The following is a 56,409-nucleotide window of genomic DNA, read 5'->3' as shown; positions in this document are numbered from 1 at the left end:
AGACCTGCACGATCAGCCCCTGCTGGGCCCTAGGCACATACTCGCCGAGCACCTTGCCGGTGGCGATCGGCACCAGTGCGCCGATCGCCACCGTCACCAGACCGGCGAGCAGCAGATGCAGCACGTCGCCGCGAGTGCCCCGCATGCTGAACCGCAGCAGCCCGAGCGGACCGAGCCTCCGCTCGGGCAGCGGACGGTAGAACATCACCGCGCGCGGTTCGAACTCCTCCGCGTTGGCCTTCTCGACGGGAGTCTCGCGGCCGGTCGCCGGATGGACGGCCACATAGCCGCCCCGCCGCCACAGCAGCGCGACCGGCGCACCCGACAGGGCCCGGTGCCCGACCAGCGGGCCGACGTCGTCCCGCCACCAGCGGTCGTCCAGGCGTACGGCCCTGGTGCGCACCCGGGACGCGAGCGCCACCCGCTCGACCGGGTCCAGCCGGTCGCTCTCGGTGCCGCTCTGCGCGGGTTCGGCGAGCGTGATCCCGGCGGCCTGGGCGACCAGCTTGCAGGCGGCGTACGTGGCGTCGGCGTCGGCGGCCGTGGTTCGCCTCGCCGGCGCCTTGCCGATCGACGCGAGCAGCGTGCGGTCGGCCTGGGCGCGGACCGCCTCACCGGCCTTGATCCCGGCCGCCGTGCGCGTCTCGTGGGTGTGCTCCAGCTGCTCGATCCACCGGTCCAGGGTGGTGAGCAGCCGGTACTGCTGGTCGACCATGCTCTGCCACACGGCCGGGTCCATCAGCAGGTCGGCGGCGGCCTCCGCGCCGTACAGCGACCCGTACTGGACGCTGCCCGGCGGCACCTGCATCCAGAACACATCATCGTCGGTCATATCGGCCGCGCGTTCCGTCGCCATCGGAGCCTGGAAGAGGATGGACAGGCCGCGGCCGACGCCCAGCGCGAGGGCGTACTCCAGCGGGCTCGACGTCGGGGGCACGTACTGGGGGTTGCCGTACTCGTCGTACGACCAGGTCTGGGTGTGCGCGGGCTGGTACAGCTCGCGCAGTCCGATGCGGTGCACCACGCAGTCGCGCAACGGGCGCGCCACCAGGGTGTGCTGCGGACCGGCGACCGGGCCGAGCAGCAGCGAGCCCGCCTCCAGACGGCCTAGGTGGTGCCAGTGGCCCTGCTGCCCTGCGTCCACCGCGAACAGGTCCAGCGCGCCCGCCGCGACCAGCCACAGCACCTGCGGGCCTGCCAGGTCGAGGCGGTTGAAGCCGCTGCAGTCCAGGGGCGTGCCCAGCGAGCCGAGCGCGCCCAGGACGAGGTCGCCTTCGTGCACGGAGGTCATCTCACCGCTCCCTGACCAGCGCGGCATACGCTCCGCCGCGCGCCACCAGCTCGTTGTGCCGGCCGCGTTCCACGATCGTGCCGTGCTGCAGCACGACGATCTCGTCGCTGTCGCGCACGGTGCTCAGCCGGTGGGCGATCACCACACAGGCGCAGCCGCGCCGCCGCAGATTGTCGATGACGACCAGTTCGGTCTCCGCGTCCAGCGCGCTGGTCACCTCGTCCAGCACCAGGATGCTGGGCCGGCGGACCAACGCCCGGGCGATCTCCAGACGTTGCCGCTGACCGCCGGAGAAGTTCCGGCCGTCCTGCTCGACCTTGCTGTGGATGCCGCCGGGCCGCCGCACGACGACGTCGTACAGGGCCGCGTCCCGCAGCGCCTCCACCACCGCGTCGTCCGGGATCGACGGGTCCCAGAGCGCCACGTTGTCGCGGACCGAGCCCTCGAAGAGGAACACGTCCTGGTCGACGAAGGACACGGAGGACGCGAGCGCGCCCCGCGGAATGTCCTCCAGGCGCTGCCCGTCGATGCGGATCACCCCCTCCCAGGGCGAGTACAGGCCCGAGATCAGCCGGGAGACGGTCGACTTGCCGCTGCCCGAGCCACCGACCAGCGCCACCTGCTGCCCGGGTCCGACGGTCAGGTCGAAGCCGGTGAGCAGCGGCTTGTCGAGGGGGCTGTAGCCGAAGGTGATGTTCTCCAGCTCGACGTGGCCGTGCAGCCGGCGTGTGGAGTCTCCGCCGCCGGGGCGGGCGTAGATCGGGTCCGCCTGGAAGTTCTCCACGTCCTTCAGCCGGGCCACGTCGGCCGCGAAGTCCTGGATACGGCCCGCGACGCCGTTCAGCCGGGTGAGCGGCGCGGTGAAGCGGGTGACCAGCGCCTGGAAGGCGACCAGCAGACCGACCGAGATATGGCCCTCCACCGCCCGCATACCGCCGATCCACAGGATCAGCGCGCTGTTCAGGGTGGCCAGCGTGGGCGCGACCACGCCGAGCCAGGCGCTGGGCACCCCGAGCCGCTGCTGCTCCTCCAGGGTGGTGGCGTGCTGTCCCGCCCACTTGCGGAAATAGCCGTCCTCGCCGCCGGTCGCCTTCATCGTCTCGATCAACTGGAGCCCGGTGTAGGCCGTGTTGGTGAGCCGTGCGGTGTCCGCGCGCAGCTTCGCCGTGCGGGTCGCGCGCAGCCGTACGACGAGGCGCATCGCCACGACGTTGAGCAGCGCCACGCCGATGCCGACGAGGGTGAGCTGCGGGTCGTAGGTGTAGAGCAGCACCGCGTAGAGCACGACCACGATCGCGTCCACACCCGCCGCCGCGAGGTCACGGGCCAGGGTCTCGGCCACCTGGTCGTTGGACTGGAGCCGCTGCACCAGGTCGGCGGGGCTGCGCTGGGCGAAGAACGTCACCGGCAGCCGCAGCAGATGGCGCAGGAAGCGGGCGCTGGAGAGGGTGGAGGAGATGATGCGGCCGTGCAGCAGGTTGGCCTGCTGGAGCCAGGTCAGCACCAGTGTGAGCAGCACACAGGTGCCCATCGACGCGAACAGCACACCCAGCAGCGAGGTCTGGCCGCCGATGAGGAACATGTCGATATAGGTGCGGCTGAGGGCGGGCACCGCCGCGCCGACGGCAACGAGCAGCAGGCTCGCCAGCACCGCGGCGGGCATGGTGCCCGCGGTGCCGCGCAGCCGGGCCGGCATCGCGCCGAGGACGCCCGGCTTGCGCCCGCCCTTCTCGAAGCCTTCCCCCGGCTCCATGACCAGGACGACCCCGGTGAAGCTGCCGTCGAACTCCTCGATGGGCACGAAACGGCGGCCCTTGGCGGGGTCGTTGATATGGACGCCGCGCCGTCCGAAGCGGCGCCCCATGCCGTCGTAGACGACGTAGTGGTTGAACTCCCAGAAGAGGATGGCCGGTGCCGTCACCTCCGCGAGGGCGGCCAGGTCCATCTGCATGCCCTTGGCGGTCAGGCCGTAACTGCGGGCCGCCTTCAGCAGATTGCTGGCGCGCGAGCCGTCACGGGAGACACCGCAGGCGATGCGCAGCTCCTCCAGCGGGACATGGCGGCCGTGGTGTCCGAGCACCATGGCGAGGGAGGCGGCGCCGCACTCCACCGCCTCCATCTGGAGCACGGTGGGCGTACGGACGGCCTTTCCACGGCTCTTGGGGACCGGGCGCCCGGCCGGGGCGGCGCGCCGCCGGCCGCGGGTCTGCTGAGCGGTGGTCACGGGAGCAGCCAATCGACGGGTCGCTGGTCGGCCAGCCGGATCGAGGCCGTGGCCAAGGTCATGGAGTCGAGCCGGTACGGCGGTCCGTCCGCGGACGACCACCGGTAGCCGCTCTTCGTCGAGGACGACCTGTCCAGCCTCACCAGGACGGCCACCGGGCGGCCCTTCCCGGTGAACTGCTCGCCCAGCTGGCTGTCCCCGAGGAACGCGGCGATCGACTGGGCGGACTGGGCGGTCCTGTCCACTGACTTCACATGGCCGCGCAGCACGCCGTACCGCTGCGTGGGCACCGAGGACACGGTGAGGTCGACCGCGGCGTCGGCGGGCACGGAGGCCGCGTTCTCGGCGGGGACGTACACCGTCGCGTACAGCGGGTCCGAGGAACGGGCGACCTTCTCCACCGCGGCCACGTTCGCGCCGGTCCTGATGATCTGCCCGATGGTGGCGGCGAGCGCGGTGACGCGGCCCGCGGCGACCGTGCGGACGACCGAGTCGCCCTGGCTCGTACGGACCTTCAGGACGGGCGAGCCGGCGGGCAGCCGCTCACCCTGTCTGGCGAGGACGGCGGTGACCTGGCCGGCGACGGGGCTCTGCAGGACGTAACTGCCCTGCCCGTGCGTGAGGATGGCCTGCGCGCTCACCGTGGAGGCGACCGAGCCGGTCACCGCCCAGACGGAGGCGGCTGCCATCACCACGACGGCGACCAAGAGCGCCAGCCAGCCCTGCGGGCGGGCGAGGCGCACCGGAAGGTCGAGCTCCTCCGGCGACTGGAGTTTGGCGAGGGCCTGTTGGCGGAACTGCACGGAACTTCCCTCACCTGTGGGAGAGGCTGCGCCACGACATGGTTCTGGACATCCGAGAGTCCCGGAGCCGGGATGCGGCTCCGGGACTCAACGGCAGCGAGGTGCGATCAGAGACCGGCGACCAGGCCGGCGACCGGGGCGGTGTTCAGACCGGTGACACCCTCGACGGTGCCGACGGCCGTGTCCACCAGGCCGGAAACCGGGGCAATGCCGTTCAGGGCACCGGTGGCGGTGTTGAGGGCGTTCACGGAAAGGCCGCCGGAGACGTTGTCCAGCTCGGCGTCCGAGATCTCGACGGTCTCGACCTGGGGGGTGGAGTTCATGATGGAACTTCCCTTCATACGAATATTTCACAAGGGGGAGAGCGGCCCCCTCCGAGAACAGATGGACGGCCGCGGCCGCGGGCGCCGGGCACCCGTTTCCGGAAGCCCTTCGCGGCTCCCGCGACGCGATGGATCAAAGCACGCACGCGGCGCGCGCAGCCAATCAACCAGGCGTCTCACCTGGGAACTTGACCTTCACAGGAGCCCATCGGTGAGGGCACGCGCACGGCTTGTCGGCGACTCCTTCACATGGCGCACGGCATCGGCGCAGACGAACGCTTGCCCCCGGGGCGGAGAATCCGGCACTCCGCGCCAAAGGCGCGAGGAGGGGCGCGCGGTTGTGCAGAACCGCCGGACCCGGTGACTTCGTTGAGTATTCAATGTGCAGATTCCCTGAAGCAGGGGTTCCGGCCCGAGTGCGGAACGGACCGTGTCCGGCCGGTCGCCGAACGTGTCGGTCCAGCAGCGCGTAGGCCGTGTCATTCAGTAGGGCGTAGGCCGTGTCAGTCCAGTAGCGCGTAGACCGTGCTCGCCCGCGCGGCGATCCGCCCGGAGCCCTCGTCGGTCATCGTGATGTCCGCGAAGGCCATCCGCCGGCCCAGCTTGCTCAGCACCGCTTCGATCAGGACATCCGAACCGGCCACCGCACGCTGGAACGACGTCGACTGCTGCACCGTCGTCATCGGGACGAAGCCACCGCGCGCGGCCGACACGGCGATCACCGTCGCGGTGTCGGCGGCGGCCATCAGAGCCTGCCCCGACAGTCCTCCGCCCTCCCGGGAAAGCCGGTCCGACCAGGGCAGGCGCAGCACCGCACGCCTCTCGTCCAAGGCCTCCACCGACAGCCCGAGTTCAAGGACCCAGGGGGCGAAGTTGGCGGAGAGGATCTTGTCGGCTTCGGTGGTGGTCATCGTCATATGGGGGATTGTTCCCGACCGTGCCCCGCGACACGCGCAGCGTGGCCGATTCGCCCTCGCGCAAAGCAAGTTGGCAAACGGAATTGAACACACCGCTCGACCCGTCCGTACCTACAGCCATCCAGGCGCCCCCCGATCAACTGCCGGACTCCGGCACAGGCCCCGTCCCTTGGAGGTCGAGAAGTTTGAGTCACAAGCGAATGCCGAAGCGCAAGGCCGCGATAGCGGTGGGCGGTGTCGCGGCGCTCGGAGCGGCGGCCCTTCTGCTGCCGAACGCGAACGCGTCCCAGGACGGCGCCTCGGCGGATGCCGCCGGCGCCCCCAGGACGATGAAGGCCACGGACGCCTCGGACCTGTCCGCGCAGCTCCAGAAGGCGCTTGGTGACGCCTTCGCCGGCTCCTACTACGACTCCGGCAAGCAGCAGCTCGTCGTCAACGTGGTCAGCGGCGACAACAATCTCATCGTCCAGGCGAAGAAGGCGGGCGCGGTCGTCCGGCAGGTGGAGAACAGCACCTCCGAACTCAAGGCCGCCGCGCAGACCCTGAAGACCAAGGCGACCATCCCGGGCACCTCCTGGGCCGTCGACCCCAGGACCAACAAGGTCCTGGTCACCGCCGACAGCACCGTCACGGGCGCAAAGTGGAACAGACTGGAGTCGACGGTCCAGGGCCTCGGCTCGGGCATGGCGACCATCAAGAAGTCCGCCGGCACCTTCAAGACCTTCGTGTCGGGCGGCGACGCCATCTTCTCCCAGGTGCAGGGCGGCAACGTCCGCTGCTCCCTCGGCTTCAACGTCAAGGCCTCGGACGGCAGCCCCGCCTTCCTGACGGCCGGTCACTGCGGTGTCGCGGCCAAGGACTGGTCCGACTCCCAGAACGGGCAGCCGATCGCGACCGTGGACCAGGCCACCTTCCCCGGCCAGGGCGACTTCTCGCTCGTCAAGTACAACGACGCCACCACCCAGGCGCCGAGCGAGGTCAATGTCGGCAACGGGCAGACCGTCCAGATCACCCAGGCCGTGGACGCCACCGTCGGTGCGACGGTGTTCCGGATGGGCTCCACCACCGGTCTGCACAACGGCCAGGTGACCGGCCTCGACGCCACTGTCAACTTCCAGAGCGAGACCGACCCCAACGGCGTCGACACGGTCACCGGACTCATCCAGACCAACGTCTGCGCCGAGGCCGGCGACAGCGGCGGCTCCCTGTTCACCCAGGACGGCGGCGCGGTCGGCCTGACCTCCGGCGGCAGCGGCGACTGCACCAGCGGCGGCGAGACCTTCTTCCAGCCGGTGACCGCAGCCCTGCAGGCGACCGGCGCGACGCTCGGCGACGCAGGTGCAGGTGCCGGTGCTGGTGCGGGTGACCAGTCCGGTGCGGGTGCTGGTGCTGGTGCCGGGGACCAGTCCGGTGCCGGCGCGGGCGGCGACGCGGTGGGCGGCGGCGACCAGTCCGGCGCCACGGCCGACCCCTCCGCCACGGCCGACCCGTCCGCGACAGCGACCGACCCGGCGGGTACGGGTGACCAGTCCGGCACCGGCGCGGGCGACGGCTCGTCCCTCACGCAGAACCACTGAACCCAGAACCACTGAACCCAGACCCACTGATCGGCCTCCCCAGCGGTTCCGGCCGACGGTGGACGGTCCGGCCCTCCGGCGGGAGGGTCGGACCGCGTCGTCGTTCGCGGCGGGTCCGCCGCGGCTCAGGCGCGCCCCAGAGCCCGCAGCAACAGCACCGCCACGTCGTCGACCCGGTCCCGTGCCGCCACGCTGTGCGCGACGAGTTCGTCGGCCAGCTGCTCCAGCGGCCGGTCCCCGATCGTGTTCAGCAGTTCACCCATGTCGGCCAGGGCGTCCTCGATGTCCACGCCGGGCGACTCGATGAGGCCGTCGGTGTACAGGACGAGGACCGAGCCCCTGGCGAGGTCGACCTCGGTCGTCGGGTACGTCGCGTCCGCGTCGATGCCCAGCAGCGGACCGCCGGCCAGGTCCAGGACGCGCACCCGCCCGTCCGGCCGTCTCAGCAGCGGGGGCGGATGCCCCGCCCGGGCCATCACGGCACGCTCGTTGTCCGGATCGAGCCGCAGATACAGACAGCTCGCGAACAGATCGGCGCCGAGGTCGACGAGCAGCCGGTTGGTGCTGCCCATCACCTCCTCCGGCGCCTGACCTCCGGTGGTGAACGCCCGTACCCCGGTGCGGATCTGCCCCATCAGCCCGGCCGCGGTCACGTTGTGTCCCTGGACGTCCCCGATGACCGCCGCCGCGAGCGGCCGGGTCGGCACCATGTCGTAGAAGTCGCCGCCGATCTCCATGCCCTGAGTGGCCGGCAGATAGCGCGCGGCCGCCTCGATGCCGGGCGGTGGCATCAAGGAGCGCGGCAGCAGGGCCTCCTGCAGACCGTGCGCCAACTGGTTCTTGGCGTCGTACAGCAGCGCCCGCGCCAGCGCCTGCGCGATCAGCCCGCCCAGGCTCGTCAGAACGGCCCGTTCGTCCGCGGGGAAGACATGCGGCTCCGAATAGGCGAGCACACAGGTGCCCACCGGCCGCCCGGACGCGATCAGCGGCAGATAGGCCCAGGCCGCGAAGCCGCCCGGCAGCCCGGTCAGCTCCGGATACAGGCGGTCCAGCTGCTGCCGGGAGTCGAAGAACGCCGGTACCCCCGTGGTGAGGACGTGGGTGCCCGGCATCCGCTCGGACAGCGCGACGCCGTCGAACCGCTCGACATGGTGCGGGTTCGCATACCCGCGGTGCCCCAGCACGTGCAGCCGCCCGCCCTGCGACCCGAGCAGCACCACGGCCTGGCTCCCGACGGACGGGACGATCTCGTCAGCGACCAGCTGCACCACGTCCTGCACGCCCACCGCCTCGGTCAGCGCGCCGGCCAGGCTCAGCACCTGGGAGATGGTGACCAGACGGGACGGTCCCGCACCGGTCCGCGGAGCGGCCCGCCCCATCTCCGCCACCGCGCGAGCCCTGCTGATGCGCACGCTCAGCCCGGTCGTGCTCGGGTAGAGCCGGAACGACAGCCAGTCGCCCGGCGGGCGCAGCGCCACGAACGACGTCACGTGCTGGCTGATCAGGGCGCCCCGGTACCGGTCCTCGTACATCGGGTCGTTCAGCCAGGGCACCGAGGCCCACAGATGGGTGCCCAAGAGCTCACCGGCGGGTGTGCCGAGCAGCTCGGCGGCCGCCGCGTTGGCGAACCCGACCCGGCCGTGCAGATCGAGCGACACCAGCCCGTACGGCAGCCGCGCCACCATCCGCGCGGCCTCGACCGTGCCCAGGGTGCCCGCGACCCCCGTCACGGTCGACGCCAGCAGATCGGGCTCGCGCGGGATCGGCCGGTTGTCCTGCGCGGCCCGCTCCAGCCGCGCCGCGAGCCGGTCGCAGGCCGCGGTCAGATGCTCGCGCTCCCGGTCGGACAGCTCCGGCGGATGCGAACCCGGCCAGGTCACGAAGACCGCGCCGTACGCCTTGTCCGCGGTGGCCACGGGCAGGGCGGCCAGCGCGAAGGGGTAGGGCAGGACCACCGCGATACGGGGATAGCGCCGGGCCATGTCGTCCTCGCCGCCCACCCAGACCAGCCGCCGGCCGCGGACCGCCTCCGCGACCGGGATCGGCGCGCTCAGCCCCACCCGCTCCCACGGTGCCGCGAACGCCCGGGGCAGCCCCGCCACCACGGCCATCTCCAGTACCGGCTCGTCGTTGGCCAGCAGGTACACCGCACCCGAGTGCGCGTGGACCTCGTCCATCATCGTGGCCAGCGACAGGGAGAGCAGTGGTTGGCCGACCCGCGACCCGGTGGCCTCCGGCGCCTGCGCGGGCCTCTGCCCGTCGGACACGCCGACCACCTCCTCGTACGGCCGCGCGTCGCACCCCCAGGGGTCAAGGCTCTCTCCTGGCGGCGCGCGGCGCACGGCGAACGGGCCGCGCCGGACCCCCGTGACCTCCACGGAACGGTCACAGGGGCTGCGCGGGCGGCTCATAAGCGCTGTAATGGCGGACGTGGTCAGTGAGGGCGCTGCGGTACGCAGAACGAGGAGGGAGCGTGCCGAAGTTGCCCTGGAAACGGTCATGACCGACCCCGGCGCACCCGATCGACTGCACCGTGTCATCGAACAGGCACTGGTTTTCGCCGGGGCGTCCTTTGTTGGCGTGTACACACCGAGCGAGGACGGTGCGGTGCTCCGCCTCGCGGAGTCGGCGGGGCTGCCGCGCACGCTGTACGGGCTGCGCGACGGCTATCCCGCCTCGGCACAGTCCCCGCTCGCCGAGGCCCATCGCACCGGGCAGCCGATGTGGCTCGGCCCCGAGGAACTGGCGGCCTGCCCCGAGGCACGCCGCACACCGTCCCGGGAGTTCTTCGTGGCGGCCCTTCCGGTGCGGGAGGGCGACGGCTGTCTCCTCGCCGTGAGCGAGCGCGTCGGCGGCTTCGACCTGGAAGACCGCCGGTGTCTCGAACTGATCGCCGACTCGGTCGCCCTGCCCGCCCCGCCCGGGGCCACCACCACCGGTGAGCTGCCCGCCGACGCCTTCAGCCTGGCCATGGACACCGGCCGCGTGGAGGTCGGCGACGAGATCCTGGAGCTGTTCGAAATCGGCCGGGGAGAGTTCGACGGCAAGGTCGAGACCCTGCTCGGGCTGACCGTGCCCGAGGACCTGCCCGCGCTGATGTCCGTCGTCGAGGCCGACCACATGTCCATCGGCGAACGCGAGCTGGAGTTCCGCATCCTGCAGCGCTCCGGTCCGCCCAGGTGGCTGAGGCTGCGCGGACGGATGGTGCCGGGCGGCGAGGGCCTGCCCGCGCTCCTGGTCGGGACCGTGACGGACACCTCCAAGCTGCGCTCCGACGTCACCGACGTGGCCCGCGTCCAGCGCCTGGCCGCGGCGCTCGCCACCGCCGGCACCGTCAAGGACGTCGGTCAGGCCGTGGTCAACGCCCTGCGCAAGCCGCTCCAGGCCGACCGGCTCGCGCTCGCCGAGCTGGAGAACGACCGTCTCGTGGTCACCGTCCTCGACCCGCCCGAACCCGAGGTCTGGCCCGAGGTGTGGCGCTCCGAGTGGCGCACGGAGTGGCCCGACGCCCCCGTCCGCGCCATGCCCACCCTCGCCGCCGCCCTGCGCGAGGGCCGCGCCCAGATCTGGCCCGCCGGCACCTCCCTGGAACCCGCCCTCGCCGAGGTCGGCCCCGGTGGCCTCGCGGTGCTGCCGCTGCCCGCCGGCGGCCGTATGGCCGGGGCGTGCCTGATCGGCTGGGACAGCCCGCACGAGTTCGGCCCCGACGAACGCGCCCTGCTCACCGCCTCCGCCGGCCTGGCCGGCCAGGCCCTGATGCGCGCGCACGCCTTCGACGCCGAGCACGAGCTCGTCGGCATGCTCCAGCGCGCCCTCCTGCCGCGCCGGCTGCCCAAGCTGGGCGGCGCGGTCGCCGTGGCCCGCTATCTGCCCACCACCGCCGGGCTGGAGGTGGGCGGCGACTGGTACGACGTGATCCCGCTGCCCGACAACCACGTCGCCCTCGTCATCGGCGACGTCCAGGGCCACAGCGCGGCCGCCGCCACCCTCATGGGCCAGATGCGCACCGCCCTGCGCGCCTACGCCGCCGAGGGCCACACCCCGGACGTGGTGGTCTCGCACGCCAACCGGCTCCTCATGGACATGGAGTCGGACCTCTTCGCCACCTGCTGCTACGTAGACGTGGACATGGAGGAGGGCACGGCCTGGTGCGTGCGCGCCGGACACCTGCCCCCGGTGCTGCGTCACCCGGACGGCGCAACGGAGATCGCCGAGACCGAGGGCGGCCCGCCGCTCGGCGTGGTCGACCGGGCCGACTTCCCCATGGCCCCACTGCACCTCATGCCCGGCACCGTGCTCGCGCTGACCACCGACGGTCTGGTGGAGTCCGTCGAGGCCGACATCGACGTCGGCATGGAGCGGTTCGCCCACGACCTGGCCTCGTCCGACCCCGCCCACCTCGGCCTGGTCGCCGACGCCCTGCTCGGCAGCGCCCGCCGCAGCGACGACGTCGCCCTGCTCCTGATGCGCTACGACGGCCTGGCCGTGCGCCCGCTCAGGGAGAGCTGGACGGTGTGGCGGGTGCCGGAGGCCGCCCGGCACGCCCGCCGCTTCACCAAGCGCACCATGCGCGCCTGGGGCGTACCCGCGGACGACCTGGACACCGTGCTGCTCGTGGTCTCCGAGCTCGTCACCAACGCCCTCGTGCACACCGACGGCCAGGTACGCCTCGACCTCACCCTGGTCAACCACCGGCTCCGGGTAGCCGTCGCCGACGCCTCGCCGCGCACGCCGATGAAACCCACCAACATCGGCTGGGAGGCCACCGGCGGCCGCGGCATCCTGCTCGTGGAGGCCGTGTCGGTCGCCTGGGGGACGCTGCCGGTGAGCGGCGGCAAGCAGGTGTGGGCCGACATCGCGCTGGAGGGCTGACCGCCACACGGGTGTGGGTGCGAAAGCCGCACGGCAGGTCGCGGGGGTTCCCGGCGCCCGCCGTGCCTAGGGTCCTTGCCGTGGCACACACCTTCGAAGAGCTCGTGGCGAAGCAGCGCGCGTCGGACATGGCCCACGCGCAGGTCCTGGAACTGCGGGACACCTACGGCCCGCCTGCCGAGGCGCAACTGACCGGTGCCCAGAAGGAGACGTACGAGACCGCCCTGCGGGCCTGGCGCGACCTGGCCCGGGAGGTGCAGACGGCGGTGAGCGAGTACGCGAAGGAGGAGGGCCGGGCGCGGGGCGACGTCGAGGCGGAGGTGGAGCGAGCGGCGGGGACCCCTCAGGGCACGTGACCCGCCCCGACGCGGAACCCGCCACCGATGGCGCTCCGGCCACCGGCGCCGGCGCCGCTCACCGCCCCGCGCACCCCGCCGAGCGGCTGGTCGGGGCGGCGGACGCGCGGTTGCCGGTGCTGGAGGGCGGGGCGCTGCTGCGCAAGGCGTTCCCCGACCACTGGTCGTTCCTGCTGGGCGAGTTGGCGCTGTACAGCCTGCTCGCCCTGGTGCTGACCGGAGTGTGGCTGACCTTCTTCTTCAAGCCGGAGATGCGGGAGGTCGTCTACGCGGGCCCGTACGTCCCGCTGCAGGGGGTGCGCATGTCGGCCGCCTTCGACTCCACGCTGCACATCAGCTTCGAGGTGCGCGGCGGTCTGCTGATGAGGCAGGCGCACCACTGGGCGGCGCTCGTCTTCGTCGCCGCGATCGGCGTGCACATGCTCCGGATCTTCTTCACCGGCGCCTTCCGCAGGCCCCGCGAGCTGAACTGGGTCATCGGGCTCACGCTGTTCGTGCTCGCCCTCGCCGAGGGGTTCGCCGGCTACTCGCTCCCCGACGACCTGCTCTCCGGCACGGGCCTCAGGATCGCCCAGGGCATCATGCTCTCCATCCCGGTGGTCGGAACGTACGTGGCCTTCTTCGCCTTCGGCGGCGCGTACCCCGCCCACGAGATCGTCACCCGTCTGTACTCGATGCACATCCTGCTGCTGCCCGGCGCGTTGATCGCCCTGGTCACCGTGCACCTGATCCTGGTGTTCCACCTCAAGCACACGCAGTGGCGCGGACCGGGCCGCTCGAACCGCAACGTCATCGGCAGGCCGCTCTTCCCCCGGTTCACGGCCGCGTCCGGCGGGCTGTCCCTCGCAGTCTTCGGCGTGCTCGTCCTGATGTCCGCCGTCGCCCAGATCAACCCGGTCTGGGTGTACGGCCCGTACCGCCCCGACCAGGACTCGACCGGATCCCAGCCCGACTGGTACGTCGGCTTCCTGGAGGGCGCGCTGCGCCTCGTACCGCCGTGGGAGACGAACCTCGCCGGTCACACCCTCATGTGGAACGTGCTGCTGCCGGCCGTCGTCCTGCCCGGGCTGCTGTTCGGCGCCCTGTACGCCTACCCCTTCGTGGAGCAGCGTCTGACGGGGGAGTGGGACCGCGAACGCCATCTGTGCGACCGGCCCCGCGAGCGTCCCGTGCGCACCGGCCTGGGCGTCGCCGGCACCGTCTTCTACGCCGTGCTGCTCCTCGCGGGCGCCAACGACGTCGTCGCCCAGTCCTTCCGGATCTCGGTCAACACCCTGACCTGGGCACTGCGGGTCTGTCTCGTGGTGGCCCCGGTCGTCGCGTTCCTGGTTGCCCGGTGGCTGTGTCTGGCCCTGACGGAGGCGGAGCGGGAGAGGCTGGCGAAGGGCGTGCCGACGGGCGACGTACGGCAGACCCTCGCGGGTGGCTATGAGAGCGACCACCGTCCGGCCGGAGAGTTCCGCCCCGGTGCGCCCAGGCGGCCGATCACCGGTTCACGTACTGGAAGACCATCCCGAGGACACCGCGCGCCAGCACGACGAAACCGATGAGGAACAGCCACAGTCCGAACACCACCCCGGTCGCCGCGAGCGCGAAGCCGAACGCGGTGACCAGCGGCCAGACGCTCTCGGCGGGGAAGAACTCCAGGGGCCCCGCGCCGTCGGCCACTTCGGCGTCGGTGCGGTCCTGGGGGCGCCGTCCCTTGCGCAGGTACTGCACCGCGCAGAAGAACGCGATGACCGCGGCCATCCCGCCGGCGACGATCAGCGCCGCCGTGCCTGCCGATTCGTGCGACCACGCGCCGTAGAGGGCGGCGACGCCCGCGAAGAACAGGGCGACACCGCCGAACAGCAACGCCTCGACCTTCATCGGGTTCCCTCCCCCTCCACCGCCCGCCCGGCGAACTCGGGGTGGTGCAGGTCGAAGGCGGGCGATTCCGACCGCACCCGGGGCAGGGCGACGAAGTTGTGCCGGGGCGGCGGGCAGGACGTCGCCCACTCCAGGGCGCGCCCATAGCCCCAGGGGTCGTTCTCGGTGACCCTCGGCGCCCGGTGCGCGGTGCGCCAGACGTTGTACAGGAAGGGCAGCGTGGAGGCACCGAGCAGGAACGCGCCCGCGGAGGACAGGGTGTTGAGCAGGGCGAAGCCGTCCTGGGGCAGATAGTCGGCGTACCGGCGGGGCATGCCGGCCTCGCCGAGCCAGTGCTGGACCAGGAACGTGAGCTGGAACCCCGGGAAGAGCAGCCAGAAGTGCAGCTTGCCGAGCCGCTCGTCGAGCATCTTCCCGGTGAACTTGGGCCACCAGAAGTAGAAGCCGGCGAACATCGCGAACACCACCGTGCCGAACAGCACATAGTGCAGGTGCGCCACGATGAAGTACGAGTCGGTCAGATGGAAGTCGAGCGGCGGCGAGGCGATCAGCACCCCGCTGAGCCCGCCCAGCAGGAACGACACCAGAAAGCCGAGCGACCACAGCATCGGCGTCTCGAACGAGATCGACCCGTGCCACATGGTCCCGATCCAGGCGAAGAACTTGATCCCGGTGGGCACCGCGATCAGGAACGACATGATCGAGAAGAACGGCAGCAGCACCGCGCCGGTGGCGAACATATGGTGCGCCCACACCACCGCGGACAGCATGGTGATCGTGATCGTCGCGCCGATCATCGGCAGGTACCCGAACAGCGGCTTGCGCGAGAACACCGGGATGATCTCGGAGATGATGCCGAAGAACGGCAGCGCCACGATGTAGACCTCGGGGTGCCCGAAGAACCAGAACAGGTGCTGCCACAGCAGCGCGCCGCCGCTCGCCGGCTCGAAGACGAGCGAGCCGAACTTCCGGTCCGACTCCAGGACCAGCAGCGTCGCGGTGAGCACCGGGAAGGCGGGCAGCACCAGGATCGATGTAAACAGCACGTTCCATGTGAACATCGGCATCCGGAACATGGTCATGCCCGGCGCGCGCAGACACAGGATCGTACTGATGAAGTTGACGGCACCCAGTGTCGTCGACACACCGGTCACCACGAGCCCCATCACCCACAGGTCGCCGCCCGCGCCGGGGGAGTGGATGGCGCTGTTGAGCGGCGCGTAGGCGAACCAGCCGAACGCCGCCGCGCCGCCGGGCACCACGAAGCCCGAGACCACCATCAGCCCGCCGAACAGGTACATCCAGTACGACAGCGCGTTCAGGCGGGGGAAGGCCACGTCGGGGGAACCGATCTGCAACGGCATCACGGCGTTCGCGAACCCGGCGAACATCGGGGTGGCGAACAGCAGCATCATGATCGTGCCGTGGATGGTGAAGAACTGGTCGTAGCCCTGCTTGCTCAGGAACTGCAGCCCGGGGCGGGCGAGTTCGGCACGCATGCCCAGGGCGAGCAGCCCGGCCAGCAGGAAGAAGCAGAACGCCGTGACCATGTAGAGACGGCCGATCACCTTGTGGTCGGTCGTCGAGGCCCAGCGCAGCAGGGCCCGGCCGGCCGGCGGCGCGGTGGCGGCGTACCGCTCGGCGATCTCGTACTTCTCCGAAATTTCCGGTAGTTCCGTCATCGCCGGGGACGCTACCCCGGCGCCACCACGACCTGCCCGCGCCACGCCCTGGTCACCCGGGCCGCGTACCCGTAAGCCGCTCGCCGGACGGGGGGACGTTCTGTCGTAAACGACCCAGCAAAGCAAACATAGGTCCGATCCCGACGATCACCGATAGGGTGTGGCAGATGAAGGCTCTGGTCCTGTCCGGCGGTGCCGGCACCCGGCTGCGTCCGATCACGCACACGTCGGCGAAACAGCTCGTGCCGGTGGCCAACAAGCCCGTCCTCTTCTACGGCCTGGAGTCCATAGCCGCGGCCGGCATCACCGAGGTCGGGATGATCGTCGGCGACACCGCCGCCGAGATAGAGGAGGCGGTCGGCGACGGTTCGAAGTTCGGCCTGGAGGTCACCTACATACCCCAGGAGAAGCCCCTCGGCCTCGCCCACGCGGTCTTGATCGCACGGGACTTCCTCGGCGACGACGACTTCGTGATGTACCTCGGGGACAACTTCATCGTCGGCGGCATCAGTACCCTCGTCGACGAGTTCCGCGCCAGCCGCCCCGACGCCCAGATCCTGCTCACCCATGTCCCCGACCCGCGTTCCTTCGGCGTCGCCGAACTCGACGCGTCGGGGCAGGTGATCGGCCTGGAGGAGAAGCCGGAGCATCCCAAGAGCGACCTCGCGCTGGTCGGCGTCTACCTCCTCACCCCCCTGATCCATGACGCGGTCCGCGCCATCAGGCCGTCCTGGCGGGGCGAGCTGGAGATCACCCACGCCATCCAGCACCTCATCGACACCCGTGCCGACGTGCGCTCGACGGTCATCCAGGGCTACTGGAAGGACACCGGCAACGTCGGCGACATGCTGGAGGTCAACCGGACCGTCCTGGAAGGGATGGAGCGGCGGATCGACGGCGAGGTGGACGAGCGGTCCGAGACCGTGGGCCGGGTGGTCGTCGAGGAAGGGGCGCGGGTCGCGAACTCGCGCATCGTCGGCCCCGTCGTCATCGGCACGGGGACCGTGGTCAGCGACTCGTACGTCGGCCCCTACACCTCCATCGCCGAGAACTGCCGGATCACGGACAGCGAGCTGGAGTTCTCCATCGTGCTGCGGGACTCCTCCATCGACGGAGTGGGCAGGATCGAGTCCTCGCTGATCGGCCGGCATGTGGAGGTGACCCCGGCAGCCGGCGTGCCCAGTGCCCACCGCCTCGTCCTCGGAGACCACAGCAAGGTGCAGATCCGTTCATGAATCTCCTCGTCACCGGCGCCGCCGGGTTCATCGGCTCCACGTACGTCCGTACGCTCCTCGCCGAGGACGCCCCGGACGCGCCGCGCATCACCGTGCTGGACAAGCTCACCTACGCCGGCACGCTCACCAACCTCCCCGACGGGCATCCCCGCCTGGAGTTCGTCGAGGGCGACATCTGTGATGCCGACCTGGTCGACAAACTCATGGCCCAGGCCGACCAGGTCGTGCACTTCGCCGCCGAGTCCCATGTGGACCGGTCGATCGACGGGGCGGGCGAGTTCGTCCTCACCAATGTGCTGGGCACCCAGACGCTCCTGGACGCGGCGCTGCGTCACGGCGTCGGCCCGTTCGTGCACGTCTCCACCGACGAGGTCTACGGCTCCATCGAGTCCGGCTCCTGGCCCGAGACCCATCCCCTCGCCCCCAACTCCCCGTACTCCGCCTCCAAGGCCTCCTCCGACCTGCTCGCCCTCGCCTACCACCGCACCCACGGCCTGGACGTCCGCGTCACCCGCTGCTCCAACAACTACGGCCCGCACCAGTTCCCCGAGAAGGTCATCCCGCTGTTCGTGACCAACCTGCTCGACGGAGCGAAGGTCCCGCTGTACGGCGACGGGCGCAATGTGCGCGACTGGCTGCACGTCGAGGACCACTGCCAGGGTGTGGAGCTGGTCCGCACGAAGGGCCGTCCCGGCGAGGTCTACAACATCGGCGGCGGCACCGAACTGAGCAACAAGGAGCTCACCGGCCTGCTCCTGCGGGCGTGCGGGGCGGACTGGGACCGGGTCGAGTACGTCACCGACCGCAAGGGCCACGACCTGCGCTACTCCGTCGACTGGAGCAAGGCCCGCGACGAGCTGGGCTACCGCCCGCGCCACGACTTCACCACCGGGCTGGCCGAGACGGTCGCCTGGTACCGGGACAACCGGGCCTGGTGGGAGCCGCTGAAGCAGCGGGAGTCCCGATGAGGTGGCTGGTCACCGGCGCGGCCGGCATGCTCGGCCGCGACACGGTCGAGGAACTGCGCCGGCGCGGCGCGAACGTGACCGGCCTGGACCGCGCCGCACTCGAGATCACCGACCCCGACGCCGTACGGCGGGCGTTCGCTGCGCACCGCCCCGACGTCGTCGTCAACTGCGCCGCGTACACGGCCGTCGACGACGCCGAGACCGACGAGGCGCGGGCGCTGCGGATCAACGGCGACGGCCCCCGGCTGCTGGCCCGTGCCTGCGCGGAGCGGGGCGCCCGCCTGGTGCACATCTCCACCGACTACGTCTTCGACGGCGAGGCCCGCGCCACCCCGTACCCGGAGGACCACCCGCCCGCTCCGCGCACCGCGTACGGCCGCACCAAACTGGCCGGCGAGCGGGCGGTCCTGGAGGAACTCCCGGGCGCGGCCGCCGTCGTGCGCACGGCCTGGCTGTACGGCGCCCACGGCCGCAGTTTCGTGCGCACGATGCTCGAACTGGAGGCCCGCCGGGACACCCTGGACGTCGTCGACGACCAGCGCGGCCAGCCCACCTGGACCGCGGACGTCGCCACCCGGATCGCGGATCTCGGTACCGCACTCTCCCGGGACGAGGGCGCACACGGTATCTTCCACGCCACCAGTTCCGGCGAGGCCAGCTGGCACGAACTGGCCCGGGAGGTGTTCCTGCTCATCGGCGCCGACCCGACCCGGGTGCGCCCCACCACCAGCGCCGCCTTCCCGCGCCCCGCCCCCCGCCCCGCCTACAGCGCCCTCGGGCACGCCCGATGGCGGGAGATCGGCCTGCAACCCCTCCGCAACTGGCGCTCCGCCCTGCACGAAGCACTGCCCCACATCCGCAAGGAGATGTCTCAGTGAAACGAGCGGATCCCGTTCCGGCATGAGGGGACATCAGACCAGTTCCCGTCGTCGCTCGGATCGTTTCGTCGCGAGGGAGAGGCTGAAAGGTGTGGAGGAATGGCCGATTCGCCGATCTTGGAGGGGTATTTCCACCCCGGCGCCTATGCGCAAGAATTTCCCGCGCGGAAACGCCACGCGTTGATCTGTGGATACGGAGCGTGTGTAATGCCGGATCGCGTCCCGTCGCCGGGCACGGGGCGCCGTGGATCTGGTTCGACCGCTGTCGTTCGCCGTTGAGTTCGCCGCCCACGCATCCGACTTCGTCACTACGATGCTTCGTGAATGATGCGACGGGACGGTCCGCGTGGGCGCGTGAGGCCTTCCCGTTCGTCCGGCGCATCCTGGTAAGCCGCATGGAAGGAATGTCTCGTCATGTCGATTCGAGCAACCGTGAAGTCCATATTGGGTGAGGAGAATGTGCGGGTTCTGCGCCGGCTGAAGCGACGCCTCTCCGGCAAGTGGACCAAGTCGGCCAAGCCGAGCGGACTTGAGGCGATTTCCAACGATCTCAACAAACTTGCCCTGCATTTCAAGACGGACAAGTGGGGAACGCACCGTTACACCCAGCACTACCAGCGACACCTGCAGCACCTGAAGAACGAGAAGTTCAACCTTCTGGAGATCGGGATCGGCGGTTACAACCGGCCTGGCCAGGGCGGTGCGTCGCTGCGCATGTGGAAGCAGTTCTTCCCGAAGGCGCAGATCTTCGGAATGGATATCCAGGACAAGTCATTTGTCGACGAGGACCGCATCACGACCTTCATCGGCGACCAGTCCGACCCCTCGTCCCTGAACGCGGTCGCCGACAAGATCGGCGAGCTCGACGTCATCATCGACGACGGAAGTCACCGTAGCCCGCACGTCCTCACGACGTTCGCCACACTCTTCCCCCGGCTCAAGGACGGCGGCATCTACGCCGTCGAGGACACACAGTCCTCCTACTGGCCCGAATGGATGGGCAGCGAGGACCGTGACGCCCCGAACACCAGCATGGCGATGCTGAAGAGGCTGGCGGACGGGTTGAATTACGAGGAATTCGTGGACGAGAACTATCAGCCGTCCTACACGGACCTCAACGTCGTCGCCGTGCACTTCTACCACAATCTGGTGATTATCGAAAAGGGCAGGAACGCCGAAGGCACCAACAAGCGCAAGGCCCTGAAGCAGCGCTACGCCAAGTCCTGACCCCCGCTGGTCGAGGGCTGGTCGAACGGGCCCGAGCGCAGCCGCGCGTAGTAGGCGGAGCAGTCCGTGTATGTGGGAAGCAGGCCGGATTGCTCCGCCTCGGCCAGTGTGGGGGCCGCGGCGTCCTTCTCGGAGAGAATCGGTTCGATGCCCTGGGGCCAGGCGATGCCGAGGGCGGGATCGAGGGGGTGTACCCCGTGCTCGCGGCCCGGTGCGTAGCCCGTGGAGCAGAGGTAGACCACCGTGGCGTCGTCGGTCAGGGCCATGAACGCGTGCCCCAGTCCCTCCGCGAGGAAGATGGCGTGGTGCGTCTCGTCGTCCAGTCGTACGGCCTCCCACGCGCCGTACGTAGGTGAGCCGACGCGGATGTCCACCACCACGTCGAGCACGGCTCCGCGCACGCACGTGAGGTACTTGGCCTGACCGGGCGGCACGTCCGCGAAGTGCACCCCGCGCAGGACGCCCCGCCGGGACACCGAACAGTTGGCCTGGGCCAGGTCCAGGTCGTACCCGGTGGCCTCGCGGAACTCCTCGCCCCGGAACCACTCGTGGAAGCTTCCCCGGTTGTCCGGGAACACCTTGGGCTCCAGCACCCAGGCGCCCGCAATGTCCAGTGGTCGCACGCCGTCACGTCCTCCGTGTCATGTTCTGCTACGCCTTCCTACCCCGGACCGCGCCCATGACGCGTCGCGCCTTGCGCGCCAGCCGCAGCAGCAGGCCCGGCGCCGCGGGTCCGGCCACGCGGACCCCGCCGGTGCGGGTCACATGCAGGGCGAGCGGCAGTGCGAGGAAGCGAGGTGCCTCCGCCTCCGGGAGCAGGCACACCTCCGTCCGCCACGACGCCCCCCTCAGCTCGCGCACCGGCACCGACGCCTCCAGCAGCGAGCCGGCCCCGTCCGCCGGGGTGAGCGTCCCCGTCTGCCGCAGGGACCGGTCCGTCGCCGGGTCGGTCAGCCGCACCTGGACGGCGGTGCGGTCGGGGACGTGCAGGGGCAGTGCGAGGCTGAGCTGGTGGTCGGCCGAGACCGCCGCGTCCTCGGGGGTGAGCCGGCCCAGACCGAGGGCCTTGCTCGCCCGGTCGACGTCCAGCGAGAAGTTGTCGTACTGCTTCGTCCAGTACGGCAGCACCACACGGCCCGCGACCACACCGGCGGGCGGCGTGGGACGTTCCTGCCGCGGTGCCGGACCGAGGCGGCACTCCTTGGACCAGCCGCCGAGGCCGACGCGGACGTACGCGTCCCACAGGCCGGCGTACAGCGCGGCGCCGCCCGCCGCGGTGCCGGGGTCCACGCTCGCCGTGCCGCGCAGCACCAGCCGGACCCGCCCGTCGTCGGCCGGGACCCGCTCGCGGGTGACCTCCACCGGCTGGAAGAACGAGGCGGAGGTGGCCCGGTCGCGCAGGATCAGGTCGACGGTGGCCTTCTCGAAGCCGTCGACGGCGTTCGCGCCCAGCCGGGCCGCCGCCTCGTCGAGGTCCCGGGGCGCGGTGTCCGTGGCCGGAGTGCCGGGCCCGTCGGCCGGGAAGGTCATCGGCTGTCCGCCGGACCTGTACTCGGCGGTGAACGTGACACGCAGGGTCCCGTCCCGCCATTCGACACCGGTGGGGTCGGCCTTGGGCCCCACCCCGGTCTCCCACTGGGCGTAGGCGACGAGGTCGTCGTAACGGTCGTCCCTGATCAGCGATGCCACGATCCGCTGTCCGGGCCGCAGTCCGGGCGCGACACCGGGGCCGAAGCGCTCCAGGACCACGGTGTGCATCTCGTGGAACAGCTCACGCCGGTAGTCGTCGGGCATCGCGAGCAGCCGGCGGCCGCTCATCCGCTCCACCATCTCGACGCGCAGCCAGCGGCGCAGCAGACGGTCGCGCGACGGGCCCGGCTCGGTGTACCGCTCGACGACGTCCAGGGCCTCACGAAGGTTCTTGAAGTAGCCGACCGGCTCGAAGCGCTGGAAGCCCGCGTTGCCGGCGTCGTCCCGTTTGACGTGGTAGTAGCAGACGTAGTCGGAGAGCACCGAGACGTTGTCGGCGCGCAGGTACGCCTCGGCGATGAAGACATGGTCCTCCAGGCGGCGCCGGCCCTCGGGGAAACGCAGGCCGATGCGGTCCAGGAAGGCCCGCCGGACCATCTTGTGCGGGGTGAGGCTGTCGATCAGCGGCGCGTTCTGGACGGTGGCGTGCGGATGGTTGCGGCGGAACAGCTCCACCGGCACCGGGCGGCCCTTCCCGGCCATCTTGCCGACGATCACATCGGCCTTGTTCTCCACCCCGTACTCGTACATCCGCTCAAGGGCTTCGTCCCCGAGGTAGTCGTCGTTGTCGACGAACATCACGAACTCGCCCTCGGACGCGGCGATCCCCACGTTCCGCGGCTTGCCCGACCAGCCGGAGTTCTCCTGGTGGATGACCCGGATGTGCGGGTGCTCGGCGGCGAGCGCGTCCAGTCTGGCCGGGGTCCGGTCGGTGGAGCCGTCGTCGACGAAGATGACTTCGTACTCGTCGGGCGGCAGCGACTGCCGCAGCATCGAGGCGATGCAGTCCTCGATGTACGGCCCTGGGTTGTAGACGGGGACGATGACGCTGACCTTGACCGGCATCCGGCTTCCAATCCCCCTTGGTTCGCCACCCGTTGCCCAGGCGGCACGTGCGCGTGGCCGAATGCTAACCCGGCCCCTTGCGCGGGCGGAAAACTCCGCCCGGCACACAGGGGCCGGGGTCCGTCACTGTCCGTCGTGGGTCTTGGCCAGGAGGTCGAGGACTTCGGCGGTCGTCCCCGACTCGCCCAGCCGCGGGAAGATGCGCTCGACGCTGCCCCGGTGGGCCTCCGGGTCGCGGTCGGACATGGCGTCCGTGGCCAGGGTGACGTGATAACCGTGCTCGTACGCGGCGCGGGCGGTGGACTCGACGCCGATGCTGGTGGCGATGCCCGTCAGGACGATCTGGGTGATGCCGCGGCGGCGCAGCTGGACGTCGAGGTCGGTGCCGTGGAAGGCGTTCCAGTTACGCTTGGTGACCAGGATGTCGCCGGGGTGGCCGGAAAGTTCGTCCACGACGGTGTCCCAGCCCTCGGGGAAGGGGAGGCCGCCGGGACCGCGCTCGGTGCGGCCGGGAACGGCGTCGGCACCGTCCGGGGCGAAGGACACCCGGACCAGGACCACAGGAAGGTTCCGGGCCCGGAAGGCGTCGGCGAGTTCGGCCGTGCGGGCCACCACGTCAGAGGCGGTGTACGGCTGGGTCGGCATGGCCACGATGCCGTTCTGCAGGTCGATCGCGACGAGGGCGGTGCGAGGGTCGAGGGTGGTGAGCGACATGGATCGATCAGGCCTTTCGCGGGGTGAGTTCGCCGAGTGAACGGTCGGGGAGGGTGGTCGCCAGCAACAGTGCCGAACCGGCGAGCATGAAAAGTGCCAGGGCGTGCAGCCCGGGCGTGTCGGCGCGGTGCGGGAAGAACGCCGCGGTCGCGGCGGAGGCGCCCAGCGCGCCGAGGTACATGAAGGTGCGCAGCAGCCCGGCGGCGGAGGCGATGCGCGCGGGGTCGGCCTGCCGGTACAGGGCGTTCTGGGCGGCGAGGCCGATGAGCCCCTGCGGCACGCCCAGCACGGTCCCGACGGCGAGCAGCAGCCAGACCGGGCTGCCGGCGCCGACCAGCAGCAGTGCGGCGCAGCCGGTCATCTGCACGAGGGCCCCGACGACCAGCTTGGTGCGTACCGCCTCGCGGCGCCCGGTGAGCGTGGACACCGTCAGCGCGGCGACCATCATCGGCAGCAGCGCGAGTCCCGCCGTCGAGGCGCTCAGGCCGCGGCCCTCCTCCAGCCACTGGGTGTAGCCGTACATGAAGGAGTACGCGGTGGTGTAGCCGAGGAACTGGCGCAGATACGTGGCCAGCAGCGGGACGTTGCCGCCGAGCACGCGCAGGTCGACGAACGGGTCCGGCACCCGCAGCTCCCGGACCGCGAAGGCGGCGGCCGCGACGGCGGACAGCACGGGCAGGTACCAGCGGTCCGGCCGGGGGCCCATCAGGAACAGCATCAGCGACACCAGCACGACCGCGAACAGGGTCATGCCGGGCAGGTCCACGCTCCGTCCGTCGGTCCGCGGTCCGTTGCTCCGCTCCCCGCTCCCCGCTCCCTTGTTCCGTCCGTCGGCCCACGATGCGTCCTCGGCCCTGGGCAGCCGCAGCGTCCCCAGTGCGAGGCAGGCCGCCGAGAGGGGCACGTTGACGGTGAAGACGGCGCGCCAGCCGCCGACGCCGATGAGCAGTCCGCCGAGGACGGGGCCGATCACGGCCACTGTCTGCCCCGCGACGGCCAGGGCGGTCAGCACCCCCGCCGGGCTGTCCCGGCCGGTGCGTTCGGCCTCGCTGCGCGTCAGACGCATGGCTGCCGGATACGCGGCCGAGGTCCCGAAGCCCAGCAGCACGCGCGCCGCGATCAGCATGCCCAGGGAGGGCGCGAGCGCGCCCATCACACCGGCCACGCCCACCAGGGACGTACCGACGAGATAGAGCCGGCGCGGACCGTACATGTCCACCAGCCGGCCGATCACCGGCTGGCCCACGGCCGTGGCCAGATAGAGCGCCGAGACCAGCCACACCGTCTCGGCCGGTGGGGCCCCGAAGGCGGTCCCGATCGGCACCAGGGCCACGGCGATCATCGAGGAGTTGACCGGGTTGAGGACGGACCCCAGGACCATCGGCGCGATCAGCCGCCGGTCGAACCCGCCGGGCGCCGGGCGTGTGCCCCGTGCGGCGGGTCCCTCGGTCCTCGGTATCACTGCCGGGACAGCCGTTCCATCAGCTTCAGCGCGTCGAGGACCGTCTGCCGCTCCTCCTCGGTGAAGCGGTCCTGGAAGGCGCGGGCCAGCCACTCCTCGCGCGCCTGCCGGTTGCCCTCGACACGGGCCCGACCGGACTCGGTCAGGGTGACCAGTTGCCGGCGGCCGTCGTCGGGGTCGGGGGCGCGGCGGATCAGCCCGTGCTGGTCGAGGGCGGCGAGCGTGGCGGCCATCGACTGCGGTCGCACCCCCTCCGCGGACGCCAGGGCGCTGGCCGTGGCGGCGCCGTGCTTGCCGACCAGGGTGAGCGCCGACTCCTGGGACGGGGTGAGGACGCCCTCGGCCTCGTCCCGCGCGATCTCCCGTATACGGCGCCGCAGCCGGCTGAAGACCACCCGCAGGTCGCGTGCGGCACGGGCGGCGGAGTCGGAGATGTGGTCCATGCCGCCACCCTAAAATCGTCAGTCCAGACTGTCCAGCCCAACCTGCTCAGTTCACCTGTTCAGTTCACCTGTTCAGTTCACCTGTTCAGTCCGGCCTGCCGAGCCACGCACCCCGGCTTGCCCACCACGCACCCCGACCTGCCCTAACCTGACCCTGTGCGCCTGCTGCTCATGTCCGACACCCATGTCCCCGCGCGTGCCGAGCGACTGCCGGAGCGACTGCTCGCCGAACTCCCGCACGCCGACGTGGTGTTCCACGCCGGCGACTGGGTCGACACCGCCACCCTGGACCTGCTGGAGAGCCACAGCCGCCGGCTGATCGGGGTGTACGGCAACAACGACGGCCCGGAGCTGCGCGCCCGGCTCCCCGAGGTGGCGTACGCCGAACTCGGCGGCCTGCGCTTCGGCGTCGTCCACGAGACCGGCCCTGCCGAGGGCCGCGAGGTCCGCAGCGCGGCCCGCTTCCCCGACCTCGACGTGCTGGTCTTCGGGCACAGCCACATCCCCTGGGACACCACCGCCCCCTCCGGACTGCGCCTGATCAACCCCGGCTCGCCGACCGACCGCCGCCGCCAGCCCCACTGCACCTATCTGACGGCGACCGTCACCGACGGTGCGCTCAAGGACGTGACGCTGCACCGTCTGCCGCGGCGGTAGGGACCGTGTGGCAGGATGCCGCGATGATCTTCAGCCCAGGCATCCCGCCGGTCGTTCCCGCAGGCCGCATGACCCGTGCCGACCAGCCCGTCCTGGCGCTGCCCAGCGGCCTGGAACTGCGGCCGTGGCGCCCCGACGACGCCGACGCGCTGCTGGCCGCCGGGCAGGACCCCGCGATCCGCCGGTGGAACCTCTTCACCGTCGAGAGCCGTGCCGAGGCCTGCCGCAGGATCGAGCGCATGCGGGAGCGCTGGCGGGCCGAGACGGGTGCCGTCTGGGCCGTCGCCCGGCCGGGCGCCGCGGCGACGGGGCTCATCGGCTGGAACGACATCGATCTCGCGGGCGGCAGCGCCGAGATCGTCTACTGGGTCCTGCCCGAGGCCCGTGGCGGCGGCATCGTCGTCGAGGCGACGCGGCGGCTCAGCCGCTGGGCGCTGGACGAACTCGGCCTGCACCGACTGCGGCTGTGCCACTCCGTCGCCAACCCGGCGTCCTGCCGGGTGGCCGAGAAGGCGGGCTACCTGCTGGAAGGCACCATGCGCGGAGCACTGCTGCACGCGGACGGCTGGCACGACCAGCATCTGCACGCCCTCGTCCAGGGCGACGGCGACGTCTGAACCCGTCCAGGGCGACGGCGACGTCTGAACCCGTCCCGCGCGACGGCGGTCAGCGCCGCTTGCGACGCCGTACGCGCGCCAGGATTCCCGCCACCACCAGCGCCACCGCCGCGGCGATCCCCGCCGCGATGCCGGCCCGCTTCGCCACCGGCACGCCGGCCGTGCGGAGCAGGTCCAGCGGCTCGGTCTCGGGCGGGTGCACATCGGTGACGGTGGGCGTGGCGGTGGCCGGTTCGGCCAGGCGTTCCGACAGACAGGCCGCGAACTGGCCCACCACCCGGTCGCCCACCTCCGCCATCACCCCGCGTCCGAACTGGGCCGGGCGTCCGGTGACCGTCAGATCGGTGCGGACCGACACGGCGGTTCCGCCGTCCAGTTCGCTGAGCGTGCCGGTCACCGTGGCCCGGGCCGTGCCCTGGCCGCGGGTCTCGCGCCCGCTGGCGATGAGGACGATGCGATGGGCGGACTCGTCCTGTTCCTCGAAGACGGCGGTTCCCTTGTACGTCACCGTGATCGGCCCGACCTTGACCTTCACCGATCCGGTCACGGTCTTGCCGTCGTAGTCCTCCACGGTCGCCCCGGGCATGCACGGCGCGACGCGCTCGATGTCGAGGAGCGCCCGCCAGGCGTCCGGGACCGGGACGGGAACGGTGAACTCGTGCTGCAGTTCCATGACTTCCTCCTCGCGTTCGGGCTGCTGGTGGTCAGCCGGATCCGGCGGGGTGGATCGCCCCCGCGGTCAGGGTCAGCGGCGCACCGGTGCCGCCCCAGCGCAGCGCGACGATCTCGGCGGCGACGGAGATCGCGACCTCCTCGGGCGTACGGGCGCCGAGGTCGAGCCCGACCGGCGAGCGCAGCCGGGCCAGTTCGGCCTCCGTGAGACCGGCGTCGACCAGCCGTTTGTGGCGTTCGTCGTGGGTACGCCGGCTGCCCATCGCCCCGATGTAGGCGGCCGGCCGGCGCAGCGCCTCCTCCAGCAGCGGCACATCGAACTTCGGGTCGTGGGTCAGGACGCAGATCACCGTCCGCTCGTCGGTCTGCGTGCCGCTCAGATAGCGGTGCGGCCAGTCCACGACGACCTCCACGCCCGGCGGGAACCGCTTGGGCGTCGCGAAGACCGGGCGGGCGTCGCACACGGTGACCCGGTAGCCGAGGAAGTCGCCGAGGCGGGCCACCGCGGCCGCGTAGTCGATGGCGCCGAAGACCAGCATCCGCGGGGGTGGCGCGAAGGAGTGGAGGAACACGGTGACGTCGTCCTCGCGCCGCTCGCCGTGCGGGCCGTAGTGGCGCAGGCCCGTGGCTCCGAGGGCGAGTTCACCGCGCGCGTCGGCGGTGACCGCGACGTCCAGACCGCTCGCGCCGAGCGTGCCGGTCACCGTGTCGGGCCAGACGGCCAGGGTGGCCCCGCGCGGCGCGGGCCCGTCGACCACCGTGGCCACGGTCACCGGTTCGCCCGCGGCGACCGACGCGGCGACCGCGCCGAACCCGGGGTCGGACTCGGGCGTGACGGGCCGCACCAGCAGGGTGATCTCGCCGCCGCAGGTGAGGCCGACCGCGAAGGCGTCCTCGTCGCTGTACCCGAAGGTCTCCAGGCGCGCCTCCCCGCTCGCCACCACCTCCTGCGCGAGCTCGTACACCGCCCCCTCCACACAACCCCCGGACACACTGCCCACGACCTCGTCGTCGGGCCCCACCGCCATGGCGGCACCGGGGCCGCGCGGCGCGCTGCGGCTGACCGCGACGACCGTGGCCAGACCGAACGGGGTCCGCGCCGCGTACCAGCGGTTCAGCGCCGGCAGAATCTCACGCACGATCCGCTCCTCTCACACCCGTTCGGGTCACACCCGTTCCGAGTCCCGCTCCACTTGGGCCAGTTCCGCATAGGCCACCTCGACGGAGGCCGCCTCCGCCCCGCGCACCACCGCCGCGAGCCGCTCCAGTGCCGCGAGGCTGTGTCCCTCGACGAAGGCGTCCACGCTCGGCAGCGCCGCCGCCATCCCGGCGGCCAGGGGCGCATAGCCGGGACGTGCCTTGCGCGGATTGGCCCAGACCACCCGGTGCGCCAGCCCGTGCAAGCGTCGCATCTGCGCCCCGAGCAGCTCCGGATCGCCACGCTCCCACCCGTCCGACAGCAGCACCACCACCGCCCCGCGCGCCATGCCCCGCTGCCCCCAGCGGTTCAGGAACTCGCGCAGCAGCTGGCCCAGCCGAGTACCGCCGCGCCAGTCGGGCACCGCGTCCGCGACCGCCGCCATCGCCAGGTCCGGGTCGCGGTGCGCGAGCTCGCGGGTCACCCGGGTCAGCCGGGTGCCGATCGTGAACACCTCCGTACGACCGCCCCGGGCCGCGGCGTGGGCGAACCGCAGCAGCGCGTCGGCGTACGGCGCCATCGAGCCGCTGACATCCACCAGCAGCACGACCCGGCGGGGCCGTTCGACCCGCGCGTGGCGCCGCAGCCGGGCCGGTTCACCACCGCGTCGCAGCAGCTCCCGGACCGTGCGGCGCGGATCGACGTCCCCGCGCCGGGCCGGCCGTCGCCGCGCCGTGCGCCGTGTCTGCGCGCGCAGCGCGAACGCGGCCAGCAGCCGGTCGAGCTGGGCCCGCTCGGCGGCGTCCAGCCCGGCGACGTCACGGTGCCGCAGCACCTCGGCGGAACTGGCCAGCGTGGCGGTGGGCGGACCCTCGGGGGTGCCGTCGCCGGGGGCACGGGCGCCGGCCGGAGCGTCCCGTGGCAGGGGGCGCAGCCGGGGCGGGGGAGCGGCCCGCAGGGGCCGGCGCGCGGGCTCGCCGCCGGGCCCGAAGTACGCGGCGAACACCCGGTCGTAGCGCTCCAGGTCGTCCCGTCCGCCGCACAGCGTCAGCCGGCCCGCCCAGTACACATCCGCGCGCACCCCTGGCCGCAGCGTGTCCAGGGCCCGCCAGAACGCCTGCAAGCGGTCGGCGCTCGCGTCGATGCCCGCCGCGCGCAGGGCACGGGCGAAACCCAGCAGGACGGCATCCGCGGCGGGCACGCCCCTCACGCTCCCTTCGCCGCGAGCACCGCCGCGAGATCGAGCCCCCGGGCCCGCTCGGCGTCCTCCCGGTACTTCAGCACCGACCCCAGCGTCGCCACGGCCAGCTCGGCGTCCACCTCGCTCGCCCCCAGCGCGTCCAGGGCCTGCGCCCAGTCGATCGTCTCGGCCACCCCCGGCGGCTTGACCAGGTCCGCCGCCCGCAGCGCCTGCACCAGGCCGGTGACCTGCTCGGCCAGGCGCGCCGACACGTCCGGCAACCTGCTGCGCACGATGGCGAGTTCACGGGCGAACCCGGGATGGTCGAACCAGTGGTACAGACACCGGCGCTTGAGCGCGTCGTGCACCTCCCTGGTGCGGTTCGACGTCAGTACGACGACCGGCGGCACCTCGGCGCGCAGGGTGCCGAGCTCCGGGATCGTCACCGAGAACTCGGACAGCAACTCCAGCAGGAACGCCTCGAACTCGTCGTCGGCCCGGTCGATCTCGTCGACCAGCAGCACCGACGGCTGTGTCTGCAGCGCCCGCAGCAGCGGCCGGGCGATCAGGAAGCGCCGGTCGTACAGCTCGCTCTCCAGCTGTTCCGCGTCCTTCACCCCGGCCGCCTCGGCGGCCCGCAGGTGCAGCAGCTGACGCGGGAAGTCCCAGTCGTACAGGGCCTGCGAGGCGTCGATGCCCTCGTGGCACTGCAACCGGATCAGCGGCGCGTCGAGCGCCTCGGCGAGGGCGGACGCGAGCGCGGTCTTGCCCACGCCCGCGTCGCCCTCGCAGAAGAGCGGCCGGTGCAGCCTCACCGCCAGGAAGCAGGCGATGGCCAGACCGTCGTCGAGGAGGTATCCGGTCTCCTCCAGCCGGGCCCGCACCTGCTCCGGGTCGTCCATCCGGGTGATCGGCGCTCACCCCATTCCGGTGGCGGTCAGGACCGCCCGCTTGGTCAGCACCCGTGCGAGGTGCGCGCGGTACTCGGGCGAGGCCGACACGTCCCGCGACGGCTGGGTGCCCTCGGCAGCCGCCTCGGCGGCCCGCGCCACGGCCTGTGGGTCCCCGGCACCGGCCAGGGCCCGCTCGGCCGCGGCGGCCCGCAGCGGGGTCGCGCCCATGTTGGTCAGCCCGACGCGTGCCTCGGCGATGTGCCCGTCGTCGCGCCGCACCAGGGCCGCCACGCCGACGATCGCCCAGGCCTGGGCGACCCGGTGGAACTTCTCGTAGTGGAAGCTCCAGCCGTCCTTCTTCGGTACCCGCACCTCCACCAGGAGTTCGTCGGGCGCCAGCGCCGACTGGAGGTAGTCGAGGAAGAACTCGCCCGCCGGGATCGTGCGCCGTCCGCCCGGTCCGACGGCGACCAGCTCGGCGTCCAGGGCCAGCACCACGGCCGGGAGGTCCCCGGCCGGGTCGGCGTGCGCGAGCGAGCCGCCGAGGGTGCCCCGGTGCCGTACCGCCGGGTCGGCGACGGTGGCCGTGGCGGCCGCCAGCAGACCGGCGTGCCGGCGTACCAGCGGGTCGCGGATCACGTCGTGGTGCGTGGTCATCGCGCCGATGACGAGCGTGTCGCCGTCCTCGCGGACCCCGCGCAGCTCAGGGATCCGGCCGACGTCCACGACCAGCTCCGGGAAGGCCAGCCGCAGCCTCAGCAGCGGCAGCAGGCTCTGTCCGCCGGCCAGCACCTTCGCGTCCTCGCCCGCGTCCGCGAGCGTGCGCACCGCCTCGTCGACGCTCGACGGACGGGCGTAGTCGAATGCGGGGGGAATCATGCCGAGGCCTCCTTACCCGAACCCGCTGCCTGCACGGCCTGCCAGACCCGCTCCGGGGTGCACGGCATCCGTACGTCCTGCACACCCAGTGGCCTGAGCGCGTCCACGACGGCGTTGACGACGGCCGGTGTCGAGGCGATCGTCCCGGACTCCCCGACCCCCTTGGCCCCGAGCGGGTTGGAGGTCGCCGGAGTCTCCGTCCGGTCGGTCACGAAGTCCGGCAGGTCCGCGGCCGACGGCACGAGGTAGTCGGCCATGGTGCCGGTGACGAGGTTGCCCTCGTCGTCGTACACGGCCTCCTCGAACAGCGCCTGCGCGATGCCCTGCGCGATGCCGCCGTGCACCTGTCCCTCGACGATCATCGGGTTGATGACCCGGCCGACGTCGTCGACGCAGACGTACGACCGGATGCTGGTCCGCCCGGTCTCGGTGTCGACCTCGACCGCGCACAGGTGGGTGCCGTGCGGGTAGGAGAAGTTCTCCGGGTCGACCAGGTGCTCGGCGTTGATGGTGGGTTCCATGCCGTCGGGCAGGTCGTGCGAGGAGAACGTCTCGAAGGCGACCTCCTGGATGGTCCTGCGTGCCTCGGGCGAGCCCTTCACGGAGAACACGCCGCCGCTGAAGTCCAGGTCCTGCTCGCTGGCTTCGAGCAGATGGGCCGCGACCTTCCGCGCCTTCTCCACCACCTTCTCGGCCGCCCGGTGCACGGCCGCCCCGCCGACGACCAGGGACCGTGAGCCGTAGGTGTCCATGCCCTGCGGGGCCGCCTTGGTGTCGCCGTGCACCACCTCGATGTCCTCGAACGGCACGCCCAGCACATCGGCGGCGATCTGGCTCCAGCTGGTGACGTGCCCCTGGCCGTGCGGGCTGGTGCCGGTGACCACCTCGACCTTGCCGGTGGGCAGCATGCGGATGCTCGCCGCCTCCCAGCCGCCGGCCGCGTACCTGAGGTCGCGCAGCACCCGGCTCGGTGCCAGGCCGCACATCTCGGTGTACGTCGACACGCCGATGCCGAGGCGTACGGGGTCGCCGCGCTCGTTGCGCTTGTGCTGCTCGGCGCGCAGGTCGTCGTACCCGAACAGGGCGAGTGCCTTCTCGGTGGCCGCCTCGTAGTTGCCGCTGTCGTAGGTCAGCCCGGCGATCGAGGTGTACGGGAACTCCTCGTGCCGGATCCAGTTCCGGCGCCGCAGCTCCACCGGGTCCAGATCGAGTTCGGCCGCCAGTTCGTCCATGATCCGCTCGATGGCGAACGTCGCCTCCGGGCGCCCGGCGCCGCGGTAGGCGTCGGTGGGGGTGCGGGTGGTGAAGACGCCGGTGCAGTTGAACTCGTAGGCGTCCATCTTGTAGATCCCCGGGTACATGAAGGCGCCGAGGATCGGGATGCCGGGCGTGACGAGCATCAGATACGCGCCCATGTCGGCGAGCAGATCCACCTTCAGGCCGAGGAGCCTGCCGTCACGGGTGGCGGCGACCTCGACGTCCTGGATCATGCCGCGGCCGTGATGGGTGGCGAGATAGCCCTCGGAGCGGGACTCGGTCCACTTCACCGGCCGGCCCAGCCGCCGGGCGACCGCGACGGCGATGGCCTCCTCGCCGTACACCTGGAGCTTGGAGCCGAAGCCGCCGCCCACGTCCGGGGCGATCACCCGGAGCTTGTGCTCGGGGACGCCGGTGACCATCGCCAGCATGATCCGCAGGATGTGCGGGATCTGTGTGGCCGAGTAGACGGTGTACTCGCCGGATGCGGCGAGCGGGGTGACGACCACCGCGCGCGGCTCCATCGCGTTGGGGATGAGCCGCTGCTGGTGGTAGCGGCGCTTCACGGTGACCTCGGCGCGCTCCCGGACCGTCTCGAAGCTCTCACCGGTGGCGAGCGGCCAGAGGTAGCTGCGGTTGGTGCCCTTGTCGGAGTGGACCAGGGGGGAGCCCTCGGCCAGCGCGGCCTCCAGGTCGAGCACCGGGGGCAGCGGGTCGTAGTCGACCTCGATCGCCTCCAGCGCGTCGGCGGCCGCGTACCGGTCGCGGGCCACCACGACCGCCACCGGGTCGCCGGCGTAGCGCACCTCGTCGACGGCGATGGGCGGGTGGTCGGGCAGCACGATGTCCTCGGTCACCGGCCAGGCGCACGGCAGCGAACCCATTCCCTCGGCGAGGTCGGCGCCGCTGAACGCCGCGACGACACCGGGGCGTTCCAAAGCGGGGGAGACATCGACCCGTGCGATGCGGGCGTGGGCCATCGGGCTGCGCAGAATCGCCAGGTGCAGCAGTCCGGTGACCTGGATGTTGTCGGTCCAGTTGGTCTGGCCGGTGATCAGCCGGGCGTCCTCCTTGCGCAGCCGGGAGCGTCCGACCTCGCCTTCGACGGCCTGATCGGTCATGCCGTCACCTCCTCGACCAACTGTTCCCCGGAGGCGGCGAGCACCGCGCGGACGATGTTCTGGTAACCGGTGCAGCGGCAGAGGTTGCCCTCCAGGGCGTGGCGCACCTCGTGCGGGGCGGGGTGCGGGTTCTCGGTCAGCAGATCGCGTGCGGCCATGATCATCCCCGGGGTGCAGTAGCCGCACTGCAGGCCGTGCTGCTCGTGGAACGCCCGCTGCAGCGCCGTCCACTCGCCGTTCTCGGCCAGCCCCTGGACGGTGGTCACCTCGCTCCCGTCCGCCTGGACGGCCAGCACCGAGCAGCTCTTGACGCTCGCCCCGTCCAGGGCGACGGTGCACGCCCCGCAGTTCGAGGTGTCGCAACCGATCGTGGTGCCGGTCAGGCCGAGGCGGTCGCGCAGGTAGTGGGCCAGGAGCAGACGGGGTTCCACGTCGTCCTCGTACGTCGTGCCGTCCACCTTCACCTTGATGTGGGTCATGTGCCCTCCAGACCGTGCGGGCGTGGGAGAGGGAAATCAGCAACCGAACGTGATGTGGGTCACTCTATGACCACCCCTTGGATGCGGCGAGTGCTGTGACGGGCTTTCGTTGAGCGTTAATCCATTGCCGCTCGGGCCCGGATCCTGCTCCACTGCACGGAACCAGTCGTCACCCGGAGAGGACCAGAGATGCGCACTGCGTGCATGTCCACCCAGGAAGGAATCCCATCCATGCCGAAGGACATCACGCTCAGTGCACCTGCTCAATCTCGGAATTCTCGCGCACGTAGACGCCGGTAAGACCAGCCTGACCGAACGGCTGCTGCACACGGCCGGGGTCATCGACCGGCTCGGCAGCGTCGACGACGGAAACACCCGGACCGACACCCTCGCGCTCGAACGGCAGCGCGGTATCACCATCAAGTCCGCCGTCGTCTCCTTCCCGCTCGACGGTGTGACCGTCAACCTCATCGACACCCCCGGCCACCCCGACTTCATCGCCGAGGTGGAGCGGGTCCTCGGTGTGCTCGACGGCGCCGTCCTGGTCGTCTCGGCGGTCGAGGGCGTCCAGGCGCAGACCCGTGTGCTGATGCGGACGCTGCGACGGCTGCGCATCCCCACCCTGGTCTTCGTCAACAAGATCGACCGGCGCGGCGCACAGGACGAGCCCGTGCTGCGGGCGATGGCCCGGCGGCTCACACGGGCGGTCGTACCGATGGGCACGGCCACCGGACTCGGCACCCGCGAAGCCCGCTTCGTCCCCGGACTGGGCCCGGCCGCGCTCGACGCCCTCGCCGACCTCGACGACGAGCTGCTGACCGCGTACGTCGAGGACACCGTCTCGTACGACCGACTGCGCACCGTCCTCGCCGACCGGACCCGGCAGGCACTCGCCCATCCGGTCTACTTCGGCTCCGCCGTCACCGGCGCCGGCGTGCCCGAGCTGATCACCGGCATCGAACGGCTGCTGCCCCCGGCCGGGGGCGACCCCGACGGCGAGCTGTCCGGCACGGTCTTCAAGGTCGAGCGGGGCCCGGCGGGGGAGAAGATCGCCTACGCGCGCATCTTCACCGGCACCCTCCGCGCCCGCGACCGGGTCCTCTTCGGAGCGACCCCCGAAGAGGGCAAGGTCACCGCGGTCAGCGTCTTCGAGCGGGGCGCGGACCTCCGGCAGGAGAGCATCGGGGCCGGCCGGATCGGCCGGCTGTGGGGCCTGGGCGGCATCAGGATCGGTGACCCGATCGGGGTACCGAGGGCGGGGCGGCAGCGTCACTTCGCCCCGCCGACCCTGGAGACGGTCGTCGTCCCGGGACCGGGCGTGGACCGGCGCTCGCTGCACATCGCGCTCACCCAGCTCGCCGAACAGGACCCGCTCATCGACGTGCGCCACGACGAGGTGCGGCAGGAGGCCTCGGTCTCGCTCTACGGCGAGGTGCAGAAGGAGGTCGTCCAGGCGACCCTCGCCGACGAGTACGGGCTGGACGTCACCTTCCGCGAGACGACGACCCTGTGCATCGAGCGTCCCGCGGGCACGGGGTCGGCCGTCGAGTTCAACAAGAAGGCCCCCAACCCGTTCCTCGCGACCGTCGGGCTGCGCGTCGATCCGGCCCCGGTCGGCGCGGGCGTGGACTTCCGGCTCGAAGTGGAGCTGGGCGCCATGCCGTACGCCTTCTTCAAGGCCGTCGAGGACACGGTCCGCGAGACACTCGGGCAGGGGCTGCACGGCTGGCGGGTCACCGACTGCACGGTCACCATGACCCACTCCGGCTACTCGCCCCGGCAGAGCCACGCCCACCAGGGCTTCGACAAGAGCATGTCCAGCACCGGGGCGGACTTCCGCGGGCTCACCCCGCTCGTCCTGGTCGACGCGCTGCGCCGCGCGGGCACCCGGGTGTACGAGCCCATGCACCGCTTCCGTCTGGAGGCCCCGGCGGACACCCTGGGCGGCCTGCTCCCGGTGCTCGCCCGGCTCGGGGCGGTGCCGCAGACCACCGGGACGCACGGCTCCAGCTGTGTCCTGGAGGGCTCGGTACCGGCTGCCCGGGTGCACGGGCTGGGGCAGCGACTGCCGGGCCTGACCCGGGGTGAGGGCGAGCTGGAGAGCGCCTTCGACCACTACGCGCCGGTCACCCGGGGCACGGTCCCCGAGCGGCCGCGTACCGACCACAACCCGCTGAACCGCAAGGAGTACCTGCTGAACGTGACGCACCGGGTGAGCGGCTGAGGGGAGCGGCGGGGCCGACGAGGCGCGGCCGAAACAGAACTTACTCTGGAGTCAGCAGGGTTGACGGTGTCCGGAAATCACCGGACTGTAATGGACATGACGAATATCCGGGCGCGTTTGTTCGTTGTCCTGGTTGTCCTCTGTGGATTCCTGGTGGTGGCCGGCACCTCGCCCGCCACCGCCGCCACCCCTTCCGACTCCCTCTGGTTCGACGGCACCGCCCTCACGGTGCAGAGCGGCCGCTTCGTCGACGGCCAGGGCCGCGAGGTCGTCCTGCGCGGCTACAACGTCTCCGGCGAGACCAAGCTGGAGGAGAACGGCGGCCTGCCCTTCGCCTCGGTCGCCGACGCACGGAAGTCGGCCACCGCGCTGCGTGCCCTCGGCGGCGGCAACGCGGTCCGCTTCCTCCTCTCCTGGGCCCACGCCGAGCCCGTGCGGGGCCAGGTCGACACCGCGTATCTGGCCGCCGCCACCGAGCAGATGCGCGCCTTCCTCGACGCCGGCGTCCGCGTCTACCCCGACTTCCACCAGGACCTCTACTCCCGCCACCTCTTCGACCCGGGCAGCTGGTACACCGGAGACGGTGGCCCCAAGTGGGCGGTGGACCTCGGCAGTTACCCCACCGAGTCCTGCGGGATCTGCTTCTTCTGGGGTCAGAACATCACCCAGAACTCGGCCGTGACGAAGGCGCAGTACGACTTCTGGCACAACAACTACGGCCTCCAGGAGGCCTTCCTGGCCACGGCGCAGTCGACGATGGCGTACCTCGCCCAGCACCTCACGGACACCGAGTTCACGGGCGTCGTGGGCTTCGACCCGTACAACGAGCCGTACGCGGGCAGCTACGACTCCGGCCAGACCAGCCGCACCTGGGAGCGGGACCTGCTGTGGCCCTTCTACCAGAGGTTCCGGGCCCGCATGGACGCGGCCGGCTGGCAGGCCAAGCCCGCCTTCGTCGAGCCGAACCTCTTCTGGAACGCCAACATCTCCTCCCAGAAGCAGGAGGGCGGACTGCTGGACGCGGGCACGCTCGGGTCGCGCTATGTCTTCAACACCCACTTCTACGACCAGAAGGCCATCTCCGGCATCCTGATGTGGGGCAAGGCGGCCGACGGCCAGTACACGGCCGACTTCGGCACGATCCGCGACCGCGCCTCGGCCGCCGGGACCGCGGCCGTGGTCAGCGAGTACGGCCACCCCCTGTCCGGGACCGTGTCGGACAAGGCACCGACCGTGCTCAAGGCGATGTACCAGTCCCTCGACTCCCGTCTCTCCGGCGCGGGTTGGTGGTCCGACCCGGTGTCCTCCGGCCCGGTCCTGTCCGGCTCCCAGTGGCAGTGGGACATCTACAACGGACGTCACCACGAGCTGATGAACGGCAACCCGGACAAGGTCCGCACCTCCGGCGACGCCTGGAACGACGAGGACCTCTCCGCCGTGCGGCTGGACGACTCCGGCACGGTGGCCCTCCGGCAGGACTCCCGCCTGCTCGACCGGATCTACCCGAGCGCCACCTCGGGCACCACCGCCGCCTTCACCTACGAGGACCGCTCCCGGGACGGCTCGGCCACCCTGACGTGGAACCCGGTGCCGAGTTCGCTCCCGAACGTGTCGCGCCTGGTGGGCTCCGGCCAGTACGGCGTTCTGGTGTGGCGCTCGGGCAGTGGTACGGCACCCACCGAGCTGCATCTGCCGGCCTCCTTCCCGGCGTCGGCCACCACGGTCGTCTCCGACCTGGGCACGGTGTACGCGCCCCCGTCGTACACCGCCTCGACCCCGGTCGGCGTGGCCCCCGAACCGGGCGGCACCGGCAGCCGCCGCCTGCTGCTCACCGACGCGGACTCGGGTGTCCTGCACTACGCGCTGGTGACCAACGGGGCGACGGCGCCGTCCGCGGACCTGCTGAGCGCCGCGCGGTCCGAGCTGGCGGCGTGGGCGACGGCCCACTTCTGACAGCGGACCGGCCTCCGGGGCGGTGCGTGTGCACCCCGGAGGCCGGGCGGTGGCTGCGCGCGAGGTCAACTCGACGACGGACCCGTCCAGTCGGACTGGACGTGGCCCAGCCGGACCCGCTGCGGATGGTCGCCGACCGCGACGGACGTCACCTTCTGCCCGGTCGCGAAGTCGATGGCGGTGACCTGGTCGGCGCCGCTCTCGGAGACGATGCAGTCCTTGCCGTCGCCGCTGACCGTGGCCCAGTAGGGCTTGGAGGTGGTGACCAGCGGGCCCTCCTGGAGGGTGGCGCGGTCCACCACCGTCGCGTAGTCGTCCATGGTGCCCGCCACGCACAGCTTGGTGCCCGCGGGGTTCATCGAAATGCCGTGGTGGCGCGAGTCGTTGACCCAGGTGGTGCGGTCCTCGCTGGTCGCCGGGTTCTTCGGCAGGGTCTTCATCCGGGTGATCTTGTCGGTGGCGACGTCGTACTCCAGGAAACCGTTGAAGAACGAGACCTGGAAGTAGAGTTTCGACTCGTCGGGCGAGAACACCGCGGGGCGGACGGCGTCGGAGAAGTTCTTGAGGCCGAAGGCGTCCAGCCGGTCACGCATGTCGATGACCTTGACCTGCTTGTAGGTCGTCGCGTCCACGACCGTGATGTGCCGGTCGCCCTTCGTCCAGTCCCAGACCGGGTCGTCGAGGGCGGTGTTGACGTCCCCGATGGACATGTTCCAGATGTACTTGCCGTCCTTGGTGAAGATGTTCTCGTGCGGCTTGTCGCCGGTCGCGAACGACCCCAGCTGCTTGCCGGTGTCGATGTCCAGCACGTGCACGGTGTTGGCGGTCGAGGCGGAGACCGCTACCCGTGTGCCGTCGGGGGACACGGCCATGTGGTCGGCGCGGTAACCGGCCACCGGGAAACGCCAGTTGATCTTCCCGGTGGCCAGGTCGATCGACACGACGTCGGCGAAGCTGGGCCGGGAGACCACGACGGATCTGCCGTCCGGCGTGGAGTACATGTCGTCCACGAACTGGTCGTGGCCCTCGCCGACGCTGTTGCGGATGGCCATGAAGTAGATCCACTTGATCGGGTCGGCGTTGATCTCCGCCATCCGGGCGTCCTTGTCCGGAACGACGTTGATCCGGCCGACCTTCGCGAAGTCGCCGCTGGACTTGATGACGTCCGCGGTGCCGTCCCAGTTGTTGCCGACGAACAGCACCTCGCGCAGGGAGGCGGCGTCCGTGGCGGCCGTGGCGGCGGTCGCGGGGGCGGTGAGGGTCAGGACGAGGGCGGCGGCTACGGAGCAAAGGTGCCTGGGTCTGAAGGCAGGCATGACTGCTCTCTCCTCTGGGTGGGGTGTGGTGGGAGCGGTGCCATGACGGGGCGATGAATCTGAACACGGGGGCATTCAGAGTTAACTTACTGAAAAGTAAGGTGGGGTGGCCTTCTCCACAAGACCGCGTGCGCGACAAAATTGGCTGCGTGGTGGGCGAGTTGGGGACGGGAGGGGATCGTGGGGGGCAGGCTCAGGCCGCCGACCGGCCGCTACGCGGGCAAGTCCGCCGAGGAGCGGCAGGCGGAACGCCGGCGGCGGTTCCTGGACGCGGCGCTCCAGCTCTTCGGTGACGCGCCCGGCTTCCGGGCCGCGACCGTGGCGTCCCTCAGCGAGGCCGCGGGCCTGTCGACCCGTCAGTTCTACGAGGAGTTCCGCACCCTTGAGGACGTCCTCGCCGCACTGCACCTACAGGTCAACAACTGGGCCGAACAGGCCGTGCTGGCCGCGGCGGCCGAGGCCGAGGGGCTGTCGCTCGCCGAGCGCACCGCCATGATCTTCCGCGCGTACGCGGCGAACGTCACCGCCGATCCGCGCCGCATCCGCATCACCTTCGTCGAGATCATCGGCGTCAGCCCACGCCTGGAGGAACAGCGCCTCGCCCGCCGGGCCCGCTGGGTCGAACTGATCTGCGCGGAGGCGAGGGCGGCCGCCGCACGCGGAGAGGCCGCGCCTCGCGACTACCGCATCGCGGCGGCGGCGTTCATCGGCAGCGTCAACGGCGTGCTCCACGACTGGAGCGCCGGCTGGGTGGACGCAACCCTGGACGAGGTGGTCGACGAACTGGTCCGGCAGCTACTGGGGATACTGCGCCCGGGGGACTGGCCGGGACCCACCTGAGCCGACGCCCCGGGCCCGTCCGCCAAGCCGCGCGGCCGCTCCATCGCGGCCAGTACCGGGCCCACCCGTCCTCCTTGAGAGTGGGGCGCCCAGGGCGCGTGCGCGTTCGGTGAACGAGGCGTCCCTGGCGGCCCGTGCGAGGGCAGAGGACAGGGCCGTTACGGTCGGGCCGCGCAGGGGGACGACATTCGGTGCCCAGCCAGGGAGACCGGTCGGGCCGACCGGAACCCCTCGTTGAACTGGATCCGCACCGGCGCGGCCGGCCCCCGGCCCGCGCCCCGCCGGGGGCCCCGAGTCCGCATGGTGGACCGCCAACGGCACCTCACTCGTCCTGTGGACCTGCAACGGCGGCAACAACCAGCAGTGGTCCCGGACCTGACACCGCTGCCTAGGCGGCGGCGAGCACCAGCAGACTCGTCGCCGCCAGCAGGGCACCACCCAGTACGCACCAGGCCACCAGCCGCTGCCTCAGCGCCAGGTATCTGGCCTCGTACATGTGCCGCAGCTCCGCCGCGCGTTCGGCGGTGCGCTGCCACGAGGCGCGGGCCAGCGCGAGGTACTCCGCCTCGAAGTGCCGCTCCAGGTCCTCCCGTTGGGTGTCGGTGAGCCAGCCCAGCCGGGAGGCCGTACGGGCCGCCGCCGCACGGCCCTCCTGCCGTGCGGCGGCGAGCAGCAGATGACCCTCGATCTCCTGGACGAGCGTCCGCTCCTCCCCGGTGCTCATCGCCCGGTCATCTCCCGCTCCATCGACCGCACCTGCGGATGGTGCAGGTCGAACGCCGGGGATTCGCTGCGGATCCGCGGCAGGGTGGAGAAGTTGTGGCGCGGCGGCGGGCAGGAGGTCGCCCACTCCAGCGAACGGCCGTAGCCCCACGGGTCGTCGACCTCGACCTTCTCTCCGTACTTGGCGGTCTTCCAGACGTTGTAGAAGAACGGGAGCAGGGACGAACCCAGCAGGAACGAGAAGATCGTCGAGACCGTGTTGAGCGTCGCGAAACCCTCGACCGCCAGGTAGTCGGGTACACGGCGCAGCATGCCCTGGGCGCCCAGCCAGTGCTGGACCAGGAACGTGCCGTGGAAGCCGATGAACAGCGTCCAGAAGGTGATCTTGCCAAGGCGTTCGTCGAGCATCTTGCCGGTGAACTTGGGCCACCAGAAGTGGAATCCGGCGAACATGGCGAAGACGACCGTGCCGAAGACCACGTAGTGGAAGTGCGCCACGACGAAGTACGTGTCGGAGACGTGGAAGTCGATCGGCGGCTCGGCGAGGAGGACACCGGTCAGTCCGCCGAAGACGAACGTGACGAGGAAGCCCATGACCCAGAGCATCGGTGTCTCGAAGGACAGCGAGCCCTTCCACATGGTGCCGATCCAGTTGAAGAACTTCACACCGGTCGGGACCGCGATCAGGAAGGTCATGAAGGAGAAGTACGGCAGCAGCACACCGCCCGTGACGTACATGTGGTGGGCCCACACGGTCACGGACAGACCGGCGATCGAGATGGTCGCGGCGATCAGACCCATGTAGCCGAACATCGGCTTGCGGGAGAAGACCGGGATGACCTCGGAGATGATGCCGAAGAACGGCAGCGCGATGATGTACACCTCTGGATGGCCGAAGAACCAGAAGAGGTGTTGCCACAACAAGGCTCCGCCGTTGGCGGAATCAAATACATGGGCGCCGAACTTGCGGTCCGCCTCCAGGGCGAACAGCGCGGCCGCGAGGACCGGGAAGGCGAGCAGGATCAGGACGGCGGTCAGCAGCACGTTCCACACGAAGATCGGCATGCGGAACATGGTCATGCCCGGGGCGCGCATGCAGATGATCGTGGTGACGAAGTTGACCGCGCCGAGGATCGTGCCGAAGCCGGAGAAGGCCAGACCCATGATCCACATGTCGGCGCCGATGCCCGGCGAGCGGACCGCGTCCGACAGCGGGGAGTAGGCGAACCAGCCGAAGTCGGCCGCGCCGTCCGGGGTGAGGAAGCCGCCGACCGCGATCGTCGAGCCGAACAGGTAGAGCCAGTAGGCCAGCATGTTCAGCCGGGGGAAGGCGACGTCGGGGGCACCGATCTGGAGCGGCATGATCCAGTTGGCGAAGCCGGCGAACAGCGGCGTCGCGAACATCAGCAGCATGATCGTGCCGTGCATCGTGAACGCCTGGTTGAACTGCTCGTTCGACATGAACTGCAGCCCCGGACGGGCCAGTTCGGCGCGCATGAGCAGCGCCATCACGCCGCCCAGGCAGAAGAATCCGAACGCCGTGAGCAGATAGAGCGTTCCGATGGTCTTGTGGTCGGTGGTCGTCAGCCACTGGACGGCCTTGACGTCTTTGATCCTCTTCACGCCCCGCCTGTGTCCGCGCCGGCCCCACGCGTCACACTCGGACGACGCGACGAGAATCACGGAAAAGGGTGTGACGATCGTGAGGGTGCCGGACACGAACGGAACATGAGCAACGACGAGATCTTCGCCGCTGCCTATCGCGAGCACTACTGGGCGGTCAGCCGCTATGTCGCGCGGCGACTGGGCGGGCGGACCGACGAGGTCGAGGAAGTGGTGGCGGAGGTGTTCACGGTGGCCTGGCGGCGCCGGGCGGACCTGCCTGCGGCGCCGCTGCCCTGGCTGTACGGCGTGGCACGCAACTGCCTGGCGAACGCGGTACGCGGTCATGGACGCCGGCGCAGGCTGGTGGACCGGCTGGGCAACGACGAGAGCGCGCACGGACGGCAGATCGTGCAGAGCCCGGACACCGAGGGACCCGGCGCCTGGGTGCACGACGCGCTCGCCCGCCTCTCTCCCGCGGACCAGGAGGTACTGCGCCTGACGGCCTGGGAGGAACTCGGCATCGACGAGGTCGCCGTGGCCCTCGGCTGCGGCAGCCGGGCGGCGGCGATGCGACTGCACCGCGCCCGCCGTCGGCTCAGGGCCCAGATCGACACCATGCGCCCCGCCGCCACCACCGAGCACGACACCGGCGAAACCGTCGAGGGGGCACGGGCATGACCACTGAACTCCCCGCCCGCAGCCGGGCCCTGGCCGTCGGCAGGGCGCTTCCGAGGGGATCGATGACGACCGACGCTGCCGACGGGGCCTTCCCACAGGGCGCGGAGAAGGAACACCGTCATGGCTGATGAACTCGAACTCCTGCGCCGCGCCAACCCGGTGCCGGTCGACGGTGCCCACTTCGGTGAGGGGCCGCTGGACCATCGGGCCGAGCGGCGGCTGAATCGGCTGCTGCACGATGCGGAGCCCGGCCGCCGCCGTTGGCGCCCGCGGCTGGTGTGGGCTCTCGGTGGCACCGTCGTCGTGGTGGGGACCGTCCTGGCCGTGCTGTTCAGTGGGCCCGGCACCGCTCCCGCCGTCGCCGCGCCCCGCCCGCTGACCGTGCGGGCCCACTCCACCCCCGTACCCCTGAAGCAACTGGCCGAGTTGGCCGAGGCGACCGCCGCTGACGGCTCCCCGAAGCTCCGCAAGGGCACGCACGTGCAGTCCTGGAGCCTCGGGATGAGCGACGACAAGCCGCCCGTCACCCTCCCCGAGGAGCGGATCGTGCGCTGGCGGGCGGACGACAGCCATACGGAACTCGTCGTGGCGACCGACCCGCGTCACCCCGGCCGCCCGGTCCTCACCGACGAGGGCGGTGAGCCGCGCATGGTCGAGGACGGTCATGTCCTCGGCCGGCGGACGTATCCGCCGAGCTGGAGCGACGCCCCGCCCGAGGCCACGCCCCCGCACGACGTCGTACGCCTGCGCTCGTACCTGGCGGAGACGGTTCGCGGCGAGGCATTGGCGACTCCCGAACTCCTCGACGCCACCGAGGAGTTGCTGGACCACTGGACGCTCGGCGCCCGCGAGTCGGCGGCGCTCGTCCGGCTCCTGGCGGACGCCAAGGGCCTGCGGGCCGTCGGACAGGTGACGGACCGGCTGGGGCGGACCGGTCAGGCGTATGTGTACGACACGAAGGGCAACCGCCGGATGCTGGTCCTGGACCCGGCCACCGGCGCCGTCCTCGGACTGGAGTCCACGTTCACCGAGGACGAGCCCGAGTACGGCGTGCGGGCCGGCGACGTCATGGAGTACCGCGCCTGGATGCGCTGATCACATGCGCCGTACGGCGGTCAGGAGCCGTCCCCGGGAGGCGGTGCCGTCGGGTCCGTCCCGGCCAGGAACGCGGTGGCCTGTGCGTGGAGCCGGCCGGCGCCGATCGCCTCCGCCCAGCGGGCGATCTCCGTCGCCAGCGCGCGGGCCCCGGCCTCGTCGCCGGTGTCACGGGCCAGTACGGCGAGCAGCAGCTGCTGGGAGAGCGTGCCGGGCACCGTGCCCGCGCGGGCGCCCAGGGCGGTGGCCCGGCGCCAGCGGTCCAAGGCCAGGTCGTGCTCGCCGGCGTCGTGGTCGTGGTCGCCGAGGTGCCGCAGGGCCTCGCGGGCCAGCAGGTCGTCGGGGCCGGCCTCGGCGGCCCGCAGGGCGGCCGTGTAGTGGGCGGGGGCGGCGGCGCGGTCGGCGAAGTGGTTGTCCGTGATCAGGCCGAGGTACATCGAGGACCAGCCCCGGCGCTCCTCGTCCGGGGCGCGCTCGTGGAGTGCCCGCGCCCCCTCCCGCAGTGCGGTGAGCGACTCGGGGTCCTTGCCCGCCGGGCCGAGGCTCAGCACGCCGCCGACCAGGAGCAGCCGGCCGTAGTCGCGCCGCAGCCGGAGGAAGGCCAGGTCCCAGTCGCCGTCCGGGACCACCTTCTCCGCCTGCGTGATGCGCTCCGCCGCGGTGTCGGTACCGGCGAACCAGTCCCGCTCCAGGGCCACTTCGGCGGCGGCGAGGGCGATCCGGGCGCGGGCGGCCGGCTCGTTGACGGCCGCCGAGTCCAGCAGGCGGTCGGCCCGCTCCCAACGGCCCGTGAGCCGCAGCTCGCGGGCGGCGGCGAGGAGTTGGCCGATGTCCACGACCGTGCTGAGGGTTCTCGGTGCAAGTGTCATGCGGGGGAAGGTAGTTATGGAGGAAATCATCCACAAGAAAACTACTGCGGGAGGCAGGCGATGGAGGATTCGGTCGACCGGCACGTGGCCGTCTGGACCAGGGAGTTGGACTGGCTGGACCCCCTCAAGGAGGCGATCGTCGCCCGGCTGGCGATCCTGGCCCGGCACAACGCGCAGGCCCGCCGGGACGCACTGGACACCGGCGGGCTCAAGCACGGGCAGTACAAACTGCTGTTGATGCTGCGCAGGACGGGACCGCCCTACGAGGCGAGCCCGTCACGGCTGGCGGAGCTGCTCGGGCTGACCCGTGGGGCGCTGTCCGCACGACTCGCCCCCGTCGAGGAGGCCGGGCTGATCACGCGTACCCATGAGAGGGGCGACCGCAGGCGGGTACGGGTGCGGCTCACCAGCGCCGGCCATGCCGCGTTCGAAGCGCACGCGGTGTCGGAGGACGCGGGCGAGGGCGCGCTGCTCGCAGCACTGACCGAAGAAGAGCGGCGGACACTAGCCGATTTGCTGCGGAAACTGGTCGTGGCCGCCGAAGCCGGCCACCCCGCGCCCGCCCCGCCACGGCCCGGGCCGAGAAGGTCCAGGTCAGTCGAGACGTGACCTGGACTCTCGCGACCCCTCTGCCTACTCGTCCCATGCCTGGATCATGATCTGTTCGGCGATCTTGCCCTCGCGCAGCGTGATCATCGACTCGGCGAGGACCCGGACGCCGTCGGCGTACTCGCAGGACTCGGTGAAGGCGGCGTGTTCGCCCTGGATGATGCACTGCTCCAGCTTGTGGGTCATGTCGCGGCTGTAGACGTCGTCGAGCAGCTCGGCTATCGCGGGCCGGCCGTGCAGGACCTTGGGATGGCTGGGCTGGCTGTTGCGGTCGATGATGCGGATCTCGGCGTCGTCCGCGTAGAGCGCCAGCAGGGTGTTCCCGGTGTTCCCCTCTATGCCCCGGCGCAGTGTCTCGGTGTCGAAGGTGGAGCCTGTCGCGGTGCCCATGGTGACCTCCTTCGAGAGCCCGCGGCCCGACGGGGGACGAGCCGTGAGGACCCCTGCTACGAGCCTCCTCCGCCCCGGCGGCCTCGGCAAGCGCAGCCGGGCGCTCCGCCTGTCGGGTGAGGGCAGCCGTGCGCCCGTGTCCGCGCGGGGCCGCGGCACGTTGCTGAAAGCATGATCTCAACACGACGTATCGTCGCCGCCGTCGGTCTTGCCGCCGGGGTCACGGGCCTCGCCGCACCGCTGGCGAACGCGGCCGACGCGAGCGCACCGGACAACGGGAAGATCAATCCGATCGCCATGCTCGACTCGCTCGCCGTCAGCGACATCCCGGCGGAGCGCCGGGCGGAGGTGCCCCGGGTCGCCGACCAGCTGCACTCGATGAACGGGCTGAACGACCTGAACCAGCTGCACCAGGTCACCGACTTGGTCGCCCCGGTGACCGGTCTGCTGCCCGCCGTCCAGTAGCCGGCGCCGCGCCACAACCCCCCGCATCGTGGGCCGTCCGGAACCGGGCGGCCCACGGCCGTGTCCGGGGCCGAGGGGCCCACGTCCGCATCCGGCACTGAGGGGCGCGGGTCAGCCCGCCGTCGCGAGGAACTGCGTCGCCGCCAGCTCCGCGTAGAGCGGATCGGCGGCCACCAGCTCCCGATGCGTGCCCACCGCGCGCACCCGGCCCGCGTCCATCACGACGATCCGGTCGGCCATCGTCACCGTGGACAGCCGGTGCGCGACCACCAGGACGGTGGTCGACCGCGCCACGTCCGCGACCGTGTCGCGCAGAGCTGCCTCGTTCACCGCGTCCAGCTGCGAGGTCGCCTCGTCCAGGAGCAGCAGCCGGGGGCGGCGCAGCAGGGCGCGGGCGATGGCGACGCGCTGGCGCTCGCCGCCCGACAGCTTGGTCCCCCGGTGCCCGACCAGTGTGTCCAGTCCCAGCGGCAGCCTGGCGACCAGGTCGTCCAGCCGTGTCGTCTTCACCACCCGCGCCACACTGTCCTCGTCCGCCTCCGGATTGCCGAGCAGCAGGTTGTCCCGCAGCGATCCGGACAGCACCGGTGCGTCCTGCTCCACATATCCGATGGCCGAGCGCAGCCGGGGCAGCTCCCAGTCCGCCAGGCTCCTGCCGTCCAGCGTGATGTCTCCGGACTTGGGGTCGTAGAACCTCTCGATGAGGGAGAACACCGTCGTCTTGCCCGCGCCGGACGGGCCCACGAACGCCGTCATCCCGCGCGCCGGTATCGCGAAGCTGACCCCGTGGTGCACATACGGCAGGTCGTCGGCGTACCGGAAGCGGACGTCCGTGAAGACGAGGGAGGCGGGCTCGGCCCCCGCGGACGGCAGGGGGGCCGGGGCGGCGGCCGGTTCGGCGGGCAGCCGCAGCGCCTCCTGGATGCGGGCCAGTGCCCCGGCGCCGGTCTGGTACTGCGTGATCGCGCCGACGACCTGCTGGATCGGCGACATCAGATAGAAGACGTACAGCAGGAACGCCACCAGGGTGCCGATGCCGATCGCCCCGGTCGCCACCCGTGCCCCGCCCACGGCGAGGACGGTGATGAAGGCGATCTGCATCGCGAGCCCGGCCGTGTTGCCCGCCGCGGCCGACCACTTGGCGGCGCGCACGCTCTGCCGCCACGACTCCTCGGCGGCCGCGTGCAGGGTCCGCTCCTCGCGGTGCTCGGCTCCCGACGCCTTCACCGTGCGCAGCGCGCCGAGGGTCCGCTCCAGCGAGGCGCCCATCACACCGACCGCGTCCTGGGCCTGCCGGCTCGCCCGGTTGATGCGCGGCACGATCGCACCGAGCACCGTGCCCGCGCCCGCGATCACCGCCACCGTGACCCCGAGCAGCACCGGATCGACGACGCCCATCATCACCACCGTGGCGACGAGCGTGAGCCCGCCGGTGCCGAGGGCGACCAGCGAGTCGGTGGTGACCTCGCGCAGCAGGGTGGTGTCCGAGGTGATCCGGGCCATCAGATCGCCCGGCTCGGTGCGGTCCACGGCCGTGATCCGCAGCCGCAGCAGATACGAGGACAGGGAGCGCCGGGCGCCGAGCACGACCGACTCCGCGGTGCGGCGCAGCACATACGAACCCAGCGCGCCAAGCGCCGCGTTGGCGACGACCAGGCACGCCATCGCGAGCAACGGTCCGGTGATGGAGCGCTCGTGCGCCAGGTCGTCGATCAGTCCCCGGGCCACGAGCGGGAGCAGCAGCCCGGTCGCCCCGGTGACGAGGGCGAGCAGCGCGCCCGTCAACAGGGCCCACCGGTGGGGCCGTACGTATCCGAGAAGGAGCCGCCACACGGGCGGCTCGCTCTCCGTGTCCGTCGCAGCGTCGCTCACGGTGCTCCTCGTCCGGAGTCGGGTGGAGCACTCAGGCTACGTCGGGCGCCTCGAGGGCTGCTGCGGCCCTCGCCCGTGGCAACTCCACCGGCCCGGTGGATGTGATCCTTCCTGGTGACGGGTGGGCGGCCGGTGACCCCAGGGGCGGGTAAAATACCCCTGAGGGTATATGAACGGAGTTGGCTGTGGAGCTGCGGTTCGAGGGTGATGAGCTGAAGTCGGTGCTGAACCGGCTGCGCCGGGCGCAGGGGCAGATCTCCGGTGTGATCAAGATGATCGAGGAGGGGCGTGACTGCGAGGACGTGGTCACCCAGCTCGCCGCGGCCTCGCGCGCGCTGGACCGGGCCGGGTTCGCGATCATCGCGACCGGACTGCAGCAGTGCCTGACCGACGCCGACGGGAACCGGTCGGACGGCGAGACGACGGAGCGGATGAAGGCACGGCTGGAGAAGCTGTTCCTGTCGCTGGCGTAGCGGTGCCCCGGACGACGCGTCGGACGGCATGAACGAAAGATCCATGACGCCGTTGCGCTCCGTGCCGTTACCGATCAGTCACGCGTAGGGTCGAAGGACAGGCACAGCGATGGAAGGGGCCAGGCCATGGCGCAGGAAGTACGCGGCGTGATCGCACCGGGGAAGGACCAGCCGCTGCGGGTCGAGACGATCGTGGTGCCGGACCCGGGGCCGGGAGAAGCGGTCGTACGCGTCCAGGCGTGCGGCGTCTGCCATACCGACCTGCACTACAAGCAGGGCGGCATCAACGACGAGTTCCCCTTCCTGCTCGGCCACGAGGCGGCCGGGGTCGTGGAGTCGGTCGGCGAGGGCGTCACCGACGTGGCGCCCGGGGACTTCGTGATCCTCAACTGGCGCGCGGTGTGCGGGAACTGCCGGGCCTGTCTGCGCGGCCGCCCCTGGTACTGCTTCAACACCCACAATGCCCAGCAGCGGATGACCCTGGCATCGAGCGGCCAGGAACTCTCCCCGGCGCTCGGCATCGGCGCCTTCGCCGAGAAGACCCTGGTCGCGGCAGGGCAGTGCACCAAGGTCGACCCGGCCGTCTCCCCGGCGGTCGCCGGACTGCTGGGCTGCGGTGTGATGGCCGGCATCGGTGCCGCGATCAACACCGGCCAGGTCGGCCGTGGCGACTCGGTCGCCGTGATCGGCTGCGGCGGAGTCGGGGACGCGGCCGTCGCCGGGGCGCGGCTGGCCGGCGCGGCGAAGATCATCGCCGTCGACATCGACGACCGGAAGCTGGACAAGGCGCGCGCCATGGGCGCCACGCACACGGTCAACTCGAAGGAGACCGACCCCGTCGAGGCGATCCGCGAGCTCACCGGCGGCTTCGGCGCCGACGTCGTCATCGAGGCGGTCGGCCGCCCGGAGACGTACAAGCAGGCCTTCTACGCCCGCGACCTGGCCGGCACGGTCGTCCTCGTCGGGGTGCCCACCCCGGAGATGAAGCTCGAACTCCCGCTCCTGGACGTCTTCGGCCGCGGCGGTGCCCTGAAGTCCTCCTGGTACGGCGACTGCCTGCCCTCGCGCGACTTCCCCATGCTGATCGACCTGCACCTCCAGGGCCGTCTCGACCTGGAGGCGTTCGTGACCGAGACCATCCGGCTCGACGAGGTGGAGAAGGCGTTCGACCGGATGCACCAGGGCGACGTCCTGCGCTCGGTGGTGGTGCTCTGATGACCACGCGCATCGAACGCCTCGTCACCTCCGGCCGGTTCACGCTCGACGGCGGCACCTGGGACGTCGAGAACAACGTATGGATCGTGGGCGACGAACGCGAGGTGGTCGTCATCGACGCCGCGCACGACGCCGCGGCCATCGCCGACGCCGTGGCGGACCGCCGGCTGACCGCCATCGTGTGCACCCACGCCCACAACGACCACATCGACGCCGCGCCCGCCCTCGCGGACCTGACGGGTGCCAGGATCTGGCTCCACCCGGACGACCTGCCGCTGTGGAAGCTGACCCACCCGGACCGGGAGCCCGACGCCCATCTGGCCGACGGACAGGTCATCGAGGGGCCCGGCCTCGACCTGACCGTGCTGCACACTCCCGGCCACTCACTGGGCGCGGTGTGTCTGTACGACCCCGGCCTGGCCACCGTCTTCACCGGCGACACCCTCTTCAAGGGCGGCCCCGGCGCCACCGGACGCACCTTCTCGCACTTCCCGACGATCATCGAGTCGATCCGCGACCGGCTCCTCACCCTCCCGCCCGAGACGAAGGTCCTGACCGGCCACGGCGACTCGACGACCATCGGCGAGGAGGCGCCTCACCTGGAGGAGTGGATCGCCCGGGGCCACTGAGCGCCCCGGCAAAAAGGCGACAGAAGATGTCCGGCTTTCCCGTCAGTGTGTACGGCGACAGCAGTCGTACGGGTACGGGAGGCCGGACATGCCAGGTCCGCTGGAGGGAAAGGTCGCGCTGGTCGCCGGGGCGACACGGGGCGCGGGACGCGGGATCGCGGTGGAACTCGGCGCGGCCGGCGCCACCGTCTACGTCACCGGACGCAGCACCCGCGCCCGGCGCTCGGAGTACGACCGCCCCGAGACCATCGAGGACACCGCCGACCTGGTCACCGCGGCCGGCGGCCACGGCATCGCCGTACCGACGGACCATCTGCGGCCGGCCGCGGTACGCGCGCTCGTGGACCGCGTCGCGGACGAGCAGGGCCGCCTGGACGTGCTGGTCAACGACATCTGGGGCGGCGAGAACCTCTTCGAGTGGGACACCCCGGTCTGGGAGCACGACCTGGACAACGGGCTCCGACTGCTCCGGCTCGCGGTCGAGACCCATGCGATCACCAGCCACCACGCACTGCCGCTGCTCCTGCGGCACCCGGGCGGCCTGGTCGTGGAGGTCACCGACGGGACCGCGGAGTACAACCGCGACACCTACCGGGTGAACTTCTTCTACGACCTGGCCAAGACGTCCGTCCTGCGCATGGGCTTCGCCCTGGCCCATGAACTGGGCCCACGCGGTGCCACCGCCGTCGCGCTGACCCCCGGCTGGCTGCGCTCGGAGATCATGCTCGAACACTTCGGGGTCACCGAGGACAACTGGCCGGACGCCCTCGACCGGGTCCCGCACTTCGCCATCTCGGAGACCCCGCGCTTCGTCGGCCGCGCCGTCACCGCCCTCGCCGCCGACCCCGAGGTGGCCCGCTGGAACGGGCAGTCCCTGTCCAGCGGCGGACTCGCCCAGGAGTACGGCTTCACGGATCTGGACGGCAGCCGCCCCGACGCATGGCGCTATCTCGTCGAGGTGCAGGACGCGGGCAGACCGGCGGACGTGACCGGTTACCGGTGACTCACGGCTGGGGGAGGGGCCAGCGCGCGGAGTGACCGGGCGGCAGCGCAAGATCCTCGCGAACGGCGGCGTAGTAGCCCTCGCGGCCGGCGCGCTGCCGCTCCAGCAACGCCTGCCACGTCGCCGGATCACGCTGCTCCTCCCGTTGCTCCTCCCGCAGGTACCGTTCCATCTCCATCACCAGCACGACCCACGTCCGGGCCTTCTCCACCACCGTCGGGCTGCCCAGCAGGATCAGCGCCTCCCCGGACGGATCCCGGGCGATGGCCGCCTCGGCCAGCAACGGCTTCGCCTCCTCCGGCGTCAGGGGATGCGGGTGCGGGTCGATCTCGAAGTGGGCCGCCAGCCGGTACGTCAGTGTGACCGACTTCTTCAGCGTGCGGGCGTAGTCGGCGTACACCGCGAACCTGCGCTCCTCCCAGCGCGCCGCCTGCTCGCGCCGGAACCGGGCCCGATCACCCCTGACGACCGCCAGGTACGAGCCGAGCGCGCCGATCACGACGCCTATCAGGGCGGGGAGTTGCTGCATGAACGCGGACATGTGCGCACGCTAGCCGCCCTGCCGCCCGGTACGGGATTAGGTTTCGCCCATGACTGACCTCAAGCGGTTCGAAGGACACGGAGTTCTGGTCACGGGCGGGGCCCGCGGCATCGGCGCGGCCGTCGCCCGGCGGCTGGCCGAGGAGGGCGGACGGGTACTGGTGACCGACCGGGACCTGCCCGAGGCGCAGAGGACGGCGGCCGCCTTGGGCGAACAGGGCCTGGTGGTACGGGCGTTCGTCTGCGACGTGGCCGACCGGGGCTCCGTGGAGGCGGCCGTCGCCCAAGCCGTCGCATCCTTCGGCTCGCTCGACGTGCTGGTCAACAGTGCCGCGCACTGCACCCCCGACGTGCCCCTCTTCGAGGACGAGCCGGACGACGCCTGGGCCCTCGACCTCGACGTCACCCTCACCGGCGCCTACCGCTGCTGCCGCGCCGCCCTCCCGCACCTGGCCGCATCCGGCCGGGGCGCCGTCGTGAGCATCGGCTCCGTCAACGCCGAACAGGACTTCGGCAACCACGCCTACAGCGCGGCCAAGGCCGGACTCGGCTCCCTGACCCGCACCCTCGCCGGACACGCGGCGGCCCGTGGCGTCCGGGTCAACCTGGTGCAGCCGGGCACGGTCCGCACCTCCGCCTGGGAGGGGCGGGACGACGAACTCGAAGCCGTCCGCGCCCTGTACCCGCTCGGCCGCGTCGGAGAACCGGAGGACATCGCCGCCGCCGTGGCCTTCCTCGCCTCCCGCGACGCCGCCTGGATCACCGGCACGACGCTCCGCGTCGACGGCGGACTCACCGCAGTCAACACCGGTTTCCGCACGGCGCTGGGGCCGTCCCCGGACGAGTGAAGTCGACCGTTTCGTCACAACCTGACCGGCGCCTGCAACCTATGGCGTCGCCCACAGGTCTAGATCTCGGAGACCGTAGACATCGCGGAAGGGATGCACCCGTCATGGGGGACATACGCAGACGAGGCGTCGTGGCGCTCGGCATCACCGCACTGGTGGCGCCGCTCACCATCGCGCTCACCACGGAACCGGCCCAGGCGGCCGCGAGTTGCACCACGCAGGCCGGGCCGTACCAGAAGCAGGTGGAGAAGTTCCTCGGCCGCCCGGTCGACGGCAAGCAGTCCGCCACCGACTGCAAGGCCATCCAGGCCTTCCAGAACAAGCACGGCATCACGCCCGCCATCGGCTACGCGGGTCCCGTCACCTGGGGCGTGATGGACCTCATGAACAAGCAGAAGGCCGTCGGCAGCAACCCCAACAAGGAAGGCAAGTGCCCCACCAACAAGGGGCGCATCGCCTGTGTGAACCTGACGCTCCAGCTGTCCTGGATCCAGGACGGGAACAAGCTCGTCTACGGCCCGGTCCCGGTCCGTACCGGCCGTAAGGGGTACACCACCCGCACCGGTCTGAAGAAGATCTACTGGCGGGACATCGACCACGTCTCGTCCATCTACAACGTGCCGATGCCCTACAGCCAGTTCTTCGACGGCGGCCAGGCCTTCCACTCGGTGGGTCTCAGCATGTGGAACCCGCCGGGCTCGCACGGCTGCGTCAACATGACCACCACCACCGCCAAGAAGTACTGGTCGCTGCTGAAGACCGGCGACGACGTCTACGTGTACGGCCGCAAGCCGGGCACCTGAGGGCACCCGGCCCGGCGCTTCACAGCCCCTCGGTTCAGTTCTCCGGGGCGTCCCCGAAGTCCGGGATCTCCAGCCTGACACCGCCCTGCCGCGCGGACTCGTGCGCGATGATGCCCGGCAGGGTGTAGCGGGCGGCGACCCACGCGTCGACCGACGGCAGTGTGCGCGTGTTCACGGCCGTCACGAAGTCGTCGACCAGGAAGTGGTGACTGCCCTCGTGCCCGTTGTGCAGGTGGTCGAACTCCCGCGGCAGCCGTGACCGGTCGTGCACCGGCGCCGAGCCGGAGGTGAACGCGGCCCGCAGCTCCGGGGCGATGTGCTGGAGCGACGGATCGTCGGGGGACACGGTCGCCTTGGGCTCCAGCAGCTCGGAGATGTCCTTCACCCCGTTCTTGTCCTGCCACAGGGCCACCGTCGCGAGCTGCTCCATGCTCGCCTCCGTGCCGAAGAACCGGAACCGGGACTCGCGGATGTGGGACGGGTAGCCCACCCGCCGGAACTCGTTGGTGCGGAACGAGCCGCCGCCCGCCACCTCGAACAGCGCGGTCGCGTTGGAGATGTCGTTGCCGAACTGGCTGACCTCCTGGTCGAACACCCCGTCCCCGCGCTCGTCCCGCACGCCGATCGCGGAGACGCTCACCGCGTGCGTGCGCCAGGCGCCGAGCACCCCGCCCACCGAGTGCGTCGGGTAGAGCAGCGGGGGATAGCTGGCCGTCGCCTTCCAGTTCTCCCCGCCGCTGTAGCGGTAGGCGTCGTAGAAGCCGAGGTCCATGTCGTGGACGTAGTCGCCCTCGGCGTAGAAGAGCCGCCCGAAGGCGCCGTCGGCGATCTGGTTGCGGGCGTGCACGGTCGCCGGGTTGTACTGGCTGGTCTCGCCCATCATGTACGTCAGCCCGGTGGCCCGGACCTTGTCGATGATCGCCGCGATCTCCTCCGTGCTGATCGCCATGGGGACCGCGGAGTAGACGTGCTTGCCGGCGTCCAGGCCCTGGACGACCAGCGGACCGTGCGTCCAGCGCTGGGTGAAGATCGCGACCGCGTCGACCGCCGGCGACTCCAGCATCGCCTCGTACGAGGGGAAGGTGCCGGTCAGTCCCTCGGCGGCGGCAACGCGCCCGGCGCGCTCGGGCAGGAGGTCGGTCACATACACCTCGCTCACCCCCGGGTGGGCGAGGAACAGCTTGGCGAACTGACCGGAGAACTGGCCGGCTCCGACGATGCCTACAGAGAATGTCATGGCTACTTACTTTTGAGGCAGAACAATCCAGTCGTCAATGGCCGCGTGGATGTCATTCTCATCCGGATCCTTTCGGCCTAGGGTGGCCCTGTTGCTTCCGAAGCGAAAGAAACTCTGCGAGAACATCATGACCACTCATGCCGTCAGCTGGCAGCCGCTGAGTCCCGGGGAGCGCTCCGTGGCGATCGAGGTGCTCGTCAACGGGCCGCTGTCGCGGGCCGGGCTGGCCCGCCGGCTCGACCTCTCGGCGGGCAGCCTCACCCGGCTGACCAAGCCGCTGATCGAGTCGGGGCTGCTCGTCGAGGTGCCCGAGGCGGGCGCCGACGCACAGGTGCGCCAGGGGCGGCCGTCGCAGCCGCTGGACATCGTCGCGGAGTCACGCTTCTTCCTCGGCTTCAAGATCACCGCCGAGATGGTCTACGGCGTCGTCACCACCCTCAGGAGCGATGTCGTCGCCCGTCTCGACCGGCCGCTGACCACCCATCAGCCCGCTGAAGTCGCCGATCTGCTGGGGGAGATGACCGCCCGGCTGGCCGAGCGCTTCCCGGCCCTCGCGGGGATCGGCATCGGGGCGGGCGGTCATGTGCGGGACCGTGCCGTCGTCGGGGATTCGCCCTTCCTGGGCTGGCGGGACGTCCCCCTGGCGGCGCTGGTCGAGGAGCGCACGAGGCTGCCCGTGGTGGTGGAGAACGA

53 protein-coding genes (2 of these 53 running past the window's edge) are annotated in these 56,409 nt (G+C 71.2%); 25 read left to right on the top strand and 28 right to left on the bottom strand.

What is annotated here, in order from left to right; translation table 11 throughout:
- From AB0I54_RS23530 to AB0I54_RS23510, 5 genes are all read right to left on the bottom strand, one after another.
- Positions 1–1,291, bottom strand: partial view of an NHLP bacteriocin export ABC transporter permease/ATPase subunit gene (locus tag AB0I54_RS23530; RefSeq protein ID WP_363298072.1) — the 5' end (the start) only. The gene continues 1,526 nt to the left of window position 1, outside the view; 1,291 of the gene's 2,817 nt are visible here — the first part of the coding sequence; the start codon lies at positions 1,289–1,291; the stop codon falls past the left edge of the window.
- A 1-nt stretch (position 1,292) separates the two neighbouring features.
- A complete protein-coding gene (locus AB0I54_RS23525) occupies positions 1,293–3,515 on the bottom strand; it encodes an NHLP family bacteriocin export ABC transporter peptidase/permease/ATPase subunit (protein ID WP_363298071.1) in 2,223 nt (740 codons plus the stop codon).
- On the bottom strand, positions 3,512–4,318 hold the full coding sequence (locus tag AB0I54_RS23520; protein WP_363298070.1) for an HlyD family efflux transporter periplasmic adaptor subunit: 807 nt from the start codon (positions 4,316–4,318) through the stop codon (positions 3,512–3,514). The genes AB0I54_RS23525 and AB0I54_RS23520 overlap by 4 nt, the downstream gene beginning before the upstream one ends.
- A gap of 107 nt (positions 4,319–4,425) precedes the next feature.
- Positions 4,426–4,641, bottom strand: coding sequence for a type A2 lantipeptide (locus tag AB0I54_RS23515; RefSeq protein WP_363298069.1), 216 nt, complete (start codon positions 4,639–4,641; stop codon positions 4,426–4,428).
- 503 nt (positions 4,642–5,144) lie between these two features.
- A complete protein-coding gene (locus tag AB0I54_RS23510; protein ID WP_363298068.1) occupies positions 5,145–5,558 on the bottom strand; it encodes a PaaI family thioesterase in 414 nt (137 codons plus the stop codon).
- Between the two features lie 200 nt (positions 5,559–5,758).
- Between AB0I54_RS23510 and AB0I54_RS23505 the strand changes: the two genes are divergently transcribed.
- Positions 5,759–7,135: a S1 family peptidase gene (locus tag AB0I54_RS23505; protein ID WP_363298067.1), complete on the top strand. Its 1,377-nt coding sequence runs from the start codon at positions 5,759–5,761 to the stop codon at positions 7,133–7,135.
- A 125-nt stretch (positions 7,136–7,260) separates the two neighbouring features.
- Here AB0I54_RS23505 and AB0I54_RS23500 read toward each other — a convergent pair whose 3' ends face one another.
- Positions 7,261–9,402: a SpoIIE family protein phosphatase gene (locus tag AB0I54_RS23500; protein ID WP_363298066.1), complete on the bottom strand. Its 2,142-nt coding sequence runs from the start codon at positions 9,400–9,402 to the stop codon at positions 7,261–7,263.
- 154 nt (positions 9,403–9,556) lie between these two features.
- Here AB0I54_RS23500 and AB0I54_RS23495 point away from each other — a divergent pair, with 154 nt between their 5' ends.
- The 3 genes from AB0I54_RS23495 (at position 9,557) to AB0I54_RS23485 (ending at position 13,913) form a co-directional block, all read left to right on the top strand.
- Positions 9,557–12,007, top strand: coding sequence for a SpoIIE family protein phosphatase (locus AB0I54_RS23495; RefSeq protein WP_363298065.1), 2,451 nt, complete (start codon positions 9,557–9,559; stop codon positions 12,005–12,007).
- A gap of 80 nt (positions 12,008–12,087) precedes the next feature.
- Complete coding sequence (locus AB0I54_RS23490; RefSeq protein ID WP_363298064.1) at positions 12,088–12,363, top strand: hypothetical protein; 276 nt, start codon at positions 12,088–12,090, stop codon at positions 12,361–12,363.
- 86 nt (positions 12,364–12,449) lie between these two features.
- Positions 12,450–13,913: a ubiquinol-cytochrome c reductase cytochrome b subunit gene (locus tag AB0I54_RS23485; protein WP_363298205.1), complete on the top strand. Its 1,464-nt coding sequence runs from the start codon at positions 12,450–12,452 to the stop codon at positions 13,911–13,913.
- On the opposite strand, the gene AB0I54_RS23480 is transcribed toward AB0I54_RS23485, so the two are convergent.
- Positions 13,849–14,232, bottom strand: coding sequence for a cytochrome c oxidase subunit 4 (locus AB0I54_RS23480; RefSeq protein ID WP_363298063.1), 384 nt, complete (start codon positions 14,230–14,232; stop codon positions 13,849–13,851). The two genes, AB0I54_RS23485 and AB0I54_RS23480, sit on opposite strands and share 65 nt — an antisense overlap.
- Positions 14,229–15,782: a cbb3-type cytochrome c oxidase subunit I gene (locus AB0I54_RS23475; RefSeq protein ID WP_363298204.1), complete on the bottom strand. Its 1,554-nt coding sequence runs from the start codon at positions 15,780–15,782 to the stop codon at positions 14,229–14,231. The genes AB0I54_RS23480 and AB0I54_RS23475 overlap by 4 nt, the downstream gene beginning before the upstream one ends.
- Before the next feature lie 299 nt (positions 15,783–16,081).
- Between AB0I54_RS23475 and AB0I54_RS23470 the strand changes: the two genes are divergently transcribed.
- From AB0I54_RS23470 to AB0I54_RS23455, 4 genes are all read left to right on the top strand, one after another.
- Positions 16,082–17,149: a glucose-1-phosphate thymidylyltransferase gene (locus AB0I54_RS23470; RefSeq protein WP_363298062.1), complete on the top strand. Its 1,068-nt coding sequence runs from the start codon at positions 16,082–16,084 to the stop codon at positions 17,147–17,149.
- Complete coding sequence (gene rfbB, locus AB0I54_RS23465; protein ID WP_363298061.1) at positions 17,146–18,117, top strand: dTDP-glucose 4,6-dehydratase; 972 nt, start codon at positions 17,146–17,148, stop codon at positions 18,115–18,117. The genes AB0I54_RS23470 and rfbB overlap by 4 nt, the downstream gene beginning before the upstream one ends.
- On the top strand, positions 18,114–18,995 hold the full coding sequence (rfbD, locus tag AB0I54_RS23460; RefSeq protein ID WP_363298060.1) for a dTDP-4-dehydrorhamnose reductase: 882 nt from the start codon (positions 18,114–18,116) through the stop codon (positions 18,993–18,995). The genes rfbB and rfbD overlap by 4 nt, the downstream gene beginning before the upstream one ends.
- Before the next feature lie 414 nt (positions 18,996–19,409).
- Positions 19,410–20,222 carry a class I SAM-dependent methyltransferase gene (locus AB0I54_RS23455; protein WP_363298059.1) on the top strand — a complete coding sequence of 271 codons (813 nt, stop codon included), beginning with the start codon at positions 19,410–19,412 and terminating at the stop codon, positions 20,220–20,222.
- On the opposite strand, the gene rfbC is transcribed toward AB0I54_RS23455, so the two are convergent.
- The 5 genes from rfbC to AB0I54_RS23430 form a co-directional block, all read right to left on the bottom strand.
- A complete protein-coding gene (gene rfbC, locus AB0I54_RS23450) occupies positions 20,207–20,845 on the bottom strand; it encodes a dTDP-4-dehydrorhamnose 3,5-epimerase (RefSeq protein WP_363298058.1) in 639 nt (212 codons plus the stop codon). The genes AB0I54_RS23455 and rfbC overlap by 16 nt on opposite strands.
- 28 nt (positions 20,846–20,873) lie before the next feature.
- Positions 20,874–22,817, bottom strand: a complete 1,944-nt coding sequence (locus AB0I54_RS23445; protein ID WP_363298057.1) for a glycosyltransferase family A protein — start codon at positions 22,815–22,817, stop codon at positions 20,874–20,876.
- A 123-nt stretch (positions 22,818–22,940) separates the two neighbouring features.
- Positions 22,941–23,531 carry a hydrolase gene (locus AB0I54_RS23440; protein ID WP_363298056.1) on the bottom strand — a complete coding sequence of 197 codons (591 nt, stop codon included), beginning with the start codon at positions 23,529–23,531 and terminating at the stop codon, positions 22,941–22,943.
- Positions 23,532–23,538: 7 nt separating this feature from the next.
- Positions 23,539–24,993: an MFS transporter gene (locus AB0I54_RS23435; RefSeq protein WP_363298055.1), complete on the bottom strand. Its 1,455-nt coding sequence runs from the start codon at positions 24,991–24,993 to the stop codon at positions 23,539–23,541.
- A complete protein-coding gene (locus AB0I54_RS23430; protein ID WP_363298054.1) occupies positions 24,990–25,436 on the bottom strand; it encodes a MarR family transcriptional regulator in 447 nt (148 codons plus the stop codon). Before AB0I54_RS23430 ends, AB0I54_RS23435 begins: the two co-directional genes overlap by 4 nt.
- 156 nt (positions 25,437–25,592) lie before the next feature.
- Between AB0I54_RS23430 and AB0I54_RS23425 the strand changes: the two genes are divergently transcribed.
- On the top strand, positions 25,593–26,093 hold the full coding sequence (locus AB0I54_RS23425) for a metallophosphoesterase (protein ID WP_363298052.1): 501 nt from the start codon (positions 25,593–25,595) through the stop codon (positions 26,091–26,093).
- Positions 26,094–26,116: 23 nt separating this feature from the next.
- Positions 26,117–26,710 (top strand): GNAT family N-acetyltransferase, encoded by a 594-nt coding sequence (locus AB0I54_RS23420; RefSeq protein ID WP_363298051.1) that lies wholly within the window; start codon positions 26,117–26,119, stop codon positions 26,708–26,710.
- A gap of 49 nt (positions 26,711–26,759) precedes the next feature.
- Here the strand turns inward: AB0I54_RS23420 and AB0I54_RS23415 are convergent, their stop codons facing one another.
- Genes AB0I54_RS23415 through AB0I54_RS23385 form a run of 7 tightly spaced genes read right to left on the bottom strand, consistent with a single transcriptional unit; the run spans position 26,760 to position 34,329 of the window.
- Positions 26,760–27,383, bottom strand: a complete 624-nt coding sequence (locus AB0I54_RS23415) for an SRPBCC family protein (protein WP_363298050.1) — start codon at positions 27,381–27,383, stop codon at positions 26,760–26,762.
- A gap of 31 nt (positions 27,384–27,414) precedes the next feature.
- Positions 27,415–28,521 (bottom strand): XdhC family protein, encoded by a 1,107-nt coding sequence (locus tag AB0I54_RS23410; protein WP_363298049.1) that lies wholly within the window; start codon positions 28,519–28,521, stop codon positions 27,415–27,417.
- 27 nt (positions 28,522–28,548) lie between these two features.
- Positions 28,549–29,730, bottom strand: coding sequence for a VWA domain-containing protein (locus AB0I54_RS23405; RefSeq protein ID WP_363298048.1), 1,182 nt, complete (start codon positions 29,728–29,730; stop codon positions 28,549–28,551).
- On the bottom strand, positions 29,727–30,602 hold the full coding sequence (locus AB0I54_RS23400) for a MoxR family ATPase (RefSeq protein ID WP_363298047.1): 876 nt from the start codon (positions 30,600–30,602) through the stop codon (positions 29,727–29,729). The genes AB0I54_RS23405 and AB0I54_RS23400 overlap by 4 nt, the downstream gene beginning before the upstream one ends.
- A 15-nt stretch (positions 30,603–30,617) precedes the next feature.
- Complete coding sequence (locus AB0I54_RS23395) at positions 30,618–31,472, bottom strand: xanthine dehydrogenase family protein subunit M (RefSeq protein WP_363298046.1); 855 nt, start codon at positions 31,470–31,472, stop codon at positions 30,618–30,620.
- Positions 31,469–33,850 (bottom strand): molybdopterin cofactor-binding domain-containing protein, encoded by a 2,382-nt coding sequence (locus tag AB0I54_RS23390; protein ID WP_363298045.1) that lies wholly within the window; start codon positions 33,848–33,850, stop codon positions 31,469–31,471. Before AB0I54_RS23390 ends, AB0I54_RS23395 begins: the two co-directional genes overlap by 4 nt.
- A complete protein-coding gene (locus tag AB0I54_RS23385; protein WP_363298044.1) occupies positions 33,847–34,329 on the bottom strand; it encodes a (2Fe-2S)-binding protein in 483 nt (160 codons plus the stop codon). Before AB0I54_RS23385 ends, AB0I54_RS23390 begins: the two co-directional genes overlap by 4 nt.
- Before the next feature lie 253 nt (positions 34,330–34,582).
- On the opposite strand from AB0I54_RS23385, the gene AB0I54_RS23380 reads away from it, so the two are divergent.
- Positions 34,583–36,553: a translation factor GTPase family protein gene (locus AB0I54_RS23380; RefSeq protein ID WP_363298043.1), complete on the top strand. Its 1,971-nt coding sequence runs from the start codon at positions 34,583–34,585 to the stop codon at positions 36,551–36,553.
- A 90-nt stretch (positions 36,554–36,643) separates the two neighbouring features.
- Entirely contained in the window at positions 36,644–38,506 is a 1,863-nt protein-coding gene (locus AB0I54_RS23375) for an endoglycosylceramidase (protein WP_363298042.1), read from the top strand.
- Positions 38,507–38,571: 65 nt separating this feature from the next.
- Here AB0I54_RS23375 and AB0I54_RS23370 read toward each other — a convergent pair whose 3' ends face one another.
- The gene (locus AB0I54_RS23370) at positions 38,572–39,822 is read right to left on the bottom strand and encodes a YncE family protein (protein WP_363298041.1); all 1,251 of its coding nucleotides are present in this window, start codon (positions 39,820–39,822) and stop codon (positions 38,572–38,574) included.
- A 180-nt stretch (positions 39,823–40,002) separates the two neighbouring features.
- Here AB0I54_RS23370 and AB0I54_RS23365 point away from each other — a divergent pair, with 180 nt between their 5' ends.
- Positions 40,003–40,662, top strand: a complete 660-nt coding sequence (locus AB0I54_RS23365; RefSeq protein ID WP_363298040.1) for a TetR/AcrR family transcriptional regulator — start codon at positions 40,003–40,005, stop codon at positions 40,660–40,662.
- A 388-nt stretch (positions 40,663–41,050) separates the two neighbouring features.
- Here AB0I54_RS23365 and AB0I54_RS23360 read toward each other — a convergent pair whose 3' ends face one another.
- Together AB0I54_RS23360 and ctaD are read right to left on the bottom strand one after the other, a co-directional pair.
- Entirely contained in the window at positions 41,051–41,386 is a 336-nt protein-coding gene (locus AB0I54_RS23360) for a hypothetical protein (protein ID WP_363298039.1), read from the bottom strand.
- Positions 41,383–43,008, bottom strand: coding sequence for a cytochrome c oxidase subunit I (ctaD, locus tag AB0I54_RS23355; protein WP_363298038.1), 1,626 nt, complete (start codon positions 43,006–43,008; stop codon positions 41,383–41,385). Before ctaD ends, AB0I54_RS23360 begins: the two co-directional genes overlap by 4 nt.
- A gap of 105 nt (positions 43,009–43,113) precedes the next feature.
- Between ctaD and AB0I54_RS23350 the strand changes: the two genes are divergently transcribed.
- Genes AB0I54_RS23350 through AB0I54_RS23340 form a run of 3 tightly spaced genes read left to right on the top strand, consistent with a single transcriptional unit; the run spans position 43,114 to position 44,763 of the window.
- Positions 43,114–43,668 (top strand): sigma-70 family RNA polymerase sigma factor, encoded by a 555-nt coding sequence (locus tag AB0I54_RS23350; RefSeq protein ID WP_363298037.1) that lies wholly within the window; start codon positions 43,114–43,116, stop codon positions 43,666–43,668.
- Positions 43,665–43,796: a hypothetical protein gene (locus tag AB0I54_RS23345; protein ID WP_363298036.1), complete on the top strand. Its 132-nt coding sequence runs from the start codon at positions 43,665–43,667 to the stop codon at positions 43,794–43,796. Before AB0I54_RS23350 ends, AB0I54_RS23345 begins: the two co-directional genes overlap by 4 nt.
- A complete protein-coding gene (locus tag AB0I54_RS23340; protein ID WP_363298035.1) occupies positions 43,789–44,763 on the top strand; it encodes a CU044_5270 family protein in 975 nt (324 codons plus the stop codon). The genes AB0I54_RS23345 and AB0I54_RS23340 overlap by 8 nt, the downstream gene beginning before the upstream one ends.
- A 20-nt stretch (positions 44,764–44,783) precedes the next feature.
- On the opposite strand, the gene AB0I54_RS23335 is transcribed toward AB0I54_RS23340, so the two are convergent.
- Positions 44,784–45,632, bottom strand: a complete 849-nt coding sequence (locus AB0I54_RS23335) for a hypothetical protein (RefSeq protein ID WP_363298034.1) — start codon at positions 45,630–45,632, stop codon at positions 44,784–44,786.
- Positions 45,633–45,692: 60 nt separating this feature from the next.
- Between AB0I54_RS23335 and AB0I54_RS23330 the strand changes: the two genes are divergently transcribed.
- Complete coding sequence (locus AB0I54_RS23330; protein WP_363298033.1) at positions 45,693–46,241, top strand: MarR family transcriptional regulator; 549 nt, start codon at positions 45,693–45,695, stop codon at positions 46,239–46,241.
- A gap of 24 nt (positions 46,242–46,265) precedes the next feature.
- Here AB0I54_RS23330 and AB0I54_RS23325 read toward each other — a convergent pair whose 3' ends face one another.
- Positions 46,266–46,631, bottom strand: a complete 366-nt coding sequence (locus AB0I54_RS23325; RefSeq protein WP_363298032.1) for a nuclear transport factor 2 family protein — start codon at positions 46,629–46,631, stop codon at positions 46,266–46,268.
- A 171-nt stretch (positions 46,632–46,802) separates the two neighbouring features.
- Between AB0I54_RS23325 and AB0I54_RS23320 the strand changes: the two genes are divergently transcribed.
- Positions 46,803–47,096 (top strand): hypothetical protein, encoded by a 294-nt coding sequence (locus AB0I54_RS23320; protein ID WP_363298031.1) that lies wholly within the window; start codon positions 46,803–46,805, stop codon positions 47,094–47,096.
- A gap of 111 nt (positions 47,097–47,207) precedes the next feature.
- Here AB0I54_RS23320 and AB0I54_RS23315 read toward each other — a convergent pair whose 3' ends face one another.
- Positions 47,208–48,968: an ABC transporter ATP-binding protein gene (locus AB0I54_RS23315; protein ID WP_363298030.1), complete on the bottom strand. Its 1,761-nt coding sequence runs from the start codon at positions 48,966–48,968 to the stop codon at positions 47,208–47,210.
- A gap of 185 nt (positions 48,969–49,153) precedes the next feature.
- Here AB0I54_RS23315 and AB0I54_RS23310 point away from each other — a divergent pair, with 185 nt between their 5' ends.
- From AB0I54_RS23310 to AB0I54_RS23295, 4 genes are all read left to right on the top strand, one after another.
- Positions 49,154–49,441, top strand: a complete 288-nt coding sequence (locus tag AB0I54_RS23310) for a metal-sensitive transcriptional regulator (RefSeq protein ID WP_363298029.1) — start codon at positions 49,154–49,156, stop codon at positions 49,439–49,441.
- Positions 49,442–49,567: 126 nt separating this feature from the next.
- Positions 49,568–50,656 (top strand): S-(hydroxymethyl)mycothiol dehydrogenase, encoded by a 1,089-nt coding sequence (locus AB0I54_RS23305; RefSeq protein WP_363298028.1) that lies wholly within the window; start codon positions 49,568–49,570, stop codon positions 50,654–50,656.
- Positions 50,656–51,285, top strand: a complete 630-nt coding sequence (locus AB0I54_RS23300; RefSeq protein ID WP_363298027.1) for an MBL fold metallo-hydrolase — start codon at positions 50,656–50,658, stop codon at positions 51,283–51,285. Before AB0I54_RS23305 ends, AB0I54_RS23300 begins: the two co-directional genes overlap by 1 nt.
- An 88-nt stretch (positions 51,286–51,373) precedes the next feature.
- Positions 51,374–52,288 (top strand): SDR family oxidoreductase, encoded by a 915-nt coding sequence (locus AB0I54_RS23295; protein ID WP_363298026.1) that lies wholly within the window; start codon positions 51,374–51,376, stop codon positions 52,286–52,288.
- A gap of 1 nt (position 52,289) precedes the next feature.
- Here AB0I54_RS23295 and AB0I54_RS23290 read toward each other — a convergent pair whose 3' ends face one another.
- A complete protein-coding gene (locus tag AB0I54_RS23290; RefSeq protein ID WP_363298025.1) occupies positions 52,290–52,829 on the bottom strand; it encodes a hypothetical protein in 540 nt (179 codons plus the stop codon).
- Positions 52,830–52,878: 49 nt separating this feature from the next.
- Between AB0I54_RS23290 and AB0I54_RS23285 the strand changes: the two genes are divergently transcribed.
- Positions 52,879–53,676, top strand: a complete 798-nt coding sequence (locus tag AB0I54_RS23285) for an SDR family NAD(P)-dependent oxidoreductase (protein ID WP_363298024.1) — start codon at positions 52,879–52,881, stop codon at positions 53,674–53,676.
- A gap of 104 nt (positions 53,677–53,780) precedes the next feature.
- The gene (locus tag AB0I54_RS23280; protein WP_363298023.1) at positions 53,781–54,479 is read left to right on the top strand and encodes a L,D-transpeptidase; all 699 of its coding nucleotides are present in this window, start codon (positions 53,781–53,783) and stop codon (positions 54,477–54,479) included.
- Between the two features lie 34 nt (positions 54,480–54,513).
- Here the strand turns inward: AB0I54_RS23280 and AB0I54_RS23275 are convergent, their stop codons facing one another.
- Positions 54,514–55,716, bottom strand: coding sequence for a Gfo/Idh/MocA family oxidoreductase (locus tag AB0I54_RS23275; RefSeq protein ID WP_363298022.1), 1,203 nt, complete (start codon positions 55,714–55,716; stop codon positions 54,514–54,516).
- Between the two features lie 127 nt (positions 55,717–55,843).
- Here AB0I54_RS23275 and AB0I54_RS23270 point away from each other — a divergent pair, with 127 nt between their 5' ends.
- A protein-coding gene (locus tag AB0I54_RS23270) for an ROK family transcriptional regulator (RefSeq protein ID WP_363298021.1) crosses the window boundary here: on the top strand, positions 55,844–56,409 show its 5' portion. The gene runs 595 nt beyond the window's last position; only the first 566 of its 1,161 coding nucleotides appear in the window; the start codon lies at positions 55,844–55,846; its stop codon lies off the right edge, out of view.

This window comes from Streptomyces sp. NPDC050625 (assembly GCF_040654755.1).
Lineage (GTDB): Bacteria > Actinomycetota > Actinomycetes > Streptomycetales > Streptomycetaceae > Streptomyces.
The sequence above is the reverse complement of the archived record's forward strand: the minus strand, read 5'-3'. Positions and strand labels throughout refer to the sequence as shown.

Excerpts from the sequence above, each read along its gene's own strand:
- AB0I54_RS23480 (WP_363298063.1), bottom strand. The coding sequence starts at position 14,232 with ATGAAGGTCGAGGCGTTGCTGTTCGGCGGTGTCGCCCTGTTCTTCGCG.
- AB0I54_RS23295 (WP_363298026.1), top strand. The coding sequence starts at position 51,374 with ATGCCAGGTCCGCTGGAGGGAAAGGTCGCGCTGGTCGCCGGGGCGACA.
- AB0I54_RS23395 (WP_363298046.1), bottom strand. The coding sequence starts at position 31,472 with ATGATTCCCCCCGCATTCGACTACGCCCGTCCGTCGAGCGTCGACGAG.
- AB0I54_RS23420 (WP_363298051.1), top strand. The coding sequence starts at position 26,117 with ATGATCTTCAGCCCAGGCATCCCGCCGGTCGTTCCCGCAGGCCGCATG.
- AB0I54_RS23285 (WP_363298024.1), top strand. The coding sequence starts at position 52,879 with ATGACTGACCTCAAGCGGTTCGAAGGACACGGAGTTCTGGTCACGGGC.
- AB0I54_RS23330 (WP_363298033.1), top strand. The coding sequence starts at position 45,693 with ATGGAGGATTCGGTCGACCGGCACGTGGCCGTCTGGACCAGGGAGTTG.
- AB0I54_RS23390 (WP_363298045.1), bottom strand. The coding sequence starts at position 33,850 with ATGACCGATCAGGCCGTCGAAGGCGAGGTCGGACGCTCCCGGCTGCGC.
- rfbD (WP_363298060.1), top strand. The coding sequence starts at position 18,114 with ATGAGGTGGCTGGTCACCGGCGCGGCCGGCATGCTCGGCCGCGACACG.
- rfbB (WP_363298061.1), top strand. The coding sequence starts at position 17,146 with ATGAATCTCCTCGTCACCGGCGCCGCCGGGTTCATCGGCTCCACGTAC.
- AB0I54_RS23385 (WP_363298044.1), bottom strand. The coding sequence starts at position 34,329 with ATGACCCACATCAAGGTGAAGGTGGACGGCACGACGTACGAGGACGAC.
- AB0I54_RS23455 (WP_363298059.1), top strand. The coding sequence starts at position 19,410 with ATGTCGATTCGAGCAACCGTGAAGTCCATATTGGGTGAGGAGAATGTG.
- AB0I54_RS23370 (WP_363298041.1), bottom strand. The coding sequence starts at position 39,822 with ATGCCTGCCTTCAGACCCAGGCACCTTTGCTCCGTAGCCGCCGCCCTC.
- AB0I54_RS23445 (WP_363298057.1), bottom strand. The coding sequence starts at position 22,817 with ATGCCGGTCAAGGTCAGCGTCATCGTCCCCGTCTACAACCCAGGGCCG.
- AB0I54_RS23440 (WP_363298056.1), bottom strand. The coding sequence starts at position 23,531 with ATGTCGCTCACCACCCTCGACCCTCGCACCGCCCTCGTCGCGATCGAC.
- AB0I54_RS23280 (WP_363298023.1), top strand. The coding sequence starts at position 53,781 with ATGGGGGACATACGCAGACGAGGCGTCGTGGCGCTCGGCATCACCGCA.
- AB0I54_RS23415 (WP_363298050.1), bottom strand. The coding sequence starts at position 27,383 with ATGGAACTGCAGCACGAGTTCACCGTTCCCGTCCCGGTCCCGGACGCC.
- AB0I54_RS23275 (WP_363298022.1), bottom strand. The coding sequence starts at position 55,716 with ATGACATTCTCTGTAGGCATCGTCGGAGCCGGCCAGTTCTCCGGTCAG.
- AB0I54_RS23470 (WP_363298062.1), top strand. The coding sequence starts at position 16,082 with ATGAAGGCTCTGGTCCTGTCCGGCGGTGCCGGCACCCGGCTGCGTCCG.
- AB0I54_RS23345 (WP_363298036.1), top strand. The coding sequence starts at position 43,665 with ATGACCACTGAACTCCCCGCCCGCAGCCGGGCCCTGGCCGTCGGCAGG.
- AB0I54_RS23505 (WP_363298067.1), top strand. The coding sequence starts at position 5,759 with ATGCCGAAGCGCAAGGCCGCGATAGCGGTGGGCGGTGTCGCGGCGCTC.
- AB0I54_RS23360 (WP_363298039.1), bottom strand. The coding sequence starts at position 41,386 with ATGAGCACCGGGGAGGAGCGGACGCTCGTCCAGGAGATCGAGGGTCAT.
- AB0I54_RS23350 (WP_363298037.1), top strand. The coding sequence starts at position 43,114 with ATGAGCAACGACGAGATCTTCGCCGCTGCCTATCGCGAGCACTACTGG.
- AB0I54_RS23375 (WP_363298042.1), top strand. The coding sequence starts at position 36,644 with ATGGACATGACGAATATCCGGGCGCGTTTGTTCGTTGTCCTGGTTGTC.
- AB0I54_RS23300 (WP_363298027.1), top strand. The coding sequence starts at position 50,656 with ATGACCACGCGCATCGAACGCCTCGTCACCTCCGGCCGGTTCACGCTC.
- AB0I54_RS23475 (WP_363298204.1), bottom strand. The coding sequence starts at position 15,782 with ATGGTCACGGCGTTCTGCTTCTTCCTGCTGGCCGGGCTGCTCGCCCTG.
- AB0I54_RS23340 (WP_363298035.1), top strand. The coding sequence starts at position 43,789 with ATGGCTGATGAACTCGAACTCCTGCGCCGCGCCAACCCGGTGCCGGTC.
- AB0I54_RS23400 (WP_363298047.1), bottom strand. The coding sequence starts at position 30,602 with ATGGACGACCCGGAGCAGGTGCGGGCCCGGCTGGAGGAGACCGGATAC.
- AB0I54_RS23495 (WP_363298065.1), top strand. The coding sequence starts at position 9,557 with ATGGCGGACGTGGTCAGTGAGGGCGCTGCGGTACGCAGAACGAGGAGG.
- AB0I54_RS23305 (WP_363298028.1), top strand. The coding sequence starts at position 49,568 with ATGGCGCAGGAAGTACGCGGCGTGATCGCACCGGGGAAGGACCAGCCG.
- AB0I54_RS23515 (WP_363298069.1), bottom strand. The coding sequence starts at position 4,641 with ATGAACTCCACCCCCCAGGTCGAGACCGTCGAGATCTCGGACGCCGAG.
- AB0I54_RS23290 (WP_363298025.1), bottom strand. The coding sequence starts at position 52,829 with ATGTCCGCGTTCATGCAGCAACTCCCCGCCCTGATAGGCGTCGTGATC.
- AB0I54_RS23430 (WP_363298054.1), bottom strand. The coding sequence starts at position 25,436 with ATGGACCACATCTCCGACTCCGCCGCCCGTGCCGCACGCGACCTGCGG.
- AB0I54_RS23335 (WP_363298034.1), bottom strand. The coding sequence starts at position 45,632 with ATGACACTTGCACCGAGAACCCTCAGCACGGTCGTGGACATCGGCCAA.
- AB0I54_RS23325 (WP_363298032.1), bottom strand. The coding sequence starts at position 46,631 with ATGGGCACCGCGACAGGCTCCACCTTCGACACCGAGACACTGCGCCGG.
- AB0I54_RS23320 (WP_363298031.1), top strand. The coding sequence starts at position 46,803 with ATGATCTCAACACGACGTATCGTCGCCGCCGTCGGTCTTGCCGCCGGG.
- AB0I54_RS23510 (WP_363298068.1), bottom strand. The coding sequence starts at position 5,558 with ATGACGATGACCACCACCGAAGCCGACAAGATCCTCTCCGCCAACTTC.